The sequence below is a fragment of the Ruegeria sp. HKCCA5463 genome, assembly GCF_013034175.1.
Taxonomy (GTDB): domain Bacteria; phylum Pseudomonadota; class Alphaproteobacteria; order Rhodobacterales; family Rhodobacteraceae; genus Ruegeria.
The window spans coordinates 113891-170563 of sequence record NZ_WQFL01000002.1 but is presented as its reverse complement, the minus strand read 5'-3'; the positions used below and the strand labels follow the sequence as shown (position 1 = coordinate 170563).

The following is a 56673-nucleotide window of genomic DNA, read 5'->3' as shown; positions in this document are numbered from 1 at the left end:
ACATGTCTGATCACTTCTGACTAACGGACACGCAGATGGCGCGTCTTGAGCCTTTCTTCCCGCGGTCCCACGGGAAACCTCGCGTCGATGACAAGCGTGTCTTGAGTGGGATTATATTCATTAATCGTAACGGGTTAAGATGGCGTGATGCACCCAAGGAATACCAGCCACACAAGACCTTGTACAACTGTTGGAAGCGGTGGAGTGATAAGGGCATCTTCGCGGAAATGATGATGGGCCTGTCCGCCGATCACGGCGAAGAAAAAACCGTGGTGATTGATGCGACCTATCTGAAGGCGCACCGCATGGCATCCAGCCTCGGGGTCAAAAAAGGGGGCGAGGACGACTGATACACTGCCTGGCAGGCGCATCTACAGGATGCTGCCGAGAGGGGACGCACCAAAGGCGGCATGAACACGAAGCTAAATGCCATCTGTGACAGCCAGGGGCGCCCGTTGAACTTCTTTATGACCGCCGGTCAGGTCAGTGATGATACCGGTGCAAAGGCCCTGCTAAACGGTCTGCCGGACGTGGAGTGGCTGCCTGGAGATCGTGGATATGATGCCGATTGGTTCAGAGAAGCGTTACAAGACAAAGGGATAAAGGCCTGCACACCTGGTCGAAGACAGCGAAAGAAGCCCATCCGATACGACAAGCGACGCTACAAACGTCGCAACCGTATTGAGATCATGTTCGGCGGGTTGAAAGATTGGCGGTGAGTTTCAACGCGATACGACCGCTGCCCGAAGGCTTTCCTGTAAGCAATCGCACTCGCGGCTATCGTCATATACTGCTTATGAGCTCTGAGGTTAGCGCTTGTAATTCCAACTCTCGAACCTTGCTAAGTTCCACCTCGCGTAACTTAGTCGTGCCGTGACTTTGTGCTAAACACCTCCAAGGCTTCTTGTGATGTTTCGACCAAAAGGTTTACCCGTCTCTGGATCAGTGGTGCCCTTTAAAATCTTGGGCGTAGACATCCTAACCCGCCAAGCTGTACCGGGTCCGCTTGGTTGCTCAAGGTTCCTATCATTACTCATGGCCTACTTTTTGTGTTTTAAATTCGTCGTGTAAGTCCACCACCCCCCGTGACACCACGCACGCCAAATGATCACTAAAATAAAGACTTACAAAAACTGGCGACCCCGGCAGGATTCGAACCTGCAACCTGCCCCTTAGGAGGGGGCTGCTCTATCCAGTTGAGCCACGGGGCCGCGCCCCGCCTTCTGTAACCGGGAATTTCCGTGTTGTCATCGCCTTTGCACAATTGTTGTACACACCGACCTGTTCGCGCTAGCATCGGACAAAACAACTACGCAGGTGCCTCCCGTGAACAGTGAAACCAAACGCCCGCTTACCCTTCGTGATGTGTCCGAGGCTTCCGGTGTCTCAGAGATGACGGTGAGCCGGGTTCTGCGTAACAGGGGGGATGTGTCCGACGCCACCCGCACCCGCGTTCTGGCGGCCGCGAAAGAGCTGGGATATGTCCCCAACAAGATCGCGGGCGCGCTGGCATCCAGCCGGGTCAACCTGGTCGCGGTAATCATCCCCTCGCTTTCGAACATGGTATTTCCCGAGGTGATGACCGGCATCAATCAGGTGCTGGAAGATACCGAACTGCAACCCGTGGTTGGCGTGACAGATTATCTGCCCGAGAAAGAGGAAAAAGTGCTGTACGAGATGCTCTCGTGGCGACCCTCGGGCGTGATCATTGCAGGGCTGGAACACACCGACGCGGCCCGCGCCATGCTGGATTCGGCAGGCATTCCGGTGGTCGAGATCATGGATACCGACGGCAAACCTGTCGACGCGATGGTGGGCATCTCGCATCGCCGCGCCGGGCGCGAGATGGCGCAGGCGATTCTGAAGGCCGGGTATCAGCATATCGGCTTCATGGGTACCAAGATGCCATTGGATCACCGCGCCCGAAAACGCTTTGAAGGGTTTACCGAAGTGCTGGGCAAACACGGGATCGAGATTGAAGATCGCGAGTTCTATTCCGGTGGCTCTGCCCTGGCCAAGGGGCGCGAGATGACACAGGCCATGCTTGATCGGTCGCCCGATCTGGATTTTCTTTACTATTCCAACGACATGATCGGCGCCGGTGGTCTGTTGTACCTGCTGGAGCAAGGCGTGGATATTCCGGGGCAGATCGGTCTGGCCGGGTTCAACAACGTGGAACTTTTGCAGGGTCTTCCGCGCAAATTGGCGACGATGGATGCCTGTCGTCTGGATATAGGACGTCAGGCCGCGCAGATCATCGCTGAACGCCTGAAGGACCCGGAGTCCGAAATCGAGACACGGGTCACGCTGACCCCCAAGATCAGCTATGGCGATACCCTGAAACGACGATGAATGCGCCCCTGAAGCGGCTCGACAACCGGACGGCCCGCGCCATTTTTCTGGATCGCCATGCTTTGGCCGAACAGCCCGCGGGCGCGGCCAAGGGCGCCGGGCTTCTGGACCTTGTCCAGCGGTTGGGGTTCGTGCAGCTCGACAGCATCAACACGGTTGCCCGCGCTCATGACATGATCCTGTTTTCCCGACGACCTGCGTATCGCAGCGCCAACCTGAAAAGGCTCTATGAAAGGGAAAAAGCGCTGTTCGAACACTGGACACATGATGCGGCCGTGATCCCGATGTCGTTCTATCGGCACTGGCATCTGCGCTTTCAGCGTGATGCGGATCTGTTGAAGGCCCGCTGGAAGAACTGGCGTCGGGATGGGTTCGAGCAACAGTTCGAGACTGTCTTGCAACACATCCGCGACCACGGGCCCGTGTGTTCGTCAGACGTTGGCAAGGATGAAAAGAAAGGCTCGGGCGGTTGGTGGGACTGGCACCCGTCAAAAACCGCATTGGAGTTTCTGTGGCGTTCCGGGGCCCTGACCGTTGTGGGCCGCGACGGGTTTCAGAAACGTTATGATCTGACCGAACGTGTGATCGAAACCCACCTGTGCCCCGGGACCATGGCCTGTGATGCGACGGCAACCGTGGATTGGCTGTGCAACGCAGCGCTGGACCGGTTGGGGTTTGCCACGTCCGGAGAGCTGGCCGCGTTCTGGGGCACGGTCACCGCCGCCGAAGCCAAAGACTGGTGTGCCACGGCGTTGGCTCAAGGAAATATCGAAGAGATCGAGGTCACTTGCGCCGATGGACGCCTGCGCAAAACCTTTGCCCGCCCTGATTTGATGGATCGGGCAACCGACTTGCCGCAACCGCCCGGTCGGATTCGCGTGCTCAGCCCGTTTGATCCCATGCTTCGGGACAGAAACCGGGCCGAGCGGCTGTTTGGCTTTCACTATCGCATCGAAGTTTTCGTTCCCGAAGCCAGGCGCACATATGGCTATTACGTCTTCCCCTTGCTTGAAGGCGATCGATTGATCGGCCGGATCGACATGAAGGCGCATCGGGATCGCGACCTGCTGCATGTCAAAGCGCTCTGGCCCGAACGCGGGGTGCGCTGGTCTAACGCCCGCAGCCGACGCCTGAACGCCGAGCTGGACCGGGTGCGCCGGCTGGCAGGCGTAACCCAAGTGGAATTTGCAAGGGGCTGGCTGAAAGACCCTAAATAGGGCCTATTCCGCGTCCGTCAGGGTCAGTTTGATCGGCTCCAGCCCGTCAATCTCTCCTGTTATGATTTCGCCGGCCACAACCGGGCCTACGCCGGCCGGTGTACCTGTCAGGATCAGATCGCCGGGGCGCAGATGGTAGAAACCGGACAGATGGCCGACGATTTCATCGATCTTCCAGATGAGCTCTTCCAGGGTAGCGTCCTGACGTAGTTCGCCGTTCACGCTCAGCCGGATATGTTTGCCATCGTCCGGCGACCAGTCCGCGGCAGGGGTCAGTGGCGCGAAGACTACTCCGTTTTCGACGTCCTTACCCAGATCCCAAGGCCGCTGTTTGTCCCGCTCGCGGAGTTGCAGATCGCGGCGTGTCATGTCGAGCGCACAGCCATAGGCATAAACCGCATCCCAAGCCTGCGCACTCGAGGCACGAAACACCGGTTTTCCGATTGCCAGCGCCAGCTCCATTTCGTGATGGTAATTCTTCGTCCCCGCCGGGTACGGAACCGTCGCGCCGGACAGGATTGCGTTTGGCGCGGATTTGGTGAAATAGAAGGGCGCATCGCGATCCACCTCATTCCCCATCTCTGCTGCATGCGCGGCATAGTTTCGCCCGACGCAGAAAATGCGCCCGACAGGGTACCCGGCCGTCTCGCCAACGACAGGAATGGTTATAGGATCGGGAAGGGAAAACAGGCTGTTTGACATCGTGGTTCCTGAATTTTTCATCGCTGCCATCTTACGCCCGCCAGAGCTGCCAGCAAGCCGGGATTGCACGCTGGATTTCGCCAATATCCAAGAGTTGTTTCAGCGCGAACCTGCTCAATTCTGACCTGAACGCCCAGTGCCGTTCCAATGCTGTTTCACATCCGTCTTTATTGATGCACCGGAACTTGGACAGATCGGAAATTAACTTGGCTCTGGCGCAAGTCGGGCTAGGTCTTAAATAGGAATTGCGGGGCGCATCTATCTTGAGGTGTGCGATGGCAGCAAATCACCGCACATGCGGGAACATTCGGCCAAAATGACGCCAAGTCATGCCTTGCGGGCCAGTTTTTCCTTCGGCAATTGCCCAAGACTGTTTCGGAGAGCAAAGGTGCACGGCCTTTCCCCCAAAAGGCCAAAAGGCCCTAATCAGAGCCACATTTCCGGCTCGCCATATACTCCGATGCGCAGGCCGGACCGTCAGGCAAGGCGTGACGCAACCGGCCTCAGGCCAGGCCTAACCCAAATCCAAGTCTGGCCACCCCGTCGGAGATCGCCCCTAAAATCTCCGGCGGGGCCTTGCAGATGACACCCATGTTCTGCGGCCGGTATCAGGTATCCAGGTCGTTCAACTCGTTCAGAAGATCCAACAGCAATTCGTGTTTTTCCGGCCCCAGGCGGGAACGAATGCGTTCCGCCTGCGCCATACTGGCGGGCTGATTGGCGTGAATAATCTGAACGCCACGCTCGCCGATCTCGACAATCTGGCGACGCCGGTCAGCCGGGTGGCATCGTCGGGAGATCAGGCCGCGATGCTCCAGTTTCTGCAATATCCGTGTCAGGCTTGGCAGTAACAGACAGGCGCGTTCGGCAATATGCGTCGGTTCCTGCGGGCCTTCTTCGTTCAACACGCGCAACACGCGCCACTGCTGTTCGGTGACACCGGCGTCGGCCAGCATTGCTCGGATCGGTCCCATAACCTTTTCCCGCGCCCGCAAAAGCGCAATGGGCAAAGATCGCGACGTCAGTGGGAGGTCGTCGGTCATGCCAAAATTATCGCCGAAATCCGTGATTTACGCAAGGGAACCCTCAGTCTTCGGTTTGAAGCACAAGAACCGCCGGGACGCCGCCGCCCTTGTGTGACGCGCCTTTGCCGCCGTCGATCCGATGACGCCAAATTGCATTAAAACTGGACAATTTCGCGCCACGGAAGAAGATGTGGAAACGGCCGCTTTCGCGACCACGTGGCGCCGAAGGTTTTGCAACAAAGGAAACAGTATGGCTGCGCAGCAGAACGCGTTCAAACAGGCTCTGAAAAAGGGAGATATGCAGATCGGGTGCTGGATGAGCTTTGCGGAGCCCATAGCGGCCGAGATGATGGGAACCGCCGGTTTTGATTGGCTGGTAATCGATGGAGAGCATGCCGCAAACGATATCCGGTCGATCCGGGACCAGCTTCTGGCGCTTGCGGCAAGCGACTCTCATGCGGTTGTGCGGGTTCCCGTGGGTGAGACCTGGCTGATCAAGATGGTTCTGGATGCGGGTGCTCAGACCATTCTGGTTCCGATCGTGGAAAGCGCCGAGCAGGCGCAAGAGCTGGTTCGGGCCTGCCGTTATCCCCCTGCCGGTGTCCGCGGCGTGGGCGCGATGGCATCGCGGGCGACGATGTACGGATCGGTCGGAGATTACATTCAGACCGCAGATCAGGAGATTTGCCTGTTGTTGCAGGTGGAAACCCGCGCCGGAATTGCTGCTCTGGACGACATTCTGGATGTTGAAGGCGTGGATGGCGTATTCATAGGCCCTGCTGATCTGTCGACCGATATGGGCCATCAGGGCAACAGCGCGGCACCCGAGGTGCGAGCGGTTATCCGGGATGCACTGGCCCGGATCAAGGCCGCAGGCAAAGCGCCGGGCATTCTGGCCACAAATGACCAGGCCCGTCAGGCATATCTGGATATGGGCGCACAGTTCCTGGCGGTTGGCATTGATGTGATGCTTCTGACGCATACGGCACGTGATCTCGCCGCACGATGGAAAGCCGACTGAACGTTCAACGGACCATGGCCGCTGCGGCCTGGGCGTATCCGCCCGAGGCACCGTCAACGAAATGCACATGATCGTCCCGTGTGGCCGACGGGACGAAACAGGTCATCATCGCCTCGTCCTGCACGTGCAGACCGTATCGGATTTTGCCGCGCCCGCGTGCTTCTTTCAGCAAGTGTTCGATCTGTCGCAAAGTGGCCGGGTCACAATCCAACGTCATCTTCAGGCCGTCATCGAACTTGCGGAAATCGGCATTGCTGCTGACCATCGTCCTGTAATGTTCGGGTTCAAACTGCCCCAGCTTCTTGCTTGTTTTGAACAATATCGCGATCAGCAGGTTCTGAAACAGAAGAACGAGCTTGTGCAGAAACAAATTCCGCCCGTTGCGCGAAACATGCGCGTCAATGTCGAGGCCGGGGGGCGGCCACGTCATGGGCGGACCATTCATCGGCACCGGATGACCTGCGCGCTCCAGCTCTTCTGACGCGGACAGAACCGATTGCGCAAGGTCGGCAAAGTCGCGTTCAGTTGCCGACGCAGTGGGTTCAACAACCAGTGACACGATCTGACCGTGCCGCGCCGGGCTGTTGGACCATCTGCATGACAGGCCTGTCAGGTCCGGCTGCGCACCCGGTTCGGCAGGCGCGATCATATGATGACCCGCTTTCATCTCTGCTTCGGCCCAGGCCAAGCCTCCGCCAGAGAACATGGCATAATCCACCCCGGAAGAGGGCGCAAAACGAGCGACGCGCAAGTCCCTGCCTGCTTTTCGGATATCCGCCACCGACACCAGCGCCGCACGCAACGGCATGGAAAACTCTTCTTCCGCCCAGCGCCGCATGGCTGACAGAGTATCCCGCGCTGCTTCAATTTCGCTGGGGGGGATCGCAAACGCCGCCCCGTCGCCGCCAAAGACATAGGGAAACAACTTGCCGCCCATCGCGTTTATCATCGCCGAGATAACAGCAGCCCCCACGGTGTTGACGGTTTTGTATCGTCCCCGCGCGATCTCGCCGGTTGAATCGACTATGTCGGCAACCCCCAGAAACCAGTCGTCGGGCACCGGCGAAAACTGCGCCGGGTCCGCCAGACGGGTGAAATCCCTCAGCAGGGGCAGGTTTTCGTAAAATGCGGAATGGAGGTCTTTCATTTTCCCCCTCGAAATCAAACTTCTGGCAATGATAGCCGGAATGCGGCCCGAGTCCTCTTTTTGAAACATAGTACACATGCTTGTGCGTTGCATCATTGCGTGCCAAGCATTCCTTTCGGATGAGCGGAAAAGAGGCGGGATATGCAGGCGGGTTTGGTGGTTTTGTGCCTGGGCTATGTGCTCAGCCAGTTTTTCCGTGCATTTCTGGCTGTGCTCAGCCTGGATCTTGAACGCGATATCGGCGCTACACCCGAAGATCTGGCCTTTGCATCCGGCCTTTGGTTTCTGGTGTTCGCTGCAATGCAAATCCCGGTCGGCTGGGCGCTGGACAAGGTTGGGCCCAGGCTGACCGCAGCCGCGCTTCTTCTGGTTGGCGGCGCAGGAGGATCCGCAATTTTTGCGGTCGCGACCTCACCGTTGCATGTCAGCATTGCCATGGGCCTGATCGGGGTTGGGTGCTCTCCAGTTCTGATGGCTTCTTACTTCATCTTTGCCCGCGAATACCCGCCCGCGAAATTCGCGACACTGGCCGCCGTCATGCTGGGTGTTGGCTCGGTGGGCAATCTCGTGGCCTCTTATCCGACTGCGCTGGCTGTCGAATGGATGGGATGGCGCGCCACCATGGTTGGGCTGGCCGTGATATCTGCTGCGATTGCTTTGGGTATTTGGCTGAGCCTGCGTGACCCAGCAAAGGTTGATACGGAACACAAGGGTTCACTTCTGGACCTGCTGAAAGAGCCTGCACTGTGGCTAATCATGCCTTTGATGCTGGTGGCCTATGCGCCCTCTGCCGCGCTGCGCGGGCTATGGGCCGGGCCGTATCTGAACGATGTCTTCGGGCTCAGCACCACCCAGATCGGCACCGCGACTCTGGTCATGGGGTCTGCGATGATCGTCGGTACCTTTGTCTACGGACCGCTGGATCGCGTCTTCGGCACTCGGAAATGGGTTATCTTCACGGGCAACGCGCTGGGTGTCGTGGCGCTGACCCTGCTTTGCGTTTGGATCGACCATGCCACATGGCTGTCCGTTCTGCTGTTGGCTATCATAGGGTTCACCGGGGCCAGTTTTCCGGTCATCATGGCCCATGGTCGGGCCTTCGTTCCCGCCCATCTGGTGGGCCGAGGCGTAACCCTGTTGAACCTTTTCGGAATCGGAGGGGTCGGCATCGCCCAATTTGTCACCGGGCGCGTCCACGCGGCCACGGTAGACATCAGCCCCTCTGCACCCTACACAGCGATATTCGGCTTTTTTGCCATCTCGCTTGCCATTGGCTGCGTGATCTATCTATTCAGCCGGGACAGCGTCGACTGACGCTAACCCCGTCAGGAGAGCCCATGTCTGACCCGCGCGTCATTGCCCCCAATCTCAAACGCAGGCTTTCGGGCGTGACGGCAACGATTGCGCGGCTGGTGCCGTTGCAGGTGCAATGGATCGACATTGCAGCCACTGGTCCGGGCCTGCCTGCCGATATCCCGCATATCCCGCTTGGCCGCCTACCCTTTCTGTCGCGCAAAACCCTGCGCGTCTGGCACGCCCGCCGCAATACCGAGATGCTGTTGGGTCTGTTCCTGCGCAACATCCTGCGGCTGCGGCTGAAACTGGTGTTCACCAGCGCGTCGCAACGGGCGCATACGGGCTATACCAAATGGCTGATCGACAAGATGGATGCCGTGGTCGCAACCTCGCGCAAAACCGCCGGGTATCTGGATCGGGATGCACAGGTGATCATGCATGGCATCAACCTACAGGACTTTACCTCGCCCGAGGATAAAACGGCCGTTCGCACCCGGTTGGGCCTGCCTGATGGCCTGCTGCTGGGCTGTTATGGCCGCATCCGCCACCAGAAGGGTACTGACGCCTTTGTGGATGCAATGATCGACCTATGTGGCCGCTTTGACGATGTGCATGGCATCGTCATGGGCCGCGCCACGGAACAACACACCACCTTTCTGTCCGAATTGAAAGACAAGGTCGCGGTGGCGGGTCTGTCCGACCGTATCCTCTTCATGCCCGAGGTTACAGTCGACCAGATCGCCGAATGGTATCAGGTTCTGGACCTCTTCATCGCACCCCAGCGGTGGGAAGGCTTCGGCCTGACCCCGTTGGAGGCGATGGCCTGCGGCGTACCCGTCGTGGCCACCGATGTCGGTGCGTTCTCTGAGATCGTCACCGACCCGTCATTGGGCCATGTAGTGGAGCCCGGCGATGTCCCGGCATTGGCCGATGCCGCCGCCCGGATGCTGGAAAACCGCGATTCCCTAGCGCAATCCGGCCTCGCCGCCCGCACCCATGTCGAGCAGAATTTCGACATCCATCGCGAAGCAAAGACCCTTGTCGCCCTCTACGAACGGCTTTTGACCGACACCTGAGGCGATGCGCCGCGTCAAATCGGTGTCATCAGACGAAATCTGACCCGAAAACCCTTTTTTCTTTGCTGCAACGCGGCTATGAACGCGCGTCCTTAACTTTGGAGACATGAAATGGGCTATCGCGTCGTTGTCGCCGGCGCCACGGGTAACGTGGGCCGCGAAATGCTGAACATTCTGGCAGAACGCCAGTTCCCGGTCGATGAACTTGCCGTGCTGGCAAGCCGTCGTTCGCTGGGTACGGAAGTAAGCTTTGGCGACAAGACACTGACCACCCAGGACATCGACACCTTCGATTTCACCGGCTGGGACATGGCCCTGTTCGCCATCGGCTCGGACGCAACCAAGACCTATGCCCCCAAGGCGGCTGCGGCTGGCTGTGTGGTGATCGACAACTCGTCGCTCTATCGCTATGACCCCGAGATCCCTCTGATCGTGCCGGAATGTAATCCGCAGGCGATCCACGACTACAAGAACAAGAACATCATCGCCAACCCGAACTGTTCGACCGCGCAGATGGTGGTGGCACTCAAGCCGCTGCATGATCGCGCCAGGATCAAGCGCGTCGTGGTGTCGACCTATCAGTCGGTGTCGGGCGCGGGCAAGGAAGGCATGGATGAACTTTGGGATCAGACCAAGGCGGTTTATAACCCCACCACAGACGTGCCGCCGAAGAAATTCCAGAAGCAGATCGCCTTCAACGTCATCCCGCAGATCGACGTCTTCATGGAAGACGGCTCGACCAAGGAAGAATGGAAGATGGTTGTCGAGACCAAGAAGATCGTCGATCCGTCGATCAAGGTCACCGCGACCTGTGTCCGCGTGCCGGTTTTCGTCGGCCATTCCGAGGCTGTGAACATCGAGTTCGAGGAATTCCTGGACGAAGACGAAGCCCGCGACATCCTGCGCGAAGCACCGGGCATCATGGTGATCGACAAGCGCGAAGCGGGTGGCTACGTCTCGCCCGTCGAATGCGCGGGCGATTTCGCCACGTTCATCAGCCGTATCCGCCAGGATTCGACCATTGAGAACGGTCTGAACCTGTGGTGCGTCAGCGACAACCTGCGCAAGGGCGCCGCCCTGAACGCGGTGCAGATCGCGGAACTTCTGGGCCGCGAGGTTCTGAAAAAGGGCTGACATCCCGATTTTCGTCAAAGCTTGAAAACCAGGAAACCCGCTGATTGTTCAGCGGGTTTTTTTGCGTTTTCCAATAGCCGGTTTACAGACGACGTGACGGTTCGGTCAGGTTGCTGATGCCAACGGAAATACTGCATGGTAGGTGTCAAAGATGGGCCGGCCAACATCAACCAAGCACGATCCAATACCCTACGCCCTTGCCGGGGCGGGAGTGTTCTTTGCATCCATCTGTTTTGGCTTTGTACCCTATTTCAGCCGAGGTCTCACTGACCAGGGACTCGCGCCCTACGCAGTTGCGTTTTATCGGTACATTTTGACGGCGATCCTATTGTTGCCCACCCTTTTTAAGCATCGTTCAAACCGGCGGGAATTAGTCTGGGGTATGGCTGCGGGGGCAGTCATGGGGCTTGGGTGGGTCGGATATGTTACCGCACTTGAAACAGTGCCAGCATCAACGGTGGGTGTTCTTTACATGACCTACCCGGTGTTTACGATCATCATCGCTTGGGCGATATTCGCCGATCCGCCGACGCGGCGCAGCCTTGTTGCGGCCGGTTTGATTGTTCTTGCGGCAGGCATTGCAGGGTCTCCGGCATCCGTACCGATTGACCAGATTCCAACGTTGCTTGTCTCTTTGGCTGCACCTTTCGGATTTGGCTTCGGCATATGCGTGCTTGTACACCGTCTTTCGCGAATTGCTCCTTTGGCCAGGATAGCGTCGGTTTCGTTGGGGTCGGTCGTCGGGCTAACCCCTTTGATTATCTCTTCGGAAATTGGCGAAGTCCTGCCAGCAGGCGGCAGTGACTGGTTTCTGATCGTCGGGATCGGTCTTATGACGGCACTGGTTCCCCAGCTGATTTACACCGTCTGTTCCCCTGTCATCGGGGCATCGCGCACGGCCGTTATCGGCAGCATTGAACTGCCGACAATGTTTGCCGTGGGCGTATTTGCCTTCGGTGAAACAATCACAGGTGCGCAAGCAGTGGCCTGTGCCTTGGTTTTGAGCGCCATTGCACTTGCACAAAGTCGCGCAACACGAACCGTTACCACCGTGATCAGCAGTCAACGTCACAGGTGAGTCCGCGCCCGAGGTGGCCCGTCAATGCGCTCAGCAGAACCGGCTCGGATCACCTCTCCCACCAAATCGGCACCTTCCGGTCCATCACCCGCATCCATCATGGCTGCGCTATGTACCTCGGCTAGGGTACAGTCTTGCGCCCGGTGAAAATCGCCAACCTGTTGACAAAACCAGACACGCTTGCCACCTAAAACTGAACCTTGTTCGTGGCGGATGTCAGAAGTCCGGAAAAAATACTGCCCGGTGCAGGGAAAAAGAGGCAGGGCATGCACATTTCGACCAGACGCAGGATTGCCAGAACCCTGACCATCGGATGCACATGCGTTCTGATGATACTGGTCGTCATTGGCTTTACGGGGCAGGTTTTTGCCGTAGGAGATTCAATCGCTCTGCTCCGGCCTCAGGCTGGTGTTTTGCTTCTCCCCTGCGCGGTAATTCTTCTTTTCATGCGCGCCAGATATCTTGCATTGGCCACTTTGGTCTTTTCCGGGGTGGCCATCGGATCCATCGCGGCCAGCGTTGCCGCACCCTCGGACGATTGCGACGACTCCTGCCTGACGCTGTACCAGAAGAACCTGATGAGCAAAGCCTGGCCCCGGTATTCGCTGGCCGATGATATCCTTGAATCAGGCGCGCAGATCGTGACCTTGCAGGAAGTCTCCAGCCACAATCGCAAGTACATGAGCAATCTGTTCGAGCATTACCCCGAACAGGCGATCTGTGAATTCCGTCCTGAACAAAACGTCGCCATCCTGACGACCTTGCCGATTGTCGAGAATTCCGAGTTCTGTCTGCAAGGTTATGGGCTTGTGGGGTTACAGGTCAAAGCGCCCGGCGGTGACTTGGTCTGGGTTGTTTCAGTTCATCTGAACTGGCCATTTCCTTACGACCAGTCCAGGCAAAGCCAGGTGATTGCCGACCGCATCAGCCAGCTTGAAGGACCGGTTCTGATTGCCGGGGATTTCAATATGGTCCCCTGGGGCGAAAGCGTCAGACGGATCGGAGCAGCCGCAAACAACCAAAGTTTTGGAACCGTCCTGAACACCCACAACCTCGGCAGTTGGAAAATCCCATTGCCGATAGACAACCTGTTGTTCCCCAAAGGCACAACCGGAACGGTTGAGCTGCGCCCCTTCATGGGATCCGATCACCTGGGAAAGCTTGCCCGGTTTCGACTGGGCTAGGACTTCGGTCAAGCACGCCGACGCATGCTTCCATACAAACAAGCGGCCTAGCTTTGGTTTTCAACCAGTGCTTTCAGATTGGTCAGACCACGGTCATAATCCTCGCCCACCCACGTATCCATCATCAACCCCATCCAGCGGGACATGGGGTTCAGGCCCAGATCCGAGTCAAACCCCCAGGTCACTCTGGTTCCCGCCCCGTCAGGCTCAAGGATGAAGGACGCTGTGGCAGTACCCATCGGGCCAAAATCCAACGCCGTTTTGACCCGTTGGTTTTCCACGCTTTCGACGATTTCCTGTGATCCCGTACCGACCTGCGGGTGATCCGACGCCCAGTTCAGAGTGTTTCCGACCCCGGCGGCAGGGCCGGAATAAGTCAATTTGGTTTCGGGGTCCCGGTGCAGCCACGGAGACCACTTTTCGGTTTCCTGCATCGAATTCACGTAAGGAAAGATGGCGCTTGGCGGCGCGTCGATCGCGATGCTACGCGAAACTTCCGCCTTTCCCGGCAACAGATAGGAAACCGCGACCAGAACCAGAATACAAACGACCAATCCAGCGAAGATGCGCTTGATGACTTTCATGGCAGGCTCCGATTTTCATTTGTAATGAGTGGAGTATACCAAAAACAGCCCTGAATCCGAGCCGCCATTGCTGTTTCGGATCTCCAGCTCTGCCGCTATCAAACCGGGACGAACTTTTTTTGGTAAGGGTCATAGCTTTCAAGCCCGCCTGCGCCGATATCCGTCCACAAGCCGTGCAAGCTCAGCGCGCCTTGATCAACGGCTGACGAGACGAAGGGGAAGGTCATCAGGTTTTCCAGCGAAGCGACAACCGATTGACGTTCGAACTGCCGGGCCTGTTCGACACCGTCCTCGATATCCGCGACCAGTTCGAATTTCGGCTTCAGAATATCCATCCAGCGGCCAACAAAGCTGTCCTTGGCATCCAGCTGCGGCGCCTGCCCCTTGCACATGTCGATGCAGCCCTGCACGCCGCCGCATTGCGAATGCCCCAGCACGATCAAATGAGCGACCTTGAGCGCCGTTACGGCATATTCGATGGCGGCGCTGGTGCCGTGGTGGTCCCCGTCCGGCGCATAGGGCGGCACCAGGTTGGCGATATTGCGGTGAATAAAGAAATCGCCCTGGTCAGCGCCGAACATGGACGTGACGTGAACCCGGCTGTCGCAGCAGGATATGACCATGGCGCGGGGGCGTTGCCCTTCATCGGCGAGACGGCGATACCAAACCTGGTTTTCCGAATATGTTGTGGCCTTCCATCCGTGATACCGTTTTACAAGGTAGCTCGGCAGAGGTTTGGCAAATTCCATTTCAATGTCCCCGTTCTTGTCGCTGACGGATGATCTAAACCGAATTCAAAGAAAATTCGAGCCATTATCCAGTTTCCCTGCAAGGTTTTGCAAAGGAATTTTCTGCCAGGATCAACACCGCGCCGTGGGGGCGTTTGAACTAGGGTGAATGTGGTGGAAAAGATTATCACGCTTGAACACAAGGAATCCGTCCGTCTGGACTCGGATCAATTAAGCGGGCTGTACCGGCAACTTGGCGACAAGAATGCGCTGGATGTTCTGTGTCGCACGGTCGAAGAGCTTGCCGTGCGCCTGTCAAACTGCGAACGCTATTGGCGTCGGCGCGAATGGGCGGACCTGCGCAAATGCGCCAGGTCACTGGTCGCTATATCCGAACAGATCGGGATGACGGCCCTGGCCCAGGTGGCGGGTGACGTGGCCCACACCGTCGATGCCGGTGACGCCGTTGCGGCGGGCGCGACGCTTGGGCGTTTGATCCGCGTGGGCGAACGATCGCTGACCGCCGTCTGGGACCAGCAGGACCTTTCCGTCTGACAGGGGTTGCGGGCAGATCATGCGCGGCTAGTCTGTGCGCAGAAACCATCAGCCGAGACGCCCATGACCCTGTCCTTCGCCCCATCCTCTGACCCGTCCATACCGCTTCATGTGATTGCGCAGCCGGATTTGGAGAGTTGGTTGCAGGACCAGCCGGATACCGTCCGGGCCTGGGTTGCCGCAAACGGGTTTACAGGTGCGATGGGGCAGACCCTGCTGGCGCCAGGCGCGCATGGCGCGGTTGATTTTGTGCTGGCCGGGTATGGAACAGCAGACAAGCGCGCGCGAAAAAGGTTCCCATTGGCCGCCGTAGCCATGGCATTGCCCGAAGGAACCTATCATATCGCGTCCGGCATTCCCGCTGATCGTCTGGAGATGGAGTGTTTGGGCTGGTTGATGACAGGCTACGCCTTCGACCGCTACGCGTCTCAATCCGCTGGAACTGCGGCGCTGGTTGCGCCCGAAAGTGTCGACGCCAACCGTATCGAAACGATGGCCAATGCCGAAGTTCTGACCCGCGATCTGGTGAATACGCCAGCCTCGGATATGGGTCCTGAGCAGTTGCAGCAGACGGTCGAGGCTCTGGCCAGCGAATTCGGTGCCGCGTGCAGCGTGATCAGCGGCGCGGCCTTGCTGGAACAGAATTTTCCCATGATCCACACCGTAGGGCGCGCCGCCGAACAGGCCCCCCGGCTGATCGAGCTGAATTGGGGCAGCAGCGGCCCCAAGCTGACTCTGGTCGGCAAGGGGGTGTGTTTCGATACGGGTGGATTGAACCTGAAACCGGGCGCATCCATGGGTCTGATGAAGAAAGACATGGGTGGCGCGGCCAATGTGCTGGGGTTGGCGCGGATGATCATGCAGCTGGGTTTTCCCCTGCAATTGAGGGTCCTGATACCGGCGGTCGAAAACGCGCTTGCGGGAAATGCCTTCCGCCCTGGTGACATCCTGACCTCTCGCAAGGGACTGACGGTCGAGATCAACAATACGGATGCCGAAGGGCGTCTGGTGCTTGCTGATGCGTTGGCGCTTGCTGAAGAAGGTGAACCCGATCTGGTGATCTCGATGGCGACGCTGACCGGGGCCGCCCGTGTGGCTGTGGGCCCCGATCTGGCACCGTTCTATACCGATGATCAGCGCTGCGCGTCTGCCCTGTCGCATGCCGCAGAGGCTTCGGCTGATCCGGTCTGGCGCATGCCGTTCCACACGCCCTATGAAGCGATGATTGAACCCGGCATCGCCGATCTGGACAACGCGCCGTCGGGCGGGTTTGCAGGGTCGATCACAGCCGCCCTGTTTCTGCGCAGATTCGTGGGCGCATGCCGCTACATCCATTTCGACATCTATTCCTGGCAGCCCAGCAAAGAGCCGGGGCGCACCAAGGGCGGTCTGGGTCAGGGGCCACGTGCCGTTTTGGCGGCCTTGCCAGAGATATTGGGACTGTGACACGCCACCGCATATCCGCACCCGTTGTCGATTTGCTGCGCAGCCCAGACGGACCACGCGACCGGCAATTGTTGTTCGGTGATACGGTTCGGATCGAGGAAACAAAGTCAGGGTGGAACAGGGTCATCGCAGACAAAGACGGGTATACCGGCTGGTTGCGAACAGATCAGCTGACGGCGGATACGCCTGCGACCCATTGGATCACGGCGCCTGCAACGCATGCCTACCAGGAAGCGGATTTCAAAAGCCGCGATCTGGTGTCGCTGAGTTTCGGAAGCAGAATCCAAGCCAGGACCGAGACGGACCGGTTTGTTGAAACCGAACTGGGTTATATCCCAAAGGTGCACACGGCGCCGATGACCGCAAAGCCTGACGACCCGGTCGAAGTGGCCAAGCTGTTTCTGGGCACACCCTATTTGTGGGGCGGCAACAGCCGGTTCGGCATCGATTGTTCCGGGTTGGTGCAGGCAGGGCTTTTGGCTTGTGGCCTGCCTTGCCCCGGCGACAGCGGCGATCAGGAGCGCGCTTTGGGCAATACCGTGATCGAAGGGACCCCTGCGCAACGAGGTGATCTGTTGTTCTGGAAAGGGCATGTGGCCTGGGTTTCGGGCGACAACATGCTGCTGCATGCGAACGCCAGCCATATGGCGGTGGTATTCGAGCCAATGGATCAGGCGATCCACCGCATAATGGATCAAGGTGACGGGCCTGTGACAGCCCACAAAAGGCTCTAATCCGGGTTTACGGCCCGGATCAGCTTGCGCTCCAGTACCCGCAGGACTGCTCGCAGATCATGGCCGCGCTTCAGGATGCGGCCATCCATACCTATGACGGAATACATTCCCTGTCTCGACCGCAGGCGCGGATGCTTTTCGACTCGGTAGATCGGGTGTTCCGCGGTGCGCCGGAAGATCGAGAACACCGCCATGTCGCGCAGGTTGGAAATACCGTAGTCGCGCCATTCCCCGGCGGCGACCATCCGACCGTAAACGGATAGGATTTGAGACATCTCATGCCGGTCGAAAGCCACGGGCATCTGCGCTGCGCTTGCCGAGAACCGGCTGGGAGGCTGCATATTCATACCTCCAGCCTTGCCGGAAATCGTGTTTGAATCAAGCCTGATGCGCAGTTGTCCTACAATTGCGACACAAGTGTTACCGTCGGCCGACCTGACGGCAGATCAGGATTACAGGCAACAGACCTACCGCCAGAATGACCAGCGAAGGCACGGCGGCGCCCTCCAGCCTCTCGTCCGAGGCCAGCCGATACGCCTGCACCGCCAATGTGTCGAAATTGAACGGGCGCATGATCAGCGTGGCGGGAAGCTCTTTCATCACGTCCACGAACACGATCAGCAGGGCCGTCAGCAGAGAGGGGGTCAGAATCGGCAGGTGAACCCGTCGCAATGTTCCCAACGGCGTCTGACCCAGCGAACGGGCTGCGGCATCCATATTCGCATGTACAGTGCTTTGACCCCCTTCATAGGCGCTGAGCGCGGCAGCCAGGAAACGCACCATGTAAGCAGCGACCAGCAGCCAGATCGAACCTGTCACCAACAGCCCCGTGGACACGTCGAAGGTCTGTCGCATCCAGACGTCCAGCGCGTTGTCAAAACTCGCAAAGGGGACGATCAAACCAACTGCAATGACGCCACCGGGAACGGCATATCCCAGACGCGCCATATATGCGGTCGCAGACGAAGCGCGCCCGGGCCTCAGGCGTTGAAAGAACCCGACACTGATCGCTGCAAAGACGGTGATGACCGCCGCCGTACCAGCAAGAATCAACGAGTTCTGGATGAAGCCGATATAACGCTGCGACAGCAGGTTCTGTTCGGAGTCCAGGCCCATCTCGACCAGAATGACGACGGGCAGCAAAAAACCGAAAAGAACGGGTATTGCACACAGCAGAAATGCCCCGCAGGCGCGCAGACCCGTCAGATTTGCCGCCGGTTGCGCCACATGCTGTTTCCCCGCCTGATAGTATTTTGCCTTGCCACGCTGGGTGCGCTCGGCCACGGCCATGATCAGGGCAAAGACCAGCAGGCACAGGGCCAGTTGCGCCGCTGCCGCACGATCGGCCATGGAAAACCAGCTTGTGTAGATCCCGGTGGCAAAGGTCTGCACACCGAAATACGACACGGTTCCGAAATCTGCGATGGTCTCCATGACGGCCAGCAGAACGCCGCCTGCAATGGCGGGTCGCGCCATCGGCAGTGACACGCGCCGAAAAGCCAGCCATGGATTGTTGCCCAGAGCCCGCGCCGCCAGAAACGCGGTTGCGCTTTGTTGCAGGAACGCAGCCCGTGCAAGCAGATAGACATAAGGGTAAAGCACCAGGATCAACATGACCGCCGCACCCTCGGTCGAGCGGATTTCCGGGAACCAATAGTCGCGCGGGCCCCAGCCCGTTACATCACGCAGCGTGCTTTGAACGATGCCCGGGTGATCCAGAATGAAGGTGTAGGCATAGGCCAGAACATAAGCCGGAAAGGCCAACGGAAGGACCAGTGCGATCTCTAGAAACCGCACGCCGGGAAAACGGGTCATCGTTACCAGCCAGGCCGCCCCGGTGCCGATGCTGAACGTGCCGGCCGCGACCAGGACCACAAGAATCAGGGTCGTCGCGATATAGCGAGGCAGCACCGTCTCCATCAGGTGCGAGATCGTGTCCGTTCCCCCGGTTACAGCCGCCAGGACCACGGCGATCATCGGCAAAAGGCATGCGGCAGCCACGACATAGGCGATCCCCGCCAGCAGTCGGGTACCGCGTACACCGCGATTGCGCGATCCGTTCTGTGAAAACTCGATTTCGGCCATCATCCCGGCTTGTGATTGGCAAAGGCGAAGGGTTCGCCTTTAATCGACCAAAAAGCTCGGAAACACCAGTGCATCGGTCAACAAATCTGCGGCACAAACTGCCGCAGATCTGAAAAACACCGCTATTCGTAGACGCGCTGATCCTCGATCACCACCCCGTCCTTGGGAAGGGATCCGGGTGCCACGACCTCGATCGCACCTTTCAGTTTCAACACTTCGGCCACTGACTTGGCGTATGCCGGGTCGTCACCGCGTGGGCTTTCGATCCGGACAGTCATCGTGTCCATCTCACCCTGGCGGGCTGCGATGACGCGGGCTTTGACAATTTCCTCATGCTTGTCGACCAGGGCCGCAACCTGTTCCGGGCGTACGAACATTCCCTTGATCTTGGTGGTCTGATCGGCGCGACCCATCCAGCCTTTGATCCGGGTGTTGGTCCGGCCACAGGGCGAGACACCCGGCATGACGGCAGAAAGATCCCCGGTCGCAAAGCGGATCAGTGGGTAGTCCGGGTTGAGAGAGGTCACGACAACTTCGCCCACCTCGCCCGGCTCTACCGGCGTTCCGGTTCCGGCCGTCACGATTTCGACGATCACATGTTCGTCGATGATCATCCCTTCCATCGCGGCGCTTTCATAGGCGATGTTACCCAGATCCGCCGTCGCATAGCATTGCAGGCACGAAATACCGCGATCCCCATATTCCTGACGCAGGGACGGGAACAGCGCGCCACCACCAACAGCGGCCTTGGAGAAATTCAGCGAAACGCCCATCTCGTCGGCCTTGTCCAGGATGACCTTTAGATAATCAGGAGTGCCCGCATAGGCGGTGCAGCCAACGTCACGCGCGGCTGTCACCTGCAGTTCGGTCTGCCCGGTTCCCGCCGGCAAAACGGCAGCACCAACTGCGCGGGCACCGTTTTCAAAGATCATGCCAGCCGGCGTCAGGTGATAGCCAAAGCAGTTCTGAACAATATCGCCAGCTGCAACACCAGCGGCATGCAGGAACCGGCCCATACGCCACCAGTCGTGATCGGTGCTGCCCGGTTCATAGATCGGCCCGGGGGACTGGAACACGTGATGAAAGTGGCGCGCAGGCTTCACGGTGAAACCACCAAAAGGGGGGCGCTCCGCCTGCGCGCGGATCAGGTCCGACTTGCGCAGCACCGGCAGCATCGGCAAATCATCTGCCGAAATCACCTTGTTAGTGTCTGAACCAGAAAAATGTGCAGCAAACCCGGGTGCCGATGCAGCACGCTTGATCTGCTCTACCAGAGCTGCAGCCTGATCCGAAGTTCGTTCGTCCGCCGAGCGTGTTTCGAGTGCGTCGAAATAGGTCATCGCGATATCCTCCATCCGCTCACAGCCACCTCTTGCGGCGACGATAGGACCGCACATCGCGAAAACTCTTGCGGCCTTCGTCAGACATGCCGAGGTAGAATTCTTTGACATCCGGATTCTCGCGCAGTTCTGCGGCCGGGCCATCCATCACAACGCGCCCGGATTCCAAAATGTATCCGTAATGCGCGAACCGAAGGGCAACATTTGTGTTCTGCTCGGCCAACAGGAAGGACACGCCCTCTTTCTCGTTGAGGTCCTTCACGATGCCGAAAATCTCTTCGACCAACTGCGGCGCGAGCCCCATCGAAGGTTCGTCCAGCAGGATCGTCTCGGGGCGCGACATCAATGCCCGGCCCATGGCAACCATCTGCTGCTCTCCACCCGACGTATAGCCAGCCTGCGAACGGCGGCGTTCTTTCAGGCGGGGAAAGTAATTGTAGACCAGCTCCAGATCCTGCTGGATCGCTGCGCTGCCGTCCTTGCGGGTATACGCGCCCGTCAGCAGGTTTTCTTCAACCGTCAGGTGTTCGAAACAGTGACGGCCTTCCATCACCTGAATCACACCTTTTTCCACCAATACGGCGGGGTCGCTTTCGTGTATGTTTTGGCCGCGATACTTGATCGTGCCTTTCGTGACCTCGCCGCGTTCCGAATGCAGCAGGTTAGACACTGCCTTGAGCGTGGTCGTCTTGCCCGCGCCATTGCCCCCCAGCAAGGCCGTAATACCGCCCTTGGGCACATTCAGGCTTACGCCCTTCAGCACGAGGATCACGTGGTTGTAGATCACCTCGATATTGTTGACCTCAAGCAGGGTTTCCGCCTGCACGTCAGTGGTGTGTGCCGCATCAAGCATCAGCGCGTGTCCTCTTGCGAGTGTTGGGGTCGGGACGGCGGCAACCGCCGCCCCGCTTTTCAATTGTTTTAGTCGCAGCGATCTATTGGGAGATTGTTTTCAGCGGCAAATGCTTCGGAGTCCGCTTTAATCAACGGGTTCACAACTTCAGCGTCAGATGGTGCGAAGTCCGTGATCAAGTTCCATTGCTTCGTACTGGAATCCCATTGACTAACGGCCGCCATCCCGTCCCCTCCATGATTAGAACAAGACACCTTAAATACTGGCCCAAAGTTCGGCAGTCCTGCCGCTTCCATTTTTTCCGCTGTGATCTCAAGATTTTCCATTGCATCTCGCATCATCGCAGGCGTGATACTTGACGTTCCGTTGGCTTCCTGAGCGGCTTTGGCGGCCTCAGCAGCAAGGAATGCGGCATAAACACCGCGATTGTATAGTACTGTCCCAATTTGATCACCGGCTCCTGCGGCTTTACCAGAGTCGACTACGTATTTCTGGAGATCATCAAAAACCGGGAAGTCGCTCCCCACATTATGGAATTGGAGGGCTTTGTAGCCGTTTGCGCCATCACCAGCTGGAAGAACATCATTTTCAGCGCCGGACCACCAAATCCCCATGAAGTTTTCCATAGGGAAGCGGATATTGGCTGCCTCTTGCACGGCAACTTGGTTCATTACGCCCCAGCCCCAGAACAGAACGAAATCAGGACGCTCTCTTCGTACCTGCAACCACTGTGATTTTTGCTCCTGACCAGGATAGTCGATTCCCAGGGCAGAAAACTCAAATCCTTCTAATTCAGCTAGTTTTTCCAGAGTCGGTATCGGTTCTTTTCCATATGCTCCATTGAAGTAGAGCAGCATGATTTTCTTACCTTCGAGAGAACCGCCTGATACTTCTTTGAAGTGATTTACCCCTACCGATGCCCCATCCCAGTAGTTCACCGGGTAGTTGAAAACGTGGCTAAATACATTCCCGTTCTTAGCTGATGTTCTACCGTATCCCATAGTATGGATGGGAATGCCGTCTGCAGTTGCCTTCGGAATGATCTGGTAAGTTATGCCAGTCGAAAGCGGTTGAAGCACAAGAGGTGCCTGACCTTTCAAACTCTCATAACACTCTACACCTTTTTCGGTGTTATAAGCAGTTTCGCATTCAGGAACGGATATTCTCTCCCCGCCAATTCCTCCATCCCTTTCATTGAGCAAGGTAAAGTAGTCTTCATAGCCATCAGCAAAAGGGATGCCTCCAGCCGCGAATGGACCAGTTCGATACGACATTGAGGGAAATACAAGCTCAGCCACAGCCGGACCTGCGGCCATCACAGCGCCCAGCGCTAGGGTTGCCAGTTTCTTGTTCATCGGGTGTGTCCTCCCTTGATTGATCCGATGTTGGGTTTCGGGCTTCGCACCCGTCTTTTCCTTGGGCCTGCCCCTTAGTGAGGGAACGGCCAGAGTCTGAGTTTCTCTTTCGCCACGCGCCAAAGCTGCGCCAGCCCGTGTGGTTCGAGGATTAGGAACAGAATGATCAGCGCACCAACAATCACCAGTTGGAGGTGGGCAACAATATCGGTTGGCCAGCCCAGAACGTCGACGCCAACAACTTTAAGGACAACCGGCAGCAAAACCAGGAAAGCGGCTCCGGCAAAGGATCCGAAAATAGACCCTAATCCGCCGATAATGACCATGAACAGTACTAGGAACGACTTTGTAATCCCGAAAGCTTCGCCCGCTTCAACTGCACCGAGGTAAACTGCAAAAAGCAATGCACCCGAAATACCCACAAAGTACGAACTGACGGCAAAAGCAGTCAGTTTCGCCTTGAGCGGGTTCACCCCGATGATCTCGGCGGCGATGTCCATGTCTCGGATCGCCATCCATTTACGACCGGTGGTGCCGCGCGTCAGGTTGCGCGCGACGATGGCGCAGACGGTCAGGAAAATCAGACAGAACAGATAGGTGGCCCAGGCCGATGCATTCGGACCGGTGATGATGATGCCGAACACATCCCGTTCCGGCGCGTTGATCTGCCCCGAAGCCGAGTAGTTGTAGAACCACGGCACCCGGTTGAACAGCCAGACCAGAAAGAACTGCGCCGCCAGCGTCGCCACCGCAAGATAAAACCCCTTGATCCGCAAGGATGGCAAGCCGAACAGCACGCCCACGATGGCAGTGATGCCACCGGCCAGGATCACGTGGATGAACATCGACACGTCTGGAAAGGCGGTCATCAGCTTGTAGCAGGCATAGGCCCCAACGGCCATGAACCCCCCGGTACCCAGGCTGACCTGCCCGCAATACCCCACAAGAATGTTCAGCCCAATGGCCGCGATCGCATAAATCAGGAAGGGCAGCAGAAGTGCATTGGCCCAGTAGTCGTTGATGATGAACGGGATGATCCCGAATGCCACCGCCAGCACCACATAGTACCGATACCGATCGAACTTGATCGGGAAAGTCTGGCTGTCATCCACGTAGGAGGTTTTGAAATCTCCGGCCTCACGATAGAACATGTCTTACTTTCCCCATTGTTCCTGTGCCCGGTTCCGGGCTTCGGCGTCCAGTTGATTGGACCCTTTGGCATATCCGCTCGCCTCCGAGGCGCGCACCAGCTTCAAGTAGGCCAGAACCCCCATGATCAGCCCTGCAAAGGCCAAGATCGCTGCAATCGTCAGTTGGCCTTCGGTCAGATCGTCTGATGTGAGAGCGATGTAGCCAAAGGCCCAGAACCCCGCCCATGCGATCACGTTGATGATGGCGATCAGCTTGGTCATGCCCTACACCCTCTCGATGATCTTTTCTCCGAACAGGCCCTGCGGCCTGAACACAAGGAAGATCAGCGCCAGCACATAGGCAAACCAGTTCTCGGTTGCGCCACCGACCATCGGTCCGATTGCGAATTCGAACAGCTTTTCACCCACGCCGATGATCAGACCGCCGACAATGGCACCGGGGATCGAGGTGAACCCGCCCAGCATCAGCACCGGCAGCGCCTTGAGTGCGATCAGCGACAGTGAAAACTGGACCCCCGATTTGGTGCCCCACATGATGCCCGCGACCAGAGCGACGAACCCGGCCACCGACCAGACCATGACCCAGATGAAGTTCAGCGATATGCCCACCGAAAGCGCCGCCTGATGGTCATCCGCCACCGCACGCATCGCCCGGCCCTGCTTGGTGTACTGGCTGAACGCCACCAGAGCGGCCACCAACAGCGCCGCAATGATCGTTGCCACGATGTCCAGATTGTCGATGAAGAAGCCGTAGTCGAAGATGTTATAGGTGGTCTCGTCAATCCACAGATTGATGCCCTGCGGCAGGCCCACATCCAGCGTCTTGATTTCAGACCCCCACATCAGGTCGGCCACGCCTTCAAGGAAGTACGCCAGACCGATGGTCGCCATGAACAGAATGATCGGTTCCTGCCCCACCAGATGGCGCATGACGAACCGCTGCACGGCCCAGGCCAGCAACACCATCACACCCATCGTCAGAATGATCGCGAACAGCGCGGGCACATTCCACCCGAAATAATGGATATGGGTGCCGAAAGTCGCGTTGATCAGATGCGCAAACGGCACCTGCCCATTCATGATCCCGACCAGCGTCATGGCCGCGAACAGGGCCATAACCCCTTGGGCATAATTGAAAATCCCAGACGCCTTGTAGATCAGCACAAAGCCCAGCGCGACCAGCGCATACAGCACCCCGGCCATCAGACCGTTGAGGATGACCTCCATCGCAAATACGAGTTGTTCAGGCATGCCAGCCCCTCCCCAATTCTGCCCAGAGCTTAATCATGGCTGACCCCCAGATAGGCGTCGATAACCTCTTGGTTGTTGCGCACCTCGTCCGGTGTACCGTCCCCGATCTTCTTGCCGTAATCCATCACGACCACCCGGTCGCTCAGGTCCATCACAACGCCCATATCGTGCTCGATCAGGGCAATCGTGGTCCCGAACTCATCATTCACATCGAGGATAAAGCGGCTCATGTCCTCTTTCTCTTCGACGTTCATGCCTGCCATAGGCTCATCCAACAGCAGCAGCTTGGGCTCCGCCGCCAGCGCCCGTGCCAGTTCGACCCGCTTTTTCAGGCCATACGGCAAGCGCGAGACCGGCGTCTTGCGGATGTGCTGGATTTCCAGAAAGTCGATGATCTTCTCGACCGCCTCGCGGTTTTGCACCTCTTCCGCTTCGGCCTTGCCGCGCCAGATCGCCTGCTGGAGGATGTTGGTCTTCATGAAGTTCAGACGACCCGTCATCACGTTGTCCAGAACGCTCATACCCTCGAACAGGGCGATGTTCTGAAACGTCCGCGCGATTCCCTGCTGGGCGACTTCAAAAGGCCGCATCGGCGGGCGCCTGGACCCATGGAACCAGACCTCGCCTTCCTGCGGAACATAGAAGCCCGAGATCACGTTCAGCATCGAGGATTTCCCGGCGCCGTTCGGCCCGATGATGGCGCGGATCTCGCCCTCGCGGATATCGAACGAGATATCCTTGATCGCCACGACACCGCCAAAGCGCAGGGTGATGTTCTTCATTTCCATCACCACACCGCCGATCTTGCGACCGTCTTCGGTGACATATCCTTCGGAATTATCCAGCATCGGTCACTCCCTGACTTGCGCGAAAACGGGACGGCGGGCGGGGCGATGACCGCAGGTCGAGCGGCGCTCGTACGGCCCTCATTCTGCGGCAACCTTGTGTTGGGCGACGGGAACAACCGGCGCGTCAACGATCTCCAGCGTCGCCGAGATCGATCCCTTGCGACCATCCTCATAGGTCACCTCGGTCGTGGTCGAAACCGCCTTGGACCCGTCATAAAGCGCGGCAATGATGTCGCTGAACTTGTCCTCGACAAACCCGCGCCGCACCTTGCGGGTCCGGGTCATCTCGCCATCATCGGCATCCAGTTCCTTGTGCAGCACCACAAAGCGGTGCACCTGACAACCCGATAGCATCTCGTCAGCGGCGACCGACTTGTTCACCTCTTCCACATGGGCCTTGATCGTCTCTAACACGCGCGGATGTCCCGCCAGTTCCTGATACGAGGCATAGGCCACGTTGTTGCGCTCGGCCCAGTTGCCGACCGCGGTCAGATCGATATTGATGAAGGCCACGCAACGATCCTTGCCATTGCCGAACAGCACCGCCTCCAGAATATCCGGATAGAACTTCAGCTTGTTCTCGACATATTTCGGAGCGAACATCGACCCGTCGGCCATCTTGCCCACGTCCTTGGCGCGGTCGATGATCCGCAGATGACCCGAGCTTTCCTCGATGAACCCCGCGTCGCCCGTGGCCACCCAGCCTTCAGGGTCCTTGGTCGATACGGTCGAGTCCGGGTTCTTGAAATATTCGACGAAAACGCCGGGCGAGCGGTAGTGGATTTCGCCCTTTTCGTCGATCCTGATCTCGACATCGGGGGCCGGGACGCCAACGGTGTCGGCGCGCACCTCGCCGTCGGGCTGGACGGTGATGAACACGGTCGCCTCGGTTTGGCCGTACAACTGTTTCAGGTTGATGCCTAAAGAGCGATAGAAATCAAAGATCTCCGGCCCGATCGCCTCACCCGCCGTATAGCCCACCCGAAAGCGCCCATATCCCAGCGTGTCTTTGAGCGGCCCGTAAACCAACAGATTGCCCAGCGCATATTTCACCTTGTCACCCAAGCTCACCGGCTTGCCATCCAGCAACCGGCCGCCGACCTTCTTGGCATGCGCCATGAAGTAGTGGAACATGCGCTGCTTGAGCTTGCTGGCATCCTCCATTCGGATCATCACATTGGTCAGCTGGGTCTCGAAGACCCGCGGCGGCGCGAAGAAATAGGTCGGCCCGATCTCGCGCAGGTCAGTCATCATCGTGTCGGCGCTTTCGGGGCAGTTCACGCAGAACCCGCACCAATAAGCCTGACCGATGGAAAAGATGAAATCCCCGACCCAGGCCATCGGCAGATAGGACAGGATGTCCTCGTTGCGGGTCAGGTGGTCGAATTCGGCTGAGTTCTTTGCACTTTCGATCACGTTGCGGTTCGACAGCACCACGCCCTTGGGCTTGCCCGTGGTACCCGAGGTATAAAGCATCACGCAGGTGTCGTCATAGGTGATCTCGCCGATGCGCCTGTCCAGTTCGGCGTCGAAACGCGCATGACCGGCGCTGCCCTCGGCCTTGATGTCGTCAAGGGCATTCATCTGGCTGTGGTCGTATTTCCGCATACCGCGCTTGTCGGTATAGAGGATGTGTTTGACCTGATGCAGGTTTTCCTGAATCTCGATGACCTTGTCGACCTGCTCCTGATCGCCGCAGACGACATATTTCGCTCCGCAATGCTCCAGCACATAGGCCATCTCTTCGGCAACCGCGTCTTGATAGAGAGGGACCGGAATAGCACCGACCATCTGCGCCGCAACCATTGACCAGTAATGTGCCGGACGGTTGCGCCCGATTACGGCGATGTGGTCGCCCTTTTCAACGCCAAGTTCAAGAAATCCAAGCGCCAGCGCGCGGATCTCGGCGACCGTTTCCGCCCAGGTCCAGCATTGCCAGATCCCGAATTCCTTTTCGCGGTAAGCCGGGGCATCCCCGAACTGCGTCGCATTGCGATGTAGCAGCGCCGGAAGGGAGTGCATCCCTTCGGCGCCCGACTGCGTCTGAGCCAATTCTATCTCTCCTCCCCATCCGGCCCCGGGTCGGGCCGGAACGGCGTCGCCGGGTCAGACCGGAACGCTGTTGCCCCGATTAAGGACAAGGAGGACGATCAGCGTCAACTTTTTCGTGATGTTTTCTCAATTCTTACGAATTGTAACAATGGAGGGGTGATCGTCTGATCCTGTTTCAAACCGCATATTCTAGTCGTGTTTTGTACTTTAACTGTCCGCTTTCAAACAGTCTTGGGCCAATGGGCGTGCCAATACACATTGGCAAATGAACAAGGAGCTTGGCATGACAACGCGAGGCAATTGCCTGTGCAAAAATACGAAATGGGAGTTTATCGGGGATGTGACATGGGCGTGCTACTGCCATTGCGATGATTGCCGTCGAAACTGTGCCGCACCCATAGTTGCATGGTTGGGTGTTCCACTTCGGAACTTCAAATGGACTGCCCAAGCACCCAAAACACTGGAAAGCTCAAAAGGTGTATTTCGGCATTTCTGCCGCGATTGTGGTTCTCCAGTTGGTTTTGAAGCAGACCATTACCCTGGCGGGATGCATTTATATGCCGCTTCAATGGAATACCCAGAGGACTTTGTTCCGACCTTCCACGTCAACTACCAAAGCAAGCTGCCATGGCTTCGTATCGAAGACGATCTGACGAAGTACGAGGGCACACTCCTTCACGCCCCAGAGGATTTGAGTGCTTATGACGATTAGGCCGATTCAGGGTCTAAGTAACGCCTAAAGCCAATCCCGTAAAATCGGAATCAGCGGCACATCGGCAGCCGGCATCGGATAGTTCCGCAGGTCATTCGCGCGCACCCATTTCAGCGCCTGACCCTCTTTCGACTGCGGGATGCCGTCCCATTTGCGGCAGGCAAACAGCGGCATCAGCAGGTGGAAATCGTCATAGCTGTGGCTGGCAAAGGTCAGTGGCGCAAGGCACGAGGCCCAGGTATCAATGCCCAGTTCCTCGTGCAATTCGCGGATCAGGGCGGCCTCGGGGGTTTCGCCGGGCTCGATCTTGCCGCCGGGGAATTCCCACAATCCGGACATGGATTTGCCTTCTGGGCGTTGGGCCAGCAGCACGCGGCCCTCGATGTCGATCAGGGCGACAGCAGAGACTAACACGGTTCTCACGAGCGATAATCCGCGTTGATCTCGATATAGCCGTGGGTCAGATCACAGGTCCAGACGGTGGATTTCCCCTCGCCCAGCCCCAGATCAACGGCAATCACCAAATCCTGGCCTTTCATGTATTCGGCGGCGTCCTCTTCGCGGTAGTTGGGACTGACCCAGCCGTTCTCGGCCACAAGAATATCACCGAAGGAAATGCTGAGCTTGTCGCGATCGGCCGCCGCGCCCGACTTGCCGATGGCCATGACGATGCGGCCCCAGTTCGGGTCCTCACCGGCAATGGCAGTTTTCACCAGAGGGGAGTTGGCGATGGCCAGACCGTGGATCTTGGCGTCAGCGTCCGAGGCGGCTCCGGTCACGCGGATTTCCACGAATTTCGTAGCGCCTTCCCCGTCACGCACCACTTGTTGCGCAAGGTCCAGCATCACCGTTTCCAAAGCCCGTGCAAAAGCGGCATCGCCGGTGGCATCAACGCCCGAAGATCCGGTCGCACACAGAAGCAGACTGTCCGATGTCGAGGTGTCGCTGTCCACAGTGATGCAGTTGAAGGTGCGATCTGTCTGGGCACTCAGCATTTCCTGCAACGCCGATTGCTCAACCCGTGCGTCGGTGAAGATATAGACCAGCATCGTCGCCATGTCTGGCGCGATCATTCCAGAACCCTTAGCAATCCCTGCAATAGAGACTGTTTTGCCACCGATTTCGACCTGTGCGCTCGCCCCTTTCGGGAACGTGTCCGTCGTCATGATCGCCCGCGCGGCGTCTTCGATTGCGTGGCGGCTGAGGCCGGATTTCAACGCCTCAAGCTGCGAGATGATGCGATCATGCGGCAGCGGTTCACCGATGACACCGGTGGACGAGGTAAAGACCCGTTCGACCGGGACACCGGTCGATTTGGAAACGGCCTGCGTCACCTCGGCAACCGATGTCTGGCCATAGTGGCCGGTGAACGCGTTCGCATTGCCCGAGTTCACAAGGATCGCCGCAGGTCCATCGCTGGGGCCGCCGATTTTCTCCTGACAATCCAGAACCGGTGCCGCGCGGGTGGCCGAGCGGGTGAAGACACCCGCCACCGACGTGCCCGGATCAAGAACAGCCAGCATGACATCCGTGCGACCCTGATAGCGCACACCCGCTTCGACGGTGGCAAAACGCACACCGTCAATCGCAGGCAGTTCAGGGAAAGACGCCGGCGCCAGCGGCGAAACCTTCGTGATCGTGGCCACTGGTCTTTACTCCTGAATCAGGTCCAGCTGGCGCATGATCTCGGGGCCTGCGCCTTCCAGCGCGGGGCGTTCGATCTGTGCCTGCTGCGTCAACTCGTCGATCCGCGCCTGAATGGCATCTTGCTGGATCGTTTGGGCCAGCTCATCGCGCACCGCGTCCAGTTCGGGGGCTTCGGTTTTGCGCTTGTCGTTCAGCTTGACCAGATGCCAGCCAAATTGTGTTTGCACCGGATCCGACACCTGCCCTTTTTCCAGCGCGATCACTGCTTCCTCGAATTCAGGTACCATCTGGCCTTTTCCGAACCATCCCAGCGCGCCACCATTCGGGCCGGACGGACCGGTCGAGTTCTCGCGGGCAAGTTCCGCAAAGTCGGCGCCATCATCAAGCTGTGCCTTGAGCGCTTTGGCTTCTTCTTCCGATTCCACCAGAATATGGCTGGCGTCGAATTCGTCTTCACCCGCAAAATCATTGAAACGCGCATCGTAAGCGGCCTGAATGGCTTCCTCTGTGACGACATCGTTGGTCAGGGCCGCCACCGTCTGAACCGCCTGAAGCGACCGCTTTTCATTGTCGAGTGTCAGCGCGTTTTGCTTGCTCAGGCCGTCCTGTTGCTGTCCCAGCAATTGCTGCTGGATCAGCTGTTCCAGAACGAAATCGAACAGCACGTCGTCTTCCGCCTGTTGATATTGCGGTGGCAGAGAAGCGACGGTGGCGATCACGTGACCCAATGTGATCTCATCCCCGTTTACCCGAGCGACCACCGTCGACGCATCCGGCTGGGTTTCGGCGGCCAGCGGCAGGGCCATCACGGCGGCCAGGGCCAGCGATGGCAGAAAAGTGAGACCTTTGGGCATTGAATCATCCTATTTTCTTGCCGCGACAGGGCGCGGCGTTGACACTCTGGAACCTGCCGCTTACATCGCTTTGAAGCCTTGGACAGGGCCGCCTTTCACCCCCCGTATCTATGGGTTGCGCGCAAGGTGGGCAAGCCTGTCGCAACCACGAAAAGAACAGATCCTCTGGAGTGAACATGCTGGGACTCGGAACGCTCGCCAAAAAGGTGTTCGGAACACCGAACGACCGCAAGATCAAGGCGACCCGCCCTCTGGTCGAAAAGATCAATGCGCTGGAGCCAGAGTTTGAAAAGCTTTCAGATCAAGGTCTGATCGACAAGACCGAAGACCTGCGCAAGCGCGCACTGGATGGGGAAAGCCTGGACGACCTGCTGCCCGAGGCCTTTGCCAACGTACGCGAAGGCGCCAAGCGCGCACTTGGCCTGCGGGCCTTTGACGTGCAGCTGATGGGCGGCATTTTCCTGCATCAGGGCAACATCTCGGAAATGAAGACGGGCGAAGGCAAGACTCTGGTCGCCACCTTCCCGGCCTATTTGAACGCGCTGACCGGCAAGGGCGTGCATGTCGTCACGGTGAACGAATACCTGGCCAAACGTGACGCGGAATGGATGGGCAAGGTGTTTGCGGCCGTAGGCATGACAACTGGTGTGATCTGGTCCGGCCAGCCCGACGCGGAAAAACTGGCCGCGTATTCCTGTGACATCACGTATGCCACCAACAATGAGCTGGGCTTTGACTATCTGCGCGACAACATGAAGGCGGATCTGGAGCAGGTTTACCAGAAACATCACAACTTTGCGATTGTGGACGAGGTTGACTCGATCCTGATCGATGAAGCGCGGACGCCGCTGATCATCTCGGGTCCTGCGCAGGACCGGTCGGATCTGTACACCGCCATTGATGCCCTGATCCCGACGCTGAGCGATGATCATTACACCCTGGACGAAAAATCGCGCAATGTGACCTTTACCGATGAAGGCAACGAATTTCTTGAGGCACAGTTGCTTCAGGCCGGCCTGATTCCCGAAGGCCATTCCCTGTATGATCCGGAAAGCACCACCGTCGTGCATCACGTCAACCAGGCGCTGCGTGCACACAAGCTGTTCCAGCGCGACAAGGATTACATCGTGCGCGACGGCAACGTCGTTCTGATCGATGAATTCACCGGCCGCATGATGCCGGGGCGTCGCCTGTCCGAAGGTCTGCATCAGGCGATCGAAGCCAAGGAAAAGGTTCAGATCCAGCCGGAAAACGTCACATTGGCAAGCGTGACATTCCAGAACTATTTCCGCCTGTACGACAAACTGAGCGGCATGACCGGCACTGCTTTGACCGAGGCCGAAGAATTTGCCGAGATCTACGGTCTGGGCGTGGTCGAAGTTCCGACCAACCTGCCGATTGCCCGTATCGACGAAGATGATCAGGTTTATCGTACGGCCGCCGAAAAATACAATGCGATGATCGCCGAGACGAAAAAGGCGCAGGAAAAGGGCCAGCCGGTTCTGCTGGGGACCACGTCGATCGAGAAATCCGAACTGCTGAGCCAGATGCTGACCAAGGAAGGTATCAAGCACAACGTTCTGAACGCTCGCCAGCACGAACAAGAGGCACAGATCGTTGCCGATGCCGGTCGTCTGGGCGCGGTAACCATCGCCACCAACATGGCCGGTCGCGGCACCGACATTCAGCTTGGCGGCAATGTCGAGATGAAGGTGCTGAAAGCGATTGCCGAGAATCCAGACGCGGATCCGTCCGAGCTGCGGGCCGCCGAAGAAGCACGCCACGCCGAAGAAAAAGAAAAGGTTCTGGCTGCTGGCGGTCTTTACGTCATGGCGTCGGAACGCCACGAAAGCCGCCGGATCGACAACCAGCTGCGCGGTCGTTCCGGCCGTCAGGGCGACCCGGGCCGAACGGTATTTTACCTGAGCCTCGAGGATGACCTGATGCGCATCTTCGGCTCGGAACGGCTGGACAAGGTATTGACCACGCTGGGCATGAAAGAAGGCGAGGCGATCATTCACCCCTGGGTGAACAAGTCGCTGGAACGCGCGCAGTCCAAGGTCGAAGGCCGCAACTTTGACATGCGCAAGAACGTTCTGAAGTTCGACGACGTGATGAACGACCAGCGGAAGGTGATCTTCAGCCAGCGCCGCGAAATCATGTCTGCGAACGACCTGTCCGAGATCGTCTCGGATATGCGCGAACAGGTGATTGACGACCTGATTGACGAATACATGCCGCCGAAATCCTATGCGGATCAGTGGGATACCGAGGGCCTGCACGAGGCGATAAAGGACAAGCTGAACATGGACGTCCCGGTTCAGGACTGGGCCGCCGAAGAAGGCGTGGATGACGAGCAGGTGCGCGAACGTCTGATCAAGGCTGCGGATGAGATGATGGCGCAGAAGGCCGTCGCCTTTGGCCCTGAAAACATGCGCAACATCGAAAAACAGGTTCTGCTTCAGACCATCGACAGCAAATGGCGCGAGCATCTGCTGACCCTGGAACATCTGCGCTCGGTCGTTGGGTTCCGCGGTTATGCCCAGCGCGATCCTCTGAACGAATACAAGACCGAAAGCTTTCAGCTGTTCGAAAGCATGCTGGATTCGCTGCGCGAGACCGTGACACAGCAATTGTCGCGCGTACGTCCGCTGACCGAAGAAGAACAGAAAGAAATGCTGGCGCAGATGGCAGGGCAGCAGGCTCAGGCGCAGGAGGCCGTGGACAAGGCCGCGAAACAGGCCGAAGCCAAGGCCGAGGCTGCGGCCTCGGGTGATGCGCTTCCGGGGTTCGACGAAAGCGACCCATCGACCTGGGGCAACCCGTCGCGAAATGATCCGTGCCCGTGTGGCTCGGGCAAGAAGTTCAAACACTGCCATGGCCGACTGACCTAACGTCACCCGCCGAATCCACAATGTGTTCGTCTCGCGGCCACAAATTGGCCGCGATTCGTGGCGAATGTGCGATTTGCTCCTTCAACTGGGGAGGGTGTCTTGTTTGTAGTTCGAAACTACGTGACCATGTGCGGCACGGTCGCTTGTGCTTTGGGCATAGGCTACCTGATGCAAAACGGACCAACCGCGCAGCCGGCGAACGCGGGGGATAGTGTTGATGTTGCCTCGGCATCTCAGCAATCCTCGGTTCTGTCGGGGTTGGATGCTATCGTACTGACTTCGGCTTCGGCGTCTGACGCAGATTCCGGGGCGGCAGCGCCCGAACCTCGCGCAGTTCCGTCAGCACCGAAAACGACGGATTGCAACATCAGCGCGCGCGCCGTCGCCGTCCCCGGCGCCATGGCACAGTTGTCGCTGCGGGCACCCTGCCACCGAAACGAACGCGTTGAAATTCATCACAGCGGCCTGACGGTCAGCCAGAACACCGACGATTCCGGCGCCTTGGACATGACCATCCCGGCACTGTCGGAATACGCGATTTTCCTGATTTCGTTCGAAGATGAAACGGGTACGGTCGCCACCACTCACGTGACCGACATTGCCGAATATGACCGCGTCGTCCTGCAATGGCAGGGTGAAACCGAGTTGCAGATTCACGCGCTGGAATTCGGGGCAAGCTATGGCAGCAGCGGCCACGTGTGGGATGATTCCTCGGCAAATGGCGCAGGAGAGGTTCTGCGCCTGGGCCAGACGGGTCTGGGTCGTGCCAAGAATATCGAAGTATATTCCTTTCCGACGGGCGCGTCGGATCGGTCCGGCAGCATCGACCTGACGGTCGAAGCCGAAGTGACCAAATCCAACTGCGGGCAAACGCTGAATGTGCAGGCGCTGGAACTTCTGTCAGATAGCCGCCTGCGGTCGCGCGACATGTCCCTGACCCTGCCGGATTGTTCACAGGCCGGTGAGTTTCTGGTGTTGAATAATCTGCTCTCAGACCTAACAATTGCGGCAAAGTAATCCGCAGGCAGGCTCGACTCTCTTATGACTTTCTTTCGTGCGGCTGTGACCGCGCTGTTTACCGTTGCAGGTGCGACCTGTGCAATGGCGCAGGACATCACACTGACGTCTCGTGACGGCAAGGTCGAAGTAACAGGCAACCTGCTGGGCTTTGACGGCGAATTCTACCGCGTCGATACGCAGTTCGGTGAGTTGACCGTTGATGGCTCGGGCGTCACCTGCGACGGACCTGCATGCCCCAGCCTGACGGATTTCGTAGCCGAGTTGCGGTTTTCCGGATCGTCTGTCATGGCCGAAACGGTCTTGCCCGCCCTGATCATAGGGTTTGCGCGGCAGGAAGGCCTGACCGCAACGCCTGCTCGCGTGGATTCGGACACCTTCGTCTATGAGCTTTTTCAGTCAGGCCGTGACGCCCCGTTGGCGCGGTTCTACTTTGACGTTGGGACCACGGATCGCGGCTTCGCCAAGCTGATCGGGGATCAGACAGATATCGTGATGGCCCTGCGCGAAGTACGCGAGGCAGAGCGGGATGCAGCCGAAGCCGCGGGGCTGGGTGATCTGAAACGGGCCCGGCGATCCAGGGTTGTTGCATTGGACGCCATGGTTCCGGTGGTGGCACCCGATAGTGTGATGCGTCAGATTTCGCTGGCCGATTTGGCGCGCATTCTGTCAGGTGAAGTAAAGAACTGGGTGGACCTGGGCGGGCCGGATGCTCCGATCGCATTGCATGTGCCGGATCCGGGATCGGGGCTGGCGCAGGCTGTCGAGGATCAGGTATTGAAGACCGCTGGTGTGGAACTGACCGATACCGCAATCCGTCACATTCGAACGAGCGATCTGACCAAGGCCGTGGCAAAGGACCCGTTTTCCATCGGAATCGCCAGCAAAGCGACAGCCGACAATACCCGAGCCCTGCCGCTGACCGGAGGGTGTGGGCATCCGCTGGCCGCCACCCGTCAATCGATCAAGACCGAAGATTATCCGCTGAACCTGCCGATGTTCCTGTATCTGCCCGAACGCCGCCTGCCGCGGATCGCAAGGCAGTTTCTGGCCTTTAGCCTAAGCCCCGGGGCCCAGATGGCCATTCGTGACGCAGGATATGTCGATCAATCGCCCGAAACCTTGCCGGTTGGCGTACAGGGCGACCGGCTTGCCAACGCCATCGCCACCGGAGGGCCGGAGGTTGGGCTGGACGAGCTTCTGCGCATGATCGAAACCCTGCGCCCGCTGTCACGCCTGTCCCTGTCGGTTCGGTTCGAGCCCGGATCATCCCGTCCGGATGCGCAGTCACGTTCCAATATTCAGCAACTGGCACATATGCTTGACGCCGGCATATTGAAGGCGCGCAAGCTGGTGTTTGCCGGTTTCAGCGACGGGGATGGCGGGGCAGCCGCCAACGCCCGCATTGCCCTGCGACGTGCACAGACGGTACGAAACGCGGTTCTGGCCGCGGCCGAGACATCGATATCAGACAGTATCGAGGTGGTCGCGGAAGGGTTTGGCGAGGCAATGCCGATGGCCTGTGACGACACCGAGTGGGGCCGCAAGGTCAACCGCCGGGTTGAAATCTGGGTGCAGTGAAGCTCACAGATACCCTTCGGACCGAAAGCTCAACTCGGTCGATTTTCCAATGATCAGGTGGTCGTGCAGGGTCAGGCCCAAGGCCGAACAGGCATCCTGAATACGGTTGGTCATGTCGATATCCGACTGCGAGGGCGTCGGATCACCCGACGGGTGGTTGTGCACCAGAATCAGGGCCGAGGCATTCAGTTCCAGCGCTCGTTTGGCAACCTCGCGCGGGTAAACCGGCACGTGATCCACGGTGCCTTTGGCCTGTTCCTCATCCGCGATCATTACGTTCTTGCGATCCAGATAGAACACGCGAAACTGCTCGATCTCACGATGCGCCATGGTGGTGTGGCAATAATCCAGCAGCGCATCCCAGCCCGAGATCACATGCCGCTGCATCACCCGGGCGCGGGCCATCCTGTGGGCGCAGGCCTCAAGAATTTTCAGGTCGGTAACCACGGTATCGCCAACGCCCTTGATCTGGCGCAGCCGTTCCTCGGGCGCGGTCAGGACACGATTGAAATCACCAAAAGTGTCCATCAACGCCCGCGCCAGTGGCTTCACATCCTGCCGGGGAATGGATCGGAACAGGACCAGTTCAAGCAGTTCGTAATCCGGCATCGCCGCCGATCCGCCGGTCATGAACCGTTCGCGCAGCCGCTTGCGGTGGTCTTTTATGTAGGAGGGTAGCCGACCAGAGGGCAGCGGCTGCGCCGGGGCTTCGTCCGTATCAAACAGCATCGGGGCTTCAGCAAAGGCGTCTTGTGTCATGAGCGCACCCTGACCCAGAATCGGTTTCTGATTGGTTAACGCACCTCACCCGCCATGCGTGCCGTGGCCCGGCGGACAATCATGTGCAGAAGAATCGAGAATACGCCCAGGGTCAGCATCGCGGCAAACATGAGATCGGTCTTGGCACGTCCATTGGCCAGCAGCATCAGGTATCCCAACCCCTGCGACGAGCCGACCCATTCGCCGATCACCGCTCCGATCGGGGCATAGACCGCCGCCAGCCGCATCCCCGACGCCAGCGACGGCAGAGCGGCCGGAATACGGATATGCCACAATACGGCGCGCTTGCTGGCCTGCATCGTTCGGGCCAGATCCAGATACCCCGAAGGGGTGCGCATAAGCCCGTCAAAAAAGGATGAGGTGATCGGGAAATAGATGATCAACACCGCCATGGCGACCTTGGACCACAGCCCATAGCCCAACCACAGCGTCAGCAACGGCGCCAATGCGAATACCGGCAGAGCTTGCGTAAACACGAGCATCGGCTGCACCAGCACCCGCGCCGCCCGCGAATTCGCCAGTTGCAACGCAGTAACGACACCCAGCAGCGTTCCGCATGCCAGACCGATCACCACTTCGATCGCGGTGATCCAGGTATGCTCTGCGATCACCCAGCGGTTCTGCCACCAGGTTTCGGCCACGACGGCGGGTCCGGGCAGGATGAACTTCGGCAACCCGGTCAGGGTCACGATGCCCTGCCAGATCAGCAAGGCAAACAAAGTTGCGGCCAATGCAGAAAAATACTTCATGCCGCGCCCTCGCGGAGAAGACGCAGCAAGGCACCCTGGGTTTCCAATGTCTCCAGATCATCCACGCGGCGCGGGGCCGGGGCCCGGGGCGGTTCGCACTGCGTCAATCCGTGTTCCGTCATCACCACGATGGATTGCCCCAGACGCGCGGCCTCTGCGGGATCATGGGTCACAAGAAGGACGGTTCGACCGTGCAATGCTTCGGCGGCCAGATCCTGCATGTCAGCGCGGGTGCGGGCATCAAGGGCTGAAAAGGGCTCGTCCAGCAAAACAACGGGGCGATCTTCCATAAGTGTCCGGGCCAAGGCGACACGCTGACGTTGCCCGCCGGACAACGCGTTGGGCTTCTTGTTCATGTGATCCTGCAACCGCATACGCTTGATCAGGCGGTCGCGTCGATCAAGATCCACGGTTTCCCCGCGCAGACGCGCACCCAGCGAGACATTCTGCGCGACGGTTGCCCAAGGCAAAAGAAGATCATCCTGCGCCATGTATGCGACACGCTCAGCCACAGGCAAGCCATCACTGGCCGTGATCCGCCCAGCGAAGACAGCCCCGGTCTCGAGCCCCGCAATCAACCTCAGAACCGTTGTTTTTCCCACGCCCGAACCGCCCAGCAGGCATGTCCACGCCCCGGCCCCAAGGGTCAGGGACAACGGCGCAAACAGGGTCGCGCCGTCGATCGTGGCAGTGCCACTGATGGTCAGTTCGGGCGCAGGTGTCATGGCGTCAACCCCATCTGCCAGAAGTTGACTTCAAGCTCTGTCGCCTTACGGAAGGTCTGGCACAGTCGATCCCAGCGTGGCGACCCCTGAAAATCAGCCCCGATACGCCTTGTTAGAGCCTGATCCAGCAACTCGCCAACCGCCACACATGCGCCTTGGTAATCTTCGCCGGCATAAGTGTCGATCCAGCCGCGATATGCCTCGGACGTTGCCTCGGCGGACAGGCGCGTACCGATCTCACCATACCCCATGACGCAAGGAACAAGGGCCGCCAGCAGGTCCAGAAGATCTCCGCTGTAGCCTGCTTCCAGGACAAACCGGGTATAGGCCAGATTCTCGTGCCGCTCTGGCGTGGCAAACAACTCTGCCTGCGAGATACCTTCTGCCTCGCAGATACCGATATGCAGTTTCATCTCTTCGCTGATCAAACCGTTCACAGTTCGCGATGCAGCAAGCATTTCTTCATGCGTTTCTGATTTCACCACGGCCAGCGCCCAGGCACGTGAGAAGTGGATCAGAAACACATAATCCTGCCGCAGATAGTGCAGAAACGCCTCGCGTGGCAGCGTTCCGTCTTTCATGCCCTCTACGAAGGCGTGGCGGGTATAATCCCGCCACGGCTCCGCCGCAGCATCGCGCATCAGCGCAAAGGCTTTGCCATAATTGCTCATTGCGCGGTCACGTCGATGGTGATGTCACTGACCGGAAGGACGCTGTCGATCATCCCGCTTTCGTTCAGGAAGGTTTCGAACCGGGCATAACGACCGGCATCAAAACCTGCCGGGCGCAGCGCAAAGCGCGGCAGTGTATCGACCCAGGCGCGGGCATTCAGCTCGTCCTGAAGTTCCGGCGAGGTCGCCGCGAAGATTTCCCAGCTTTTTTCCGGATTGTTGACGATATATTGGGTCGCTTTTTCAGTCGCGGCGAGGAACCGGGCGATCTTGTCCTTGTCCATCGTTTCAGGATTGGCGACATAGATCAGTTCATCGTAGGACGGAACGCCCTCTTCCTCGATATAGAAGCAAGTGCCGGGACGACCTTCGATATCCATTTGGTTCAGTTCGAAGTTGCGATAAGCGCCAATCACCGCGTCCACCTGACCGGTCATCAGCGACGGCGAGAGGGAAAAGTTGACATTGATCAGCTCGACATCGCCCAGCGCAACATCGTATTTGCCCAGAACGGTGCCAAGGATGGCTTCTTCGACCCCAGCGACCGAGAAGCCGATTTTTTTACCCTTGAGGTCAGCAGGCGACTTGATCGGTCCGTCTTCCAGCACCAGAAGGCAGTTCAGCGGCGTCGCAACCAATGTGCCGACACGCTTCAGCGGCAGGCCCTCGTGAATCTGCAAGTGCAATTGCGGCTGGTAAGACACCGCCAGGTCGGCTTGGCCGGCAGCCACCAAACGGGGCGGGGCGGACGGGTCGGCGGGTGGAACGATCTCGACCTCAAGCCCTTGTTCGGCAAAATAGCCGTTTTCCTGCGCCACGATGATGGGACCGTGGTCAGGGTTGATGAACCAGTCCAGCAGGACGGTCATTTTGTCTTCGGCCCAAGCCGGCCCGGCGGCCAGAAGGGCGATAGCTGTCATCAGCTTTTTCATGTCTCGCGTTTCCCTTTTCTTCACGAGGTTGAGGCCGCGACGAGGACAATTTCGCCCGGCCAATCTGGTTGAATCTGTTCGGCGGCACGCCATGCCCGCAAACCGGTGGCACAGCAAAGAGCCAGCCTTTTTCCTTTGTTAGGATCTATTCTGCGCAAATTATCCGGTGAAATGCGCGTCGCGTTCGAATGGATGGGAACAGGGGCTTCCTGCGAACTGCGCAGCTCGATGATCTGATCCGTGTCTTTCAGCTGGCTTGCGGACAGAAAGCGAAAGCAGTTGCCGGGCTCGGGTGCGTCATCAAAGCGAAACCCGGTGCTGCGCAGGGTTCTTGCATCATATTGAACCAACTGCCCAAGGGGCGAGGGATCAAGTCCAAGGATCAAGCTGAGCGCCATCTGCGCCTGCATCGCCCCCATCACGCCAACCACGGGGCCCAAAACCCCCGCAGTGGCGCAGCTGGCACCACTGTCCGGTGCATCGGGAAATACAGCGCGCAGCGATGGGCTCCCGCCGCAGAACCCGCCCACATAACCCGAAAGCCCCAGCACCGAGGCGCTGATCAAAGGCTTGCCCTGCGCCAGACACGTGTCCGACAGGATGTAGCTGGCTGCGTAGCTGTCGGCACAATCCAGAATGATATCGGCTTGCGACACCGAGCCAGGCGCATTTTCACTGGTCAGAGCCTGATTCAGACCGATGACATCGGTTTCACCATTCAGCGCGCGGCAGCGCGCCTCGGCGGTTTCCGCCTTGGAGTGCCCGCAATCGGCCTCGGAGAAAAACGTTTGACGGTGCAGGTTCGACAGATCGACGGTATCACCGTCCATGACCGTGATCCGCCCCACCCCGGCCCCTGTCAAAAGTGGCAGAACCGGTGCAGCCAGACCGCCCGCACCGACGACCAGAACACGGGCCGCCGACAGGCGTGCCTGCCCCTGCGCCCCGACTTCGGGCAGAAGCGTCTGTCGGGCATATCGGCTCATCGTGTGACCTCGATCCACGCGCGCACCCGTGCTTCGGGGTCGGGGTTCAGTGTGATATCCGTGACCGCCGAGACGATGTCCGCCCCGGCCTTCAGCACACCGGTCGCGCGCTCGACACTCATCCCGCCAATACCGACCAAGGGAATATCACCAACCCGCGCCTTCCATTCCGTTACGCGGGGCAGGCCCTGCTGATGCCATTTCATCTTTTTCAGAATAGTGGGGTAGACCGGGCCCAATGCCACGTAATCGGGATCCATGGCCAGCACACGCTCAAGCTCATCATCGTCATGGGTGGAAACGCCCAGTTTCAGACCCGCTTTTCGGATGGCTTTCAGGTCGGCGTCGTCCAGATCTTCCTGTCCCAAATGAATCCAGTCGCAACCCAGATCGATCGCCTGCTGCCAATAGTCATTGATCACCAGAACCGCCCCATGGTTGCGGCACAGATCGCGTGAGACGGCAATCTGGTCGCGCACCACATCATCTGGCTGATCCTTGATGCGCAGCTGCACCAGTTTGACACCCAGCGGCAGCATCCGCCGCAGCCAGTCCGAGTGATCAAAGATCGGATAGAAACGGTCCAGCGTCATGACAGGAAAGCCTTTCCAACAACAGGAGTAGAGGGCTCAGCCATATCGCGCGGCTCGATCGGGTCGGCCTGATGGGCCAACTGCCCGGCAAGAGTTGCCTGCGCCATCGCCCTGGCCATCAGAACCGGATCTCCGGCACGGGCCACGGCGGTGTTGAGCAGAACCGCGTCAAAGCCCAGCTCCATCGCGCGGGCCGCGTGGCTGGGCAAACCGATTCCTGCATCCACCACCAGGGGAATGTCAGGAAATTCCGCCCGCATCGCACGCAGGGCGTATTCGTTGTTTAGCCCCTGCCCTGACCCGATCGGTGCGCCCCAGGGCATCAGCACCTCGCACCCCGCTTCCAGCAGGCGTTCCCCCACGATCAGGTCATCGGTGGTGTAGGGAAACACCTCAAACCCGTCCTCGGTAAGAATGCGGGCGGCTTCGACCAGTTGGAAAACGTCCGGTTGCAGGCTGTCCGTATGTCCGATGAGTTCCAGCTTGATCCAACGGGTCTCAAACACTTCGCGGGCCATATGGGCGGTCGTCACGGCCTCTTTCACCGTATGGCAACCAGCCGTGTTGGGCAGGATGCGTACACCCAGGTCGCGGATCATGTTCCAAAAGGTCTGGCCTGCACCCGCTTCGCGCCGCAAGGATACAGTGGCAACGCCTGCACCGCTTTCGCGAAACGCCTGTTCCAGAATGGCCGGGCTTGGATATTGCGCCGTGCCCAGCATCAGCGGGTTGGGCAGTTCAGTGCCATAAAACGTCTTCATCTTCAGCCCCCCTGCATCGGTGCGACGACCTCGACCCGGTCACCTTTGGCCAGCTTGTGAGCGACGCGCAGGCTTGAGGGCACGAAATCTTCGTTCACGGCGGTGGCCACACGGCCCGAGAAACCGCATTCGTCCAACAATTCCGACAGGGTTTCGGCGCGTACCTCGCGCGCCTCGCCGTTAAGCACGATCTTCATCGACCATCTCCGAATGTGTGTTGTGCAGCGCCAGATCCGCAACACCCCGCGCCAGCGCCGGTGCCAGCAGATACCCGTGGCGATAGAGCCCGTTGGCATAGATCGTCCGACCCAAACGCCGGATACGCGGCAAGTTGTCAGGGAAGGCGGGGCGCAGATCGACGCCTATCTCCAAAACCTCGGCTTCGCCAAAAGCCGGGTTCACGGCATAGGCTGCGCTGAGCAGTTCCAGCATCGAACGGGCGGTGATGCGGCTGCTGTCCTCGGATTCGATCATGGTCGCACCCAACATATAGACGCCGTCGCCGCGCGGAACGATATAAAGCGGCATCCGCGGGTGCAGCAAACGAACCGGGCGCGTCAGTTCCACGTCAGGGCATCGTATGACCAGCATCTCGCCCTTCACGCCGCGCAGGTCATGCAGGTATTCGCGCGCGTGAAGACCACGGCAGTCAATGGCATTTTCCAACTGGGCAGGTGCCAGTTTCCGGTGGAACTCCACGCCCTGAGTTTGCAGTTGACGATACAGATCGCGCAGCGCCTGACGCGGATCGACATGGGCTTCGCGCTCGAAAAACAGGCCCTGGCCAAACCCCGACAGATCAGGCTCTAATTCAGATATTTTTGCCCGTTCGACCTTTGTGAACTCTTTTGTTCGACGCGCGAAGCGGCGCAGGTCCGGTACATCGCGGGCGCTTGCGACAACAAGCGTTCCCCGCTGGATCACCTTTGTGCGTTGAGCCCACCATTCGATCGCCGTCTGACCCAGGCGCAGCACCGGTTCTTCTGCGTTTTCATATTCGCACCACGGCGCCAGCATTCCCCCGGCCCACCACGAACACCCATGCGGGCCCGGTGGCCCGCCGGGGTCGAATATCTGCACTTTTGCACCGCGCGACACCAGTTCGCTGGCAACGGCAAGACCGGCAACCCCTGCCCCTATGACAGACCAAAGCGTCACGAGGGCCAAACCCGGTGGAAATGATGCACCGGGCCGTGCCCAGCGCCGACATTCAACTCATCCGCGCGCGCGATGGCCCCTTGCAGATAGTCATGCGCCTGCGCAACCGCGTCCCTCAGGGTCAGCCCCGTGGCCAAACCGGCGGTGATGGATGACGACAGGGTGCATCCTGTTCCATGGGTGTTTTTCGTATCCTGACGCGGGGCCTGAAACTCGGCCATGACACCCGACCGATCGATCAGCAAATCGTGGCAGATTTCACCTGACCCGTGTCCGCCTTTCATCACGACTGCACCCGCACCCAAGGCGCACAATGCCCGGCCCTGTTCAGCCATCTGCTCACGCGTTTCCGCCGCTGGCATGTTCAGCAGGCACGCCGCCTCAGGCAGATTCGGCGTAAGAACCGTCGCCGTTGGCAACAACACATCGCGCAGCGTCCGGACCGCCTCTTGCGCCAACAGAGCGTCGCCGGATTTGGCGATCATGACCGGATCAAGAACCACGGGACCCTCGAAAGCCGCCAGCCCCCTGGCGACCGTATGAATGATCTCAGGTGTGCCAAGCATGCCGATTTTGACGGCCCTGACGTCAAGATCGTTCAGAACCGCGTCGATTTGAGCGGAAATCACATCCAGCGGAATCCCATGCACCGCGGTGACAGCTTGCGTGTTCTGCGCGGTAACGGCGGTGATGACACTTGCGCCAAAAACACCCAGCGCCGACATTGCCTTCAGGTCAGCCTGAATTCCCGCGCCGCCGCCACTGTCGGATCCTGCTATGGTCAGGGCAATTGCCGCCATGTCGTTGCTCCATCTTCTATGGGCAACGGAGTAGAGAAAACGTCTGTGTTCAAGAGACCGTTCCCTACGCCGGAATTGCCCGGATCAGGTTCGATGGGTTAACGCGGTTGCGTCTCTCAGCCCTCTCAAAGGGCACCCCAACGGTTGAGGCGGACAATCTCAGGGTCGAGGGCCGGAATCAAGACTCAATTTTCCAGATATATTGCCACTTTCAGCTTTCTGCTAAGGCCAAAACTGCATGTAAATGACAGAGGCATGCGAGGCTCTGCCTCGCGCTCCGGGATATTTTGGGCCAGATGAAGAACGGGTCCCATGCTTCATCTGGCTGCAAATATCCCGGGGGAGTCGCCCGAAGGGCGGCGGGAGCAGAGCCCCCGTTCCTGGTCGTTCAGCCTTTCATACCGTCCCAGAAAGACTTGACAGACGAGAAAAAGCTTTTTGATTCCGGATGGTTGTCTTCACCCAGATCATCAAACTCGCGCAGCAATTCTTTCTGACGGCTGGTCAGGTTGACCGGGGTTTCCACGGCCAGCTCAATGAACATGTCACCCACACCACCGCCGCGCAACGCAGGCATGCCTTTGCCGCGCAGACGCATTTGCCGACCCGACTGACTTCCGGCCGGAATCTGAACGCGGCCGCGACCGCCATCGATGGTCGGAACCTCGATCGATCCGCCCAGCGCCGCCTTGGCCATGCTGACCGGCACGCGGCAGTAGAGGTTCACGCTGTCGCGTTCGAACAGTTTGTGCTCGGCCACTTCGACGAAAATATACAGATCGCCCGGAGGGCCGCCGCGCATTCCCGCCTCACCTTCGCCTGCCAGACGAATTCGCGTACCGGTTTCGACACCGGCAGGAATGTTCACCGACAAAGCGCGGTCTTTTTCGACCCTGCCGGCCCCCTGACAGGATTTACAGGGGTTCTTGATGATCTGACCCAGCCCCGAACAGGTGGGGCAAGTCCGTTCCACCGTAAAGAAGCCCTGTTGTGCCCGCACTTTCCCCATGCCCGAACAGGTGGGGCAGGATGTGGGTTCAACGCCACCTTCAGCCCCGGTACCTTCGCAGGACGAACACGCCACGGCCGTTGGCACGTTGATGGTTTTTTGCAGGCCCGAGTAGGCTTCTTCCAGCGTCACACGCAGGTTGAAGCGCAGGTCCGAGCCGCGCGCGGCGCGACGCCCGCCGCCACTCCTTTGACCACCCATGAAATCGCCGAACAGGTCGTCAAATACATCCGAAAATGCGCTGGAGAAGTCGCCTTGACCGCCAAAGCCGCCACCGGGGCGGCCACCGCCGCCCATGCCGTTTTCAAATGCGGCATGGCCAAAGCGATCGTAAGCTGCCTTCTTTTCGGCATCACGCAGAACGTCGTAAGCCTCGTTGGCTTCCTTGAACTGCGCCTCGGCATCCGGGTTGTCCTTGTTGCGGTCAGGGTGCAGCTCTTTGGCTTTCCTGCGAAAACCCTTCTTGATCTCATCCGACGAAGCGCCCTTGGACACGCCGAGCACTTCGTAATAGTCGCGCTTTGACATTTGTTATTCCTTCGTGCCGCCGGACGCGGTGCTTTCATTGAGCCTGTACACGCCGTTGGTGTTGTTTGCAAAACTGGCCACGTAACCTGCCTTATTCAAGACCTCGTCAAGCCCGTCATCCGAATGCTTGATTTCTATCAGCAGCACTTCGGGCCAAATCTCCCGCGGTGCGTCTTCGAAAAAAGCGCGCAATACGCGGGTTTCCTGACCTTCGATATCCATTTTCATGGCATCAACCTTGGTCAGCCCGGCATCGCGTATCGCGTCCAACAACGGAATCGCCTGAACGCACAGATCGCCCGACTCGGCAACTTTGGCATGACCCCGATCGCCAAGGTTCGCGGATTCGAACCACACCTCACCCGGTTTGTTGGACAAGGCCTTGTCGCAATGGATGACCTCACTGGCTTGATTGGCAGCCAGATTGGTACCAAGGCGAGCCTTGTTGACCGGATCCGGTTCAACAACCAGTGTTTTCAGGTTGCGCCCCAACTTCTGCGCAACTGATCTGACCCACAGGGTGTACAGCCCGACATTTTCACCGGCGTCGACAAAGACATAATCGCCAGAGCCCTGCGACATATGGTTGGCCAGCGATTGACGCTCATCCAGATCAAAGAACTGCGAGCCGGTTATGACGCGACGTTCGGCCCAGTTGTCAGATGGGTACAATCGGCATTTCTGTCCGCCAAACACCTCAACATCGTAAGGCTCTCGCTGAGAGGCCATTACTATCCTGCGAATTCCGGACGACATCCATTGACGCGGCATGCCCTCAGACCACCGGCGCAATATTTCCATCCGATGTGAGAGAGCGTAGGTGCCAAAAGAAGGTTTCGGAGACGCGTGCTGCATGGTCAAGACCGTTCCGGCAGGCCCGAACCAGGCTTGCCGGAACCGATTAACGCGTTAGGCGCGCTTGTCGTCGTCGAGGTCTTCGAACTCGGCGTCGACGATGTCATCGTCGCCTGGTGCAGCGTCTGCGGCAGCAGGTTCCTCTTCGCCTTCTTCGGCTTGCGCCTTATAGATGGCTTCGCCCAACTTCATCGCGGCTTCGGTGACGTTCTGGATGCCCGACTTGATCTTGTCGGCATTTTCGGTTTCCAGCTCGTCCTTCAACGCGGCGATCGCCAACTCGATGGCTTCGATCGTGGTCGGGTCGACCTTGTCGGAATGCTCTTCCATCGACTTTTCGGTCGAATGGATGAGGCTTTCCGCCTGGTTCTTCGCCTCGATCAGCTCGCGGCGTTCCTTGTCGGCTTCCGCGTTCTCTTCGGCGTCCTTGACCATCTTTTCGATATCCTCGTCGGACAGTCCGCCCGATGCCTGGATGGTGATCTTCTGTTCTTTGCCAGTGCCTTTGTCTTTGGCCGAAACCGAGACGATGCCGTTGGCGTCGATGTCAAAAGTCACCTCGATCTGAGGCATGCCGCGCGGTGCCGGCGGGATGTCTTCAAGGTTGAACTGACCCAGGATCTTGTTGTCCGCAGCCATTTCACGCTCACCCTGGAACACGCGGATGGTCACGGCGTTCTGGTTGTCCTCGGCGGTCGAGAAGACCTGAGACTTCTTGGTCGGGATCGTGGTGTTGCGGTCGATCAGGCGGGTGAACACGCCCCCCAGCGTTTCGATACCCAGCGACAGCGGGGTCACGTCCAGCAGAACCACGTCTTTGACGTCGCCCTGAAGAACACCGGCCTGAATGGCGGCGCCCATGGCAACCACTTCGTCCGGGTTCACGCCCTTGTGCGGCTCTTTGCCGAAGAATTTGGTGACCTCTTCGATCACTTTCGGCATCCGGGTCATACCACCGACCAGAACAACTTCGTCCACGTCAGCAGCCGACAGACCCGCGTCTTTCAGAGCGGCCTGGCAGGGCTTCAGCGACTTCTTGATCAGGTCCGACACCAGCGATTCCAGCTTGGCACGGGTCAGTTTCATGACCATGTGCAGCGGCTGACCGTTGGCGCCCATCGAGATGAAGGGTTGGTTGATCTCGGTCTGCGAGGTCGAGGACAGTTCGATCTTGGCTTTTTCCGCGGCTTCTTTCAGACGCTGCAGGGCCATCTTGTCCTGAGACAGATCGACACCGTGTTCCTTTTTGAACTCATCCGCCAGGTAGTTGACGATGCGCATGTCAAAGTCTTCACCACCCAGGAAGGTGTCACCATTGGTCGATTTGACCTCGAACAGGCCATCGTCGATTTCCAGGATTGTCACGTCGAAAGTACCACCACCAAGGTCATAGACCGCGATGGTTTGGGTTTCTTCCTTGTCCAGACCATAGGCCAGCGCAGCAGCTGTCGGTTCGTTGATGATCCGCAGAACTTCCAGACCGGCGATTTTACCGGCATCTTTGGTGGCCTGACGCTGGGCGTCGTTGAAATATGCCGGAACGGTGATGACCGCCTGGGTGACATCTTCGCCCAGATAGCTCTCGGCGGTTTCCTTCATCTTGCCCAGAATGAAAGCGGAAATCTGGCTGGGGGAGTATTTTTCACCGCGGGCTTCAACCCACGCGTCACCATTGCCGCCATTCACGATGGAATACGGCACCATTTTCTTGTCTTTTTCTACTTCGGCATCATCCACGCGACGACCGATCAGACGTTTGACGCCAAAAATCGTGTTGTCGGGGTTGGTGACCGCCTGACGTTTTGCAGGCTGACCGACCAGTCGCTCATCTTCGGTGAAGGCGACGATCGAAGGCGTGGTCCGCGCCCCTTCGGCGTTTTCGATGACCTTCGGCTGCGAGCCCTCCATAATGGCTACGCAGGAGTTCGTGGTTCCGAGGTCAATCCCGATTACTTTTCCCATTTTTGCAATCCCTTTCTCTTCAAGGCGATGTCCCGAGGGTCGGACCCTTTATGGCATCCCACCCCCGATCTGATGTGCGCGACAGCACTACCATCGCGCGTCCCGGCGTATATAAGGGCGAGGCAAGAGGCCTGCAAGCACCGTAGAGTGCAGGTTTTCGGGAATTTGAGGTCTTTTTTGGCGAGAAATTGGAAAGGTTTGGGGTTTCCGGAATGACGCGGGTGGTCTTGCGAGGGTTCGAAATCAGGAAAGGCTATATTGACCCTGCTTCCCAGGCACGGCTGATCGCGGCCCTTCGACCGATTCTGAAAGCGGCACCCTTGTTTCGACCCGTCACGCCTTCGGGCAAAGAGATGTCGGTAAGAATGACCTCGGCCGGGGATCTGGGATGGGTGACCGACAAGACAGGCTATCGCTATCAGGATAAGCACCCGAAAGGCGGGGTCTGGCCTGAAATCCCCCCGGTCATTCTTGATATCTGGCACGATCTGGTCAGCACCGAGCGCGCGCCGGATTGCTGTTTGATCAACTACTACGGGGAAGGCGCCAAAATGGGCCTGCATCAGGACAAGGACGAGGCAGATTTTTCCTGGCCCGTTCTGTCGGTTTCCCTGGGCGATGACGCCTTGTTCCGAATTGGGAACACAACCCGTGGCGGCAAGACCGAGTCGATCTGGCTTGGCTCGGGCGACGTGGTGATCATGGGCGGTCCGGCACGATTGGCCTATCACGGAATCGACCGGATCAGATACGGATCATCCCGACTGTTGCCAAAAGGCGGACGGATCAACTTGACGCTGCGGGTCGCATGTTAGCGGCGCGCGTTCCAGCTTTGCGAAACATGCTGGCGCGTGAAAAACTCAGCCATCAAACCGATCATCAACAAGGCTATCCCGACCCATAGCGCGTATTCCCAACTTGTGTTTCGCGGAAAGTAGTTTCGGAAGATGAAGCCCCGGCACTGGTCGATAATATGAAACAGCGGGTTCCAGGCGAACATCATCAGCAATCCGCCGCCCAGTGTGTTTGCAACGAACATCTTTCCCGAAAACACCATGTTCAGGCGACGGTAGATATTGGTGAGCATTCCCACAGTCGTCGGAAACCATGGCTTCATCGCCATGAACACCAAACCCACCGCGCATCCGGTAAACCAGGCCATTATCAGCATCGCGAAAGCACCGCCGGGATCCTGCACCTCGATCGGGGCAACCGCGACACTGTAGATGAACAGGATCACGAACATGGCCAGCAGTTGCTTGTAAAGAATACCGAGCGCCGCAGACAGGATCGTCACCATCACATTCATCGGCGAATGGAGCATCATCGGATTGTTCGCGGACCCAACCCCTGAAATCGCACCTATCGATTGGATGTGCAGCATGAAGGGAAACACGCCGGACAGAACATACAGCAAAAATTCGCCCCTGATTTTCGGAATTCCGCCCCGGCCCATCAGTGACATGAGCAGGTAGAAAGTGGTTCCCATCACCACAAGCTGCAAGACATTGATCAGGATTGCGACTATTGCATTCGGATGTTGCGAGCGCACCTTTCGCACGGTGGCATGGAACACCAGCTCAGCCGTCGTGAAAGCGCCGCCCAGCAGCGTTTGGTTGCGCTTGAAATAGAACATTCAAAGGGTCTTTTCTGCTTCGTCGCCTCTAAACTGGCATGAATATCTTGCCGTTCCGTAACCGCCGCATCATAAGTCGATCGCGATTTTGGATCAACAAACCACAGGAACGGAGCTTTTTTGTGACCTACGACGCGCTTATTCCCGTCATCCGGCGACTGGCTCTGGAGGCAGGCGACAAGATCATGGAATTCTACGAGGCGGATGATTTCGATGTCAAAGTCAAATCCGACTCCAGCCCTGTGACCGAGGCAGACGAAGCCGCTGACGCATTGATTTCGGCAGGCTTGCGTGCGGCATTCCCGGATATTCTTCTGGTCACCGAAGAACAGGCCGCTTCGCATTCGGAAAAAGGCGATACTTTCCTCATTGTTGATCCGCTGGACGGCACCAAGGAATTCATCAACCGTCGCGGCGACTTTACCGTCAACATCGCGCTTGTCGAAAACGGAGTGCCAACCCGGGGCGTGGTCTATGCCCCGGCGCGGGGTCGTATGTTCTTCACGCTGGCTGATGGCCGCGCGGTCGAGGAAACAGGCGCTTTCGACAAAAACGAGACCGGTCCTTTGACACCCATATCAGTCTCTGAACCGGATAATTCCGGGCTTTTGGTCGTGGCGTCGAAGTCCCACAGGGATCAGGCCACCGAGGACTACATCAACAAATATCACGTGAAGGACAGCAAAAGCGCGGGGTCGTCACTCAAGTTCTGTCTGGTTGCCACGGGCGAAGCGGATATCTATCCGCGCGTCGGGCGCACGATGGAATGGGATACGGCGGCAGGCCATGCTGTACTGGCAGGGGCCGGTGGCCGGGTTGTGCGTTTTGACGACCATACTCCGTTGGTTTATGGCAAGGATGGCTATGCAAATCCGTTCTTTATTGCCTACGCTCCGGGTGTTGAATTGAAGGAAGCCTGATGTCTGTTCTGATTGCCATTCCCGCCCGTTACGCCTCGACCCGCTATCCCGGCAAGCCTCTGGTTCCCCTGACCGGCGCGAAAGGCGAGTCCATGACACTGATCGAACGGTCCTGGCGTGCAGCCAGGTCAGTCTCGGGTGTCGATCGCGTTGTTGTTGCGACGGATGATGAGCGCATTCGCGACGTGTCCGAGGGCTTTGGGGCCGAGGTCGTGATGACTTCGGAAACCTGTCAGAACGGCACCGAACGATGCGCCGAGGCGCATGAGGTTCTGGGTGGCGGGTATGAAATCATCGTCAACCTGCAAGGCGACGCTCCGCTGACCCCGCATTGGTTTGTCGAAGATCTGGTTTCCGGCCTGCGCGCCGCCCCGGATGCCGGTGTTGCGACCCCTGTCCTGCGCTGTGACGGCAGTGCGCTGAACAGTCTGCTGAACGACCGCAAGCATGGCCGTGTCGGTGGCACGACGGCAGTGTTCGGACGCGATCACAGTGCGATGTACTTCTCGAAAGAGGTCGTCCCCTTCACGTCCCAGACATACGCTGGCGATGAAGCGACACCCGTGTTTCATCATGTCGGCGTTTACGCCTATCGGCCCGATGCCCTTGCAGCGTATCCGGGCTGGCCAGCCGGGCCTCTGGAACAGCTGGAAGGCCTGGAACAGCTCAGGTTCATGGAAAACGGGCGCAAGGTTCTATGCGTCGAGGTCGAGGCAAGGGGCCGTCAGTTCTGGGAGCTGAACAACCCTCAGGACGTGCCCAAGATCGAGGAGATGATGGCAGCCATGGGGCTGGAGTGACGTCTTTTCCCCATGACACTGACAGCGCCCTTGGCGAAACTGTTCCTCAACCAGCCCCGATGGATATGCCATGAAGACAATTCTTGTCACCGGTGGTGCCGGGTATATCGGCTCACATGCCTGCAAGGCGCTTGCGCAGTCAGGTTACCTTCCTGTGACCTATGACAACCTGATCACGGGTTGGCAGGATGCGGTGCAATTTGGCCCTTTTGAACAGGGCGACCTTTTGGATCGGGACCGCCTGGATGAGGTGTTCGCGAAACACAAACCAGATGCCGTGATGCATTTCGCGGCGCTCAGCCAGGTTGGCGATGCCATGCGTCAGCCCGGCATGTATTGGTCGAACAATGTCACGGGTTCACTGAATCTGATTGAAGCAGCCGTTGCGGCCGGTTGTCTGGATTTCGTGTTTTCGTCCACATGTGCCACATATGGCGAGCACGACAATGTGGTTCTTGATGAATCCACGGCGCAGTATCCCCTGAACGCCTACGGGGCATCAAAACGCGCGATCGAAGATATCCTTAAGGATTTCGAGGCGGCTCATGGGCTGCGCCATGTCATCTTCCGGTATTTCAACGTTGCGGGTGCAGACCCGGAAGGGGAGGTGGGCGAGTTTCACCGCCCTGAAACCCATCTGATCCCGCTGATGTTGGACGCGATTGACGGCAAGCGGGACGGTCTGACCGTCTTTGGCACGGATTATGATACGCCCGACGGCACCTGTATCCGCGATTATGTACATGTTTGCGATCTGGTTGATGCGCATATTCTGGGGCTGGGCTGGCTGGAACAGGGCAAAGGCAGCCGTGTCTTCAATCTGGGCACCGGGTCCGGGTTTTCCGTTCTAGAGGTGATCGAGCAATCCAGGTCCGTCACCAACCGTCCCGTGCCGTATACTGTAGGCCCTCGCCGGGCAGGAGATTGCACCAAGCTGGTATCTGGTTCTGTGCGGGCTGAAAACGAGCTGGGATGGAAGCCAAAAAGATCTACGTTAGAGACGATGATCGCAGATGCCTGGCGCTGGCACCAGAACGGCCACTACGAAAAATGAGGACCCGGTGACATCCAGCACTGCTTTGACACTTCCCCGGATCGGATGGGCACGGAAGTACAGGTTGCGCTGGAAACGCCGGCGGCTGCTCTGGAGGTCGCTGCGCAGCCGACATCAGTTGACCTGCCAGAAGGATCAGACATCCCGAATCCAGCGGAGTGACATATTGGCCTTTGTCACCTTGCGCAATGAAATCATTCGCCTGCCCTGGTTCTTTCGTCACTATCGCGCCTTGGGCGTCGATCATTTTCTGATCGTCGACAACGGCAGCGACGATGGATCGTCCGAGTATCTGCAAGATCAACCGGATGTCTCGGTGTGGAGAACCCATTCCAGCTATCGTGGATCGCGGTTTGGCCTGGACTGGCTGACCTGGTTGCAGATGCGCTATGGCCACCGCCACTGGTGCCTGATGGTGGATGCGGATGAACTGCTGGTCTATGCCCACTGCGACACCCGGTCCCTGCATGACCTGACAACCTGGCTGGACCGGCACGGGAAGATCGGGTTTGGGACGCTGATGCTGGACCTCTATCCCAAGGGCCCCTTGGGTGATGCGGCTTATGACCCGGACACCGACCCCACAAATCTGCTGTGCTGGTTCGATGCAGGACCGTATCGCGCGCAGCGGCAAAGCCCTATGGGTAATCTGTGGGTGCAGGGTGGCGCGCGGGAACGGATGTTCTTTACGCAAACCCGGCAAAGATCGCCCACACTGAACAAGATCCCGCTGATGCGCTGGTCGTGTCGCTATGCCTATGTAAACTCATGCCATTCCGCACTGCCGCGCCGTCTGAACGAAACCTATGATGGACCGGGCGGCGATAGCCCGTCAGGCGTGTTGCTGCACACGAAGTTCCTGCCGGACGTTATCGAGAAATCCAACACCGAAAAGCAGCGACGCCAACATTTTCATGATCCGGACCAATTCGGGCCATACTACGATGGGATAATCAACCAGCCGGACATGTGGACCCCACATTCGGTGCGCTACACCGGGTGGAGCCAGCTGGAACAGTTGGGTCTGATGAACGGCGGAGGCTGGGATTGAAAACGAAAACAAGGGCATCAACCGCACGTTTACAGTTTGCGGGTTTTAAAGACGTTGCGTCAGAAGATGCAAAGATGGCATAAACCGGTAATGCCATGTCGTGCCAACGGTCACGGCTGGTTCGGGGAAAGCTCGCGTTATAAAAAGGTTGGGCAGTCACGTGAGCCTGTTTGAATCCTACAAAATGAGATTGCGGCGCAAGCGCCGTATTCTGCGCTGCCTCAGACGACGCCGCGAGCTCAAGCCAGTCAGCAACAACACACAGGCTATACGGCGTGATGATATCCTGCTGATGAGCGTTGTGCGGAACGAGAAAATTCGCCTGCCCTTCTTTCTTGAATATTATCGCAAACTGGGCATCAACCATTTTCTGTTTGTCGACAACAACAGCGATGATGGCAGTTTTGAATTTTTGAAAGAACAGGCTGACGTTTCGGTCTGGCGGACGACGACCAGCTACAAACGGGCAAGCTATGGCCTGGACTGGTCGAACTATCTGTTGCGCAAATACGCGCACGATCACTGGGTGCTGAGCGTCGATCCGGACGAATTCTTCATCTATCCGTTCTGCGACACCCGTCCAATCCGAGCCTTGACGGACTGGCTGGATGGCAGTGCCGTGCGCAGTTTTGGCACGATGCTGATCGACATGTACCCCGAAGGTCCGGTGGACGCCGACCCCTATGCCGAAGGTCAGAACCCGTTCGAAATCGCACGCTGGTTCGATCCCGGGAATTACATGATCACCAAGAACCCCGAGTACAAGAACCTTTGGATTCAAGGGGGCCCACGGGCGCGCGTGTTCTTTCAGGACAACCCCTCCAAAGCACCGGCGCTGAACAAGATTCCGCTGGTAAAATGGAACCGGCGCTATGTTTATGTCAGCTCGACGCATTCGCTTTTGCCACGCGGGCTCAACCAGGTTTACGACGAATGGGGCGGCGAAAAGGCCAGCGGGTCACTGCTTCATGCCAAGTTGATCAATACTCTTGGGGAAAAAGCCCGCGAGGAATTGCTGCGTGGCCAGCATTACCGGGGCTCGGGCGAATACAAGGCCTATGCCACTCAGCTTGAGGACAAGCCTGTTTTCTGGTGCGAGTGGTCCGAGGCCTATATCAACTGGCGACAGCTTGAGATCCTGGGCCTCATGTCGAAAGGAAACTGGGCATGAGCGGTCTAGGTATTGTCATGTTGGTTCATACCTCACTGGACCGTGCCGAGCAGGTCGCGCGCCACTGGACAGCAGCGGGATGCCCGGTGGTCATCCATGTGGATCGCAAGGTGCCAGACACTGTCTATTCCCGGTTTGTTGCGTCCTGTTCGAACAATCCATCGATCGTGTTTTCAGACCGACATCGGTGCGATTGGGGGGGCTGGGGTATCGTTGCCGCCTCGCAAAGCGCGTCCGAGTTGATGCTGGAGCGTTTCCCCGAAGTTCGGCATGTATTTCTTGCCTCGGGGGCCTGCCTGCCATTGCGACCGGTTCAGGAACTGATCGATTACCTGTCTGACCGGCCGCGTGTCGATTTCATCGAAAGCGCGACGACATCCGATGTCAGCTGGACCATCGGCGGGCTGGATCATGAACGGTTCACCCTGCGGTTTCCGTTTTCGTGGCGCAAGCATCGCAAACTATTCGACACATATGTAAAGCTTCAGCGTCTGATGGGGTTTCGCAGGAAAATCCCCGACGGACTGGTTCCGCATATGGGAAGCCAGTGGTGGTGCCTGACCCGCCAAACGCTGTCGGCAATCCTTCAAGACCCCAGGCGCAAGCTGTATGA

Annotated in this window: 55 protein-coding genes, 1 tRNA gene, 1 pseudogene and 1 riboswitch (1 of these 58 running past the window's edge); of the genes and pseudogenes, 23 read left to right on the top strand and 34 right to left on the bottom strand. The window is 58.4% G+C overall.

The genetic code is table 11. The features are described 5' to 3' along the window. Positions 1 to 2 precede the first annotated feature (2 nt). Positions 3 to 761 (top strand): annotated as a pseudogene (locus GOW09_RS06880) (IS5 family transposase). A gap of 373 nt (positions 762 to 1134) precedes the next feature. Here the strand turns inward: GOW09_RS06880 and GOW09_RS06875 are convergent. After that, positions 1135 to 1211: transfer RNA gene (locus GOW09_RS06875), tRNA-Arg, on the bottom strand. A 115-nt stretch (positions 1212 to 1326) separates the two neighbouring features. Between GOW09_RS06875 and GOW09_RS06870 the strand changes: the two genes are divergently transcribed. Both GOW09_RS06870 and GOW09_RS06865 read left to right on the top strand, forming a co-directional pair. Then, on the top strand, positions 1327 to 2352 hold the full coding sequence (locus GOW09_RS06870) for a LacI family DNA-binding transcriptional regulator (protein ID WP_171116833.1): 1026 nt from the start codon (positions 1327 to 1329) through the stop codon (positions 2350 to 2352). Then, on the top strand, positions 2349 to 3569 hold the full coding sequence (locus GOW09_RS06865) for a winged helix-turn-helix domain-containing protein (protein WP_171116831.1): 1221 nt from the start codon (positions 2349 to 2351) through the stop codon (positions 3567 to 3569). Before GOW09_RS06870 ends, GOW09_RS06865 begins: the two co-directional genes overlap by 4 nt. A 3-nt stretch (positions 3570 to 3572) precedes the next feature. Here GOW09_RS06865 and GOW09_RS06860 read toward each other — a convergent pair whose 3' ends face one another. Both GOW09_RS06860 and hpaR read right to left on the bottom strand, forming a co-directional pair. Next, complete coding sequence (locus GOW09_RS06860) at positions 3573 to 4271, bottom strand: fumarylacetoacetate hydrolase family protein (RefSeq protein ID WP_171116829.1); 699 nt, start codon at positions 4269 to 4271, stop codon at positions 3573 to 3575. A 608-nt stretch (positions 4272 to 4879) separates the two neighbouring features. After that, complete coding sequence (gene hpaR, locus GOW09_RS06855) at positions 4880 to 5314, bottom strand: homoprotocatechuate degradation operon regulator HpaR (RefSeq protein ID WP_170345758.1); 435 nt, start codon at positions 5312 to 5314, stop codon at positions 4880 to 4882. 232 nt (positions 5315 to 5546) lie between these two features. Between hpaR and GOW09_RS06850 the strand changes: the two genes are divergently transcribed. Then, positions 5547 to 6317, top strand: coding sequence for an aldolase/citrate lyase family protein (locus GOW09_RS06850; RefSeq protein ID WP_171116827.1), 771 nt, complete (start codon positions 5547 to 5549; stop codon positions 6315 to 6317). 4 nt (positions 6318 to 6321) lie between these two features. Here the strand turns inward: GOW09_RS06850 and GOW09_RS06845 are convergent, their stop codons facing one another. Further along, positions 6322 to 7464, bottom strand: coding sequence for a DUF3095 domain-containing protein (locus GOW09_RS06845; RefSeq protein WP_171116825.1), 1143 nt, complete (start codon positions 7462 to 7464; stop codon positions 6322 to 6324). Between the two features lie 141 nt (positions 7465 to 7605). On the opposite strand from GOW09_RS06845, the gene GOW09_RS06840 reads away from it, so the two are divergent. From GOW09_RS06840 to GOW09_RS06820, 5 genes are all read left to right on the top strand, one after another. Continuing rightward, the gene (locus GOW09_RS06840; protein WP_171116823.1) at positions 7606 to 8778 is read left to right on the top strand and encodes an MFS transporter; all 1173 of its coding nucleotides are present in this window, start codon (positions 7606 to 7608) and stop codon (positions 8776 to 8778) included. A gap of 23 nt (positions 8779 to 8801) precedes the next feature. Further along, the gene (locus GOW09_RS06835) at positions 8802 to 9836 is read left to right on the top strand and encodes a glycosyltransferase family 4 protein (protein WP_171116821.1); all 1035 of its coding nucleotides are present in this window, start codon (positions 8802 to 8804) and stop codon (positions 9834 to 9836) included. Positions 9837 to 9947: 111 nt separating this feature from the next. Continuing rightward, the gene (locus tag GOW09_RS06830; RefSeq protein WP_171116819.1) at positions 9948 to 10970 is read left to right on the top strand and encodes an aspartate-semialdehyde dehydrogenase; all 1023 of its coding nucleotides are present in this window, start codon (positions 9948 to 9950) and stop codon (positions 10968 to 10970) included. Between the two features lie 151 nt (positions 10971 to 11121). Beyond that, complete coding sequence (locus GOW09_RS06825; RefSeq protein ID WP_171116817.1) at positions 11122 to 12048, top strand: DMT family transporter; 927 nt, start codon at positions 11122 to 11124, stop codon at positions 12046 to 12048. Positions 12049 to 12314: 266 nt separating this feature from the next. Then, on the top strand, positions 12315 to 13232 hold the full coding sequence (locus GOW09_RS06820) for an endonuclease/exonuclease/phosphatase family protein (protein WP_171116815.1): 918 nt from the start codon (positions 12315 to 12317) through the stop codon (positions 13230 to 13232). 47 nt (positions 13233 to 13279) lie between these two features. Here GOW09_RS06820 and GOW09_RS06815 read toward each other — a convergent pair whose 3' ends face one another. Both GOW09_RS06815 and GOW09_RS06810 read right to left on the bottom strand, forming a co-directional pair. Then, positions 13280 to 13816, bottom strand: a complete 537-nt coding sequence (locus GOW09_RS06815; RefSeq protein ID WP_171116813.1) for an SRPBCC family protein — start codon at positions 13814 to 13816, stop codon at positions 13280 to 13282. Positions 13817 to 13914: 98 nt separating this feature from the next. Continuing rightward, positions 13915 to 14565: a carbonic anhydrase gene (locus GOW09_RS06810; RefSeq protein ID WP_152459543.1), complete on the bottom strand. Its 651-nt coding sequence runs from the start codon at positions 14563 to 14565 to the stop codon at positions 13915 to 13917. Positions 14566 to 14709: 144 nt separating this feature from the next. Here GOW09_RS06810 and GOW09_RS06805 point away from each other — a divergent pair, with 144 nt between their 5' ends. From GOW09_RS06805 to GOW09_RS06795, 3 genes are all read left to right on the top strand, one after another. Then, entirely contained in the window at positions 14710 to 15099 is a 390-nt protein-coding gene (locus GOW09_RS06805; protein WP_171116810.1) for a hypothetical protein, read from the top strand. A 63-nt stretch (positions 15100 to 15162) separates the two neighbouring features. Further along, on the top strand, positions 15163 to 16545 hold the full coding sequence (locus GOW09_RS06800; RefSeq protein ID WP_171116808.1) for a M17 family metallopeptidase: 1383 nt from the start codon (positions 15163 to 15165) through the stop codon (positions 16543 to 16545). Beyond that, the gene (locus GOW09_RS06795; protein ID WP_171116806.1) at positions 16542 to 17279 is read left to right on the top strand and encodes a C40 family peptidase; all 738 of its coding nucleotides are present in this window, start codon (positions 16542 to 16544) and stop codon (positions 17277 to 17279) included. Before GOW09_RS06800 ends, GOW09_RS06795 begins: the two co-directional genes overlap by 4 nt. On the opposite strand, the gene GOW09_RS06790 is transcribed toward GOW09_RS06795, so the two are convergent. From GOW09_RS06790 to GOW09_RS06745, 10 genes are all read right to left on the bottom strand, one after another. Then, positions 17276 to 17626, bottom strand: a complete 351-nt coding sequence (locus GOW09_RS06790) for a DUF2794 domain-containing protein (RefSeq protein WP_117871396.1) — start codon at positions 17624 to 17626, stop codon at positions 17276 to 17278. The genes GOW09_RS06795 and GOW09_RS06790 overlap by 4 nt on opposite strands. Before the next feature lie 73 nt (positions 17627 to 17699). Next, entirely contained in the window at positions 17700 to 19364 is a 1665-nt protein-coding gene (locus GOW09_RS06785) for an iron ABC transporter permease (RefSeq protein ID WP_171116804.1), read from the bottom strand. 122 nt (positions 19365 to 19486) lie between these two features. After that, positions 19487 to 20704, bottom strand: a complete 1218-nt coding sequence (locus tag GOW09_RS06780) for a phenylacetate--CoA ligase family protein (protein ID WP_171116802.1) — start codon at positions 20702 to 20704, stop codon at positions 19487 to 19489. A gap of 19 nt (positions 20705 to 20723) precedes the next feature. Beyond that, positions 20724 to 21557: an ABC transporter ATP-binding protein gene (locus GOW09_RS06775; RefSeq protein WP_171116800.1), complete on the bottom strand. Its 834-nt coding sequence runs from the start codon at positions 21555 to 21557 to the stop codon at positions 20724 to 20726. Positions 21558 to 21625: 68 nt separating this feature from the next. Next, entirely contained in the window at positions 21626 to 22912 is a 1287-nt protein-coding gene (locus GOW09_RS06770) for an ABC transporter substrate-binding protein (protein ID WP_171116798.1), read from the bottom strand. Between the two features lie 74 nt (positions 22913 to 22986). Further along, on the bottom strand, positions 22987 to 24063 hold the full coding sequence (locus tag GOW09_RS06765; RefSeq protein ID WP_171116797.1) for a branched-chain amino acid ABC transporter permease: 1077 nt from the start codon (positions 24061 to 24063) through the stop codon (positions 22987 to 22989). 3 nt (positions 24064 to 24066) lie between these two features. After that, entirely contained in the window at positions 24067 to 24324 is a 258-nt protein-coding gene (locus GOW09_RS06760) for a hypothetical protein (protein WP_170345775.1), read from the bottom strand. Positions 24325 to 24327: 3 nt separating this feature from the next. Then, the gene (locus tag GOW09_RS06755; protein ID WP_171116795.1) at positions 24328 to 25314 is read right to left on the bottom strand and encodes a branched-chain amino acid ABC transporter permease; all 987 of its coding nucleotides are present in this window, start codon (positions 25312 to 25314) and stop codon (positions 24328 to 24330) included. A gap of 29 nt (positions 25315 to 25343) precedes the next feature. Further along, on the bottom strand, positions 25344 to 26162 hold the full coding sequence (locus GOW09_RS06750; RefSeq protein WP_171116793.1) for an ABC transporter ATP-binding protein: 819 nt from the start codon (positions 26160 to 26162) through the stop codon (positions 25344 to 25346). A gap of 78 nt (positions 26163 to 26240) precedes the next feature. After that, on the bottom strand, positions 26241 to 28184 hold the full coding sequence (locus tag GOW09_RS06745) for an AMP-binding protein (protein ID WP_171117261.1): 1944 nt from the start codon (positions 28182 to 28184) through the stop codon (positions 26241 to 26243). A gap of 313 nt (positions 28185 to 28497) precedes the next feature. Here GOW09_RS06745 and GOW09_RS06740 point away from each other — a divergent pair, with 313 nt between their 5' ends. After that, entirely contained in the window at positions 28498 to 28926 is a 429-nt protein-coding gene (locus tag GOW09_RS06740; RefSeq protein WP_254442703.1) for a GFA family protein, read from the top strand. Positions 28927 to 28950: 24 nt separating this feature from the next. On the opposite strand, the gene GOW09_RS06735 is transcribed toward GOW09_RS06740, so the two are convergent. Genes GOW09_RS06735 through GOW09_RS06725 form a run of 3 tightly spaced genes read right to left on the bottom strand, consistent with a single transcriptional unit; the run spans position 28951 to position 31427 of the window. Next, positions 28951 to 29349, bottom strand: a complete 399-nt coding sequence (locus tag GOW09_RS06735) for a (deoxy)nucleoside triphosphate pyrophosphohydrolase (RefSeq protein ID WP_171116789.1) — start codon at positions 29347 to 29349, stop codon at positions 28951 to 28953. Next, entirely contained in the window at positions 29346 to 30572 is a 1227-nt protein-coding gene (argJ, locus tag GOW09_RS06730; protein WP_171116786.1) for a bifunctional glutamate N-acetyltransferase/amino-acid acetyltransferase ArgJ, read from the bottom strand. Before argJ ends, GOW09_RS06735 begins: the two co-directional genes overlap by 4 nt. A gap of 6 nt (positions 30573 to 30578) precedes the next feature. Continuing rightward, complete coding sequence (locus GOW09_RS06725; protein WP_171116784.1) at positions 30579 to 31427, bottom strand: peptidylprolyl isomerase; 849 nt, start codon at positions 31425 to 31427, stop codon at positions 30579 to 30581. Between the two features lie 176 nt (positions 31428 to 31603). Here GOW09_RS06725 and secA point away from each other — a divergent pair, with 176 nt between their 5' ends. The 3 genes from secA (at position 31604) to GOW09_RS06710 (ending at position 36919) form a co-directional block, all read left to right on the top strand. Beyond that, a complete protein-coding gene (gene secA, locus GOW09_RS06720) occupies positions 31604 to 34321 on the top strand; it encodes a preprotein translocase subunit SecA (RefSeq protein ID WP_152459560.1) in 2718 nt (905 codons plus the stop codon). Positions 34322 to 34420: 99 nt separating this feature from the next. Next, positions 34421 to 35338 (top strand): hypothetical protein, encoded by a 918-nt coding sequence (locus GOW09_RS06715; protein WP_171116782.1) that lies wholly within the window; start codon positions 34421 to 34423, stop codon positions 35336 to 35338. 24 nt (positions 35339 to 35362) lie between these two features. Beyond that, positions 35363 to 36919: a phosphate ABC transporter substrate-binding/OmpA family protein gene (locus GOW09_RS06710; protein WP_171116780.1), complete on the top strand. Its 1557-nt coding sequence runs from the start codon at positions 35363 to 35365 to the stop codon at positions 36917 to 36919. A gap of 3 nt (positions 36920 to 36922) precedes the next feature. Here the strand turns inward: GOW09_RS06710 and radC are convergent, their stop codons facing one another. From radC to dnaK, 14 genes are all read right to left on the bottom strand, one after another. Further along, the gene (gene radC, locus GOW09_RS06705; RefSeq protein WP_152459563.1) at positions 36923 to 37678 is read right to left on the bottom strand and encodes a DNA repair protein RadC; all 756 of its coding nucleotides are present in this window, start codon (positions 37676 to 37678) and stop codon (positions 36923 to 36925) included. A gap of 35 nt (positions 37679 to 37713) precedes the next feature. Next, positions 37714 to 38448: an ABC transporter permease gene (locus GOW09_RS06700; RefSeq protein WP_152459564.1), complete on the bottom strand. Its 735-nt coding sequence runs from the start codon at positions 38446 to 38448 to the stop codon at positions 37714 to 37716. After that, positions 38445 to 39173: an ABC transporter ATP-binding protein gene (locus GOW09_RS06695; protein ID WP_171116778.1), complete on the bottom strand. Its 729-nt coding sequence runs from the start codon at positions 39171 to 39173 to the stop codon at positions 38445 to 38447. The genes GOW09_RS06700 and GOW09_RS06695 overlap by 4 nt, the downstream gene beginning before the upstream one ends. Next, positions 39170 to 39844 carry a thiaminase II gene (gene tenA, locus GOW09_RS06690; protein WP_171116775.1) on the bottom strand — a complete coding sequence of 225 codons (675 nt, stop codon included), beginning with the start codon at positions 39842 to 39844 and terminating at the stop codon, positions 39170 to 39172. The genes GOW09_RS06695 and tenA overlap by 4 nt, the downstream gene beginning before the upstream one ends. Continuing rightward, positions 39841 to 40776 (bottom strand): ABC transporter substrate-binding protein, encoded by a 936-nt coding sequence (locus tag GOW09_RS06685; RefSeq protein ID WP_171116773.1) that lies wholly within the window; start codon positions 40774 to 40776, stop codon positions 39841 to 39843. Before GOW09_RS06685 ends, tenA begins: the two co-directional genes overlap by 4 nt. 20 nt (positions 40777 to 40796) lie before the next feature. Continuing rightward, positions 40797 to 41762, bottom strand: coding sequence for a HesA/MoeB/ThiF family protein (locus tag GOW09_RS06680; RefSeq protein WP_171116771.1), 966 nt, complete (start codon positions 41760 to 41762; stop codon positions 40797 to 40799). Then, entirely contained in the window at positions 41759 to 42355 is a 597-nt protein-coding gene (locus GOW09_RS06675; protein ID WP_171116769.1) for a thiamine phosphate synthase, read from the bottom strand. Before GOW09_RS06675 ends, GOW09_RS06680 begins: the two co-directional genes overlap by 4 nt. Further along, on the bottom strand, positions 42352 to 43116 hold the full coding sequence (locus GOW09_RS06670; protein ID WP_171116767.1) for a thiazole synthase: 765 nt from the start codon (positions 43114 to 43116) through the stop codon (positions 42352 to 42354). Before GOW09_RS06670 ends, GOW09_RS06675 begins: the two co-directional genes overlap by 4 nt. A gap of 2 nt (positions 43117 to 43118) precedes the next feature. Beyond that, positions 43119 to 43313, bottom strand: coding sequence for a sulfur carrier protein ThiS (gene thiS / locus GOW09_RS06665; protein ID WP_171116765.1), 195 nt, complete (start codon positions 43311 to 43313; stop codon positions 43119 to 43121). Next, entirely contained in the window at positions 43297 to 44274 is a 978-nt protein-coding gene (thiO, locus tag GOW09_RS06660) for a glycine oxidase ThiO (protein WP_171116763.1), read from the bottom strand. Before thiO ends, thiS begins: the two co-directional genes overlap by 17 nt. Next, the gene (gene thiD / locus GOW09_RS06655) at positions 44271 to 45074 is read right to left on the bottom strand and encodes a bifunctional hydroxymethylpyrimidine kinase/phosphomethylpyrimidine kinase (protein ID WP_171116762.1); all 804 of its coding nucleotides are present in this window, start codon (positions 45072 to 45074) and stop codon (positions 44271 to 44273) included. Before thiD ends, thiO begins: the two co-directional genes overlap by 4 nt. Before the next feature lie 44 nt (positions 45075 to 45118). Further along, a riboswitch (TPP riboswitch) is annotated at positions 45119 to 45224 on the bottom strand. A 238-nt stretch (positions 45225 to 45462) separates the two neighbouring features. Then, positions 45463 to 46611, bottom strand: a complete 1149-nt coding sequence (dnaJ, locus tag GOW09_RS06650; protein ID WP_171116760.1) for a molecular chaperone DnaJ — start codon at positions 46609 to 46611, stop codon at positions 45463 to 45465. Positions 46612 to 46614: 3 nt separating this feature from the next. Then, complete coding sequence (locus GOW09_RS06645) at positions 46615 to 47340, bottom strand: FkbM family methyltransferase (RefSeq protein ID WP_171116758.1); 726 nt, start codon at positions 47338 to 47340, stop codon at positions 46615 to 46617. Positions 47341 to 47520: 180 nt separating this feature from the next. Next, entirely contained in the window at positions 47521 to 49428 is a 1908-nt protein-coding gene (gene dnaK, locus GOW09_RS06640; protein ID WP_152459576.1) for a molecular chaperone DnaK, read from the bottom strand. A 212-nt stretch (positions 49429 to 49640) separates the two neighbouring features. Here dnaK and GOW09_RS06635 point away from each other — a divergent pair, with 212 nt between their 5' ends. Further along, a complete protein-coding gene (locus GOW09_RS06635) occupies positions 49641 to 50243 on the top strand; it encodes an alpha-ketoglutarate-dependent dioxygenase AlkB (RefSeq protein WP_171116756.1) in 603 nt (200 codons plus the stop codon). Here GOW09_RS06635 and GOW09_RS06630 read toward each other — a convergent pair. Next, on the bottom strand, positions 50240 to 51064 hold the full coding sequence (locus GOW09_RS06630; protein WP_152459578.1) for an ABC transporter permease: 825 nt from the start codon (positions 51062 to 51064) through the stop codon (positions 50240 to 50242). The two genes, GOW09_RS06635 and GOW09_RS06630, sit on opposite strands and share 4 nt — an antisense overlap. A gap of 122 nt (positions 51065 to 51186) precedes the next feature. Here GOW09_RS06630 and cysQ point away from each other — a divergent pair, with 122 nt between their 5' ends. The 6 genes from cysQ to GOW09_RS06600 all read left to right on the top strand — a co-directional run. Further along, positions 51187 to 51984 carry a 3'(2'),5'-bisphosphate nucleotidase CysQ gene (cysQ, locus tag GOW09_RS06625; protein WP_171116754.1) on the top strand — a complete coding sequence of 266 codons (798 nt, stop codon included), beginning with the start codon at positions 51187 to 51189 and terminating at the stop codon, positions 51982 to 51984. Next, positions 51984 to 52784, top strand: coding sequence for a 3-deoxy-manno-octulosonate cytidylyltransferase (locus GOW09_RS06620; RefSeq protein WP_171116752.1), 801 nt, complete (start codon positions 51984 to 51986; stop codon positions 52782 to 52784). Before cysQ ends, GOW09_RS06620 begins: the two co-directional genes overlap by 1 nt. A gap of 70 nt (positions 52785 to 52854) precedes the next feature. Next, the gene (gene galE / locus GOW09_RS06615) at positions 52855 to 53838 is read left to right on the top strand and encodes a UDP-glucose 4-epimerase GalE (RefSeq protein WP_171116750.1); all 984 of its coding nucleotides are present in this window, start codon (positions 52855 to 52857) and stop codon (positions 53836 to 53838) included. A 7-nt stretch (positions 53839 to 53845) separates the two neighbouring features. Continuing rightward, complete coding sequence (locus tag GOW09_RS06610; RefSeq protein WP_371808026.1) at positions 53846 to 54889, top strand: glycosyltransferase family 2 protein; 1044 nt, start codon at positions 53846 to 53848, stop codon at positions 54887 to 54889. A 184-nt stretch (positions 54890 to 55073) separates the two neighbouring features. After that, positions 55074 to 56060, top strand: coding sequence for a glycosyltransferase family 2 protein (locus GOW09_RS06605; protein WP_152459939.1), 987 nt, complete (start codon positions 55074 to 55076; stop codon positions 56058 to 56060). Next, positions 56057 to 56673, top strand: partial view of a beta-1,6-N-acetylglucosaminyltransferase gene (locus tag GOW09_RS06600; RefSeq protein ID WP_171116746.1) — the beginning only. Its footprint extends 1084 nt past the window's final position; the window shows 617 of its 1701 coding nt (coding positions 1-617); the start codon lies at positions 56057 to 56059; its stop codon lies beyond the right edge, outside the window. The genes GOW09_RS06605 and GOW09_RS06600 overlap by 4 nt, the downstream gene beginning before the upstream one ends.

Excerpts from the sequence above, each read along its gene's own strand:
- GOW09_RS06765 (WP_171116797.1), bottom strand. The coding sequence starts at position 24,063 with ATGTTCTATCGTGAGGCCGGAGATTTCAAAACCTCCTACGTGGATGAC.
- GOW09_RS06865 (WP_171116831.1), top strand. The coding sequence starts at position 2,349 with ATGAATGCGCCCCTGAAGCGGCTCGACAACCGGACGGCCCGCGCCATT.
- GOW09_RS06750 (WP_171116793.1), bottom strand. The coding sequence starts at position 26,162 with ATGCTGGATAATTCCGAAGGATATGTCACCGAAGACGGTCGCAAGATC.
- GOW09_RS06800 (WP_171116808.1), top strand. The coding sequence starts at position 15,163 with ATGACCCTGTCCTTCGCCCCATCCTCTGACCCGTCCATACCGCTTCAT.
- GOW09_RS06725 (WP_171116784.1), bottom strand. The coding sequence starts at position 31,427 with ATGCCCAAAGGTCTCACTTTTCTGCCATCGCTGGCCCTGGCCGCCGTG.
- GOW09_RS06710 (WP_171116780.1), top strand. The coding sequence starts at position 35,363 with ATGACTTTCTTTCGTGCGGCTGTGACCGCGCTGTTTACCGTTGCAGGT.
- GOW09_RS06695 (WP_171116778.1), bottom strand. The coding sequence starts at position 39,173 with ATGACACCTGCGCCCGAACTGACCATCAGTGGCACTGCCACGATCGAC.
- GOW09_RS06835 (WP_171116821.1), top strand. The coding sequence starts at position 8,802 with ATGTCTGACCCGCGCGTCATTGCCCCCAATCTCAAACGCAGGCTTTCG.
- GOW09_RS06645 (WP_171116758.1), bottom strand. The coding sequence starts at position 47,340 with ATGGCCTCTCAGCGAGAGCCTTACGATGTTGAGGTGTTTGGCGGACAG.
- secA (WP_152459560.1), top strand. The coding sequence starts at position 31,604 with ATGCTGGGACTCGGAACGCTCGCCAAAAAGGTGTTCGGAACACCGAAC.
- dnaK (WP_152459576.1), bottom strand. The coding sequence starts at position 49,428 with ATGGGAAAAGTAATCGGGATTGACCTCGGAACCACGAACTCCTGCGTA.
- GOW09_RS06790 (WP_117871396.1), bottom strand. The coding sequence starts at position 17,626 with ATGAATATGCAGCCTCCCAGCCGGTTCTCGGCAAGCGCAGCGCAGATG.
- GOW09_RS06770 (WP_171116798.1), bottom strand. The coding sequence starts at position 22,912 with ATGAACAAGAAACTGGCAACCCTAGCGCTGGGCGCTGTGATGGCCGCA.
- GOW09_RS06685 (WP_171116773.1), bottom strand. The coding sequence starts at position 40,776 with ATGAAAAAGCTGATGACAGCTATCGCCCTTCTGGCCGCCGGGCCGGCT.
- GOW09_RS06675 (WP_171116769.1), bottom strand. The coding sequence starts at position 42,355 with ATGACGCTGGACCGTTTCTATCCGATCTTTGATCACTCGGACTGGCTG.
- GOW09_RS06860 (WP_171116829.1), bottom strand. The coding sequence starts at position 4,271 with ATGTCAAACAGCCTGTTTTCCCTTCCCGATCCTATAACCATTCCTGTC.
- GOW09_RS06630 (WP_152459578.1), bottom strand. The coding sequence starts at position 51,064 with ATGTTCTATTTCAAGCGCAACCAAACGCTGCTGGGCGGCGCTTTCACG.
- GOW09_RS06760 (WP_170345775.1), bottom strand. The coding sequence starts at position 24,324 with ATGACCAAGCTGATCGCCATCATCAACGTGATCGCATGGGCGGGGTTC.
- GOW09_RS06635 (WP_171116756.1), top strand. The coding sequence starts at position 49,641 with ATGACGCGGGTGGTCTTGCGAGGGTTCGAAATCAGGAAAGGCTATATT.
- GOW09_RS06755 (WP_171116795.1), bottom strand. The coding sequence starts at position 25,314 with ATGCCTGAACAACTCGTATTTGCGATGGAGGTCATCCTCAACGGTCTG.
- GOW09_RS06840 (WP_171116823.1), top strand. The coding sequence starts at position 7,606 with ATGCAGGCGGGTTTGGTGGTTTTGTGCCTGGGCTATGTGCTCAGCCAG.
- GOW09_RS06700 (WP_152459564.1), bottom strand. The coding sequence starts at position 38,448 with ATGAAGTATTTTTCTGCATTGGCCGCAACTTTGTTTGCCTTGCTGATC.
- tenA (WP_171116775.1), bottom strand. The coding sequence starts at position 39,844 with ATGAGCAATTATGGCAAAGCCTTTGCGCTGATGCGCGATGCTGCGGCG.
- galE (WP_171116750.1), top strand. The coding sequence starts at position 52,855 with ATGAAGACAATTCTTGTCACCGGTGGTGCCGGGTATATCGGCTCACAT.
- GOW09_RS06825 (WP_171116817.1), top strand. The coding sequence starts at position 11,122 with ATGGGCCGGCCAACATCAACCAAGCACGATCCAATACCCTACGCCCTT.
- GOW09_RS06780 (WP_171116802.1), bottom strand. The coding sequence starts at position 20,704 with ATGACCTATTTCGACGCACTCGAAACACGCTCGGCGGACGAACGAACT.
- radC (WP_152459563.1), bottom strand. The coding sequence starts at position 37,678 with ATGACACAAGACGCCTTTGCTGAAGCCCCGATGCTGTTTGATACGGAC.
- thiD (WP_171116762.1), bottom strand. The coding sequence starts at position 45,074 with ATGGCGGCAATTGCCCTGACCATAGCAGGATCCGACAGTGGCGGCGGC.
- GOW09_RS06785 (WP_171116804.1), bottom strand. The coding sequence starts at position 19,364 with ATGGCCGAAATCGAGTTTTCACAGAACGGATCGCGCAATCGCGGTGTA.
- GOW09_RS06830 (WP_171116819.1), top strand. The coding sequence starts at position 9,948 with ATGGGCTATCGCGTCGTTGTCGCCGGCGCCACGGGTAACGTGGGCCGC.
- GOW09_RS06740 (WP_254442703.1), top strand. The coding sequence starts at position 28,498 with ATGACAACGCGAGGCAATTGCCTGTGCAAAAATACGAAATGGGAGTTT.
- GOW09_RS06745 (WP_171117261.1), bottom strand. The coding sequence starts at position 28,184 with ATGCACTCCCTTCCGGCGCTGCTACATCGCAATGCGACGCAGTTCGGG.
- dnaJ (WP_171116760.1), bottom strand. The coding sequence starts at position 46,611 with ATGTCAAAGCGCGACTATTACGAAGTGCTCGGCGTGTCCAAGGGCGCT.
- GOW09_RS06620 (WP_171116752.1), top strand. The coding sequence starts at position 51,984 with ATGTCTGTTCTGATTGCCATTCCCGCCCGTTACGCCTCGACCCGCTAT.
- GOW09_RS06775 (WP_171116800.1), bottom strand. The coding sequence starts at position 21,557 with ATGCTTGATGCGGCACACACCACTGACGTGCAGGCGGAAACCCTGCTT.
- GOW09_RS06810 (WP_152459543.1), bottom strand. The coding sequence starts at position 14,565 with ATGGAATTTGCCAAACCTCTGCCGAGCTACCTTGTAAAACGGTATCAC.
- GOW09_RS06820 (WP_171116815.1), top strand. The coding sequence starts at position 12,315 with ATGCACATTTCGACCAGACGCAGGATTGCCAGAACCCTGACCATCGGA.
- GOW09_RS06680 (WP_171116771.1), bottom strand. The coding sequence starts at position 41,762 with ATGAGCCGATATGCCCGACAGACGCTTCTGCCCGAAGTCGGGGCGCAG.
- GOW09_RS06815 (WP_171116813.1), bottom strand. The coding sequence starts at position 13,816 with ATGAAAGTCATCAAGCGCATCTTCGCTGGATTGGTCGTTTGTATTCTG.
- thiS (WP_171116765.1), bottom strand. The coding sequence starts at position 43,313 with ATGAAGATCGTGCTTAACGGCGAGGCGCGCGAGGTACGCGCCGAAACC.
- GOW09_RS06850 (WP_171116827.1), top strand. The coding sequence starts at position 5,547 with ATGGCTGCGCAGCAGAACGCGTTCAAACAGGCTCTGAAAAAGGGAGAT.
- GOW09_RS06605 (WP_152459939.1), top strand. The coding sequence starts at position 55,074 with ATGAGATTGCGGCGCAAGCGCCGTATTCTGCGCTGCCTCAGACGACGC.
- hpaR (WP_170345758.1), bottom strand. The coding sequence starts at position 5,314 with ATGACCGACGACCTCCCACTGACGTCGCGATCTTTGCCCATTGCGCTT.
- GOW09_RS06845 (WP_171116825.1), bottom strand. The coding sequence starts at position 7,464 with ATGAAAGACCTCCATTCCGCATTTTACGAAAACCTGCCCCTGCTGAGG.
- GOW09_RS06670 (WP_171116767.1), bottom strand. The coding sequence starts at position 43,116 with ATGAAGACGTTTTATGGCACTGAACTGCCCAACCCGCTGATGCTGGGC.